General features: G+C 63.5%; 54 protein-coding genes and 4 pseudogenes (1 of these 58 running past the window's edge). 27 read left to right on the top strand and 31 right to left on the bottom strand.

The window, feature by feature from the left end:
* Positions 1-116, bottom strand: partial view of a THUMP domain-containing class I SAM-dependent RNA methyltransferase gene (locus F3H26_RS14110; RefSeq protein WP_149776659.1) — the 5' end (the start) only. It extends 997 nt beyond the left edge of the window; only the first 116 of its 1,113 coding nucleotides appear in the window; the start codon lies at positions 114-116; the stop codon falls past the left edge of the window.
* 298 nt (positions 117-414) lie between these two features.
* Here F3H26_RS14110 and F3H26_RS14105 point away from each other — a divergent pair, with 298 nt between their 5' ends.
* From F3H26_RS14105 to nqrF, 6 genes are read left to right on the top strand one after another with little or no spacing between them, the layout of a single operon-like run.
* On the top strand, positions 415-1,758 hold the full coding sequence (locus F3H26_RS14105; protein WP_149776658.1) for a Na(+)-translocating NADH-quinone reductase subunit A: 1,344 nt from the start codon (positions 415-417) through the stop codon (positions 1,756-1,758).
* A gap of 5 nt (positions 1,759-1,763) precedes the next feature.
* On the top strand, positions 1,764-2,972 hold the full coding sequence (locus tag F3H26_RS14100; protein WP_149776657.1) for an NADH:ubiquinone reductase (Na(+)-transporting) subunit B: 1,209 nt from the start codon (positions 1,764-1,766) through the stop codon (positions 2,970-2,972).
* Entirely contained in the window at positions 2,965-3,780 is an 816-nt protein-coding gene (locus tag F3H26_RS14095; protein WP_149776656.1) for a Na(+)-translocating NADH-quinone reductase subunit C, read from the top strand. Before F3H26_RS14100 ends, F3H26_RS14095 begins: the two co-directional genes overlap by 8 nt.
* On the top strand, positions 3,780-4,433 hold the full coding sequence (locus F3H26_RS14090; protein ID WP_149776655.1) for an NADH:ubiquinone reductase (Na(+)-transporting) subunit D: 654 nt from the start codon (positions 3,780-3,782) through the stop codon (positions 4,431-4,433). Before F3H26_RS14095 ends, F3H26_RS14090 begins: the two co-directional genes overlap by 1 nt.
* On the top strand, positions 4,433-5,041 hold the full coding sequence (gene nqrE, locus F3H26_RS14085) for an NADH:ubiquinone reductase (Na(+)-transporting) subunit E (RefSeq protein ID WP_149776654.1): 609 nt from the start codon (positions 4,433-4,435) through the stop codon (positions 5,039-5,041). Before F3H26_RS14090 ends, nqrE begins: the two co-directional genes overlap by 1 nt.
* Positions 5,042-5,053: 12 nt before the next feature.
* Entirely contained in the window at positions 5,054-6,274 is a 1,221-nt protein-coding gene (nqrF, locus tag F3H26_RS14080) for an NADH:ubiquinone reductase (Na(+)-transporting) subunit F (protein ID WP_149776653.1), read from the top strand.
* 36 nt (positions 6,275-6,310) lie between these two features.
* On the opposite strand, the gene F3H26_RS14075 is transcribed toward nqrF, so the two are convergent.
* Positions 6,311-7,330 (bottom strand): NAD-dependent epimerase/dehydratase family protein, encoded by a 1,020-nt coding sequence (locus F3H26_RS14075; RefSeq protein WP_149776652.1) that lies wholly within the window; start codon positions 7,328-7,330, stop codon positions 6,311-6,313.
* 138 nt (positions 7,331-7,468) lie between these two features.
* Here F3H26_RS14075 and F3H26_RS14070 point away from each other — a divergent pair, with 138 nt between their 5' ends.
* Complete coding sequence (locus tag F3H26_RS14070) at positions 7,469-8,233, top strand: metallophosphoesterase family protein (RefSeq protein WP_149776651.1); 765 nt, start codon at positions 7,469-7,471, stop codon at positions 8,231-8,233.
* 7 nt (positions 8,234-8,240) lie between these two features.
* Here the strand turns inward: F3H26_RS14070 and F3H26_RS14065 are convergent, their stop codons facing one another.
* Positions 8,241-8,765: a CBS domain-containing protein gene (locus F3H26_RS14065; protein WP_149776650.1), complete on the bottom strand. Its 525-nt coding sequence runs from the start codon at positions 8,763-8,765 to the stop codon at positions 8,241-8,243.
* Positions 8,766-8,885: 120 nt separating this feature from the next.
* On the opposite strand from F3H26_RS14065, the gene F3H26_RS14060 reads away from it, so the two are divergent.
* The 7 genes and pseudogenes from F3H26_RS14060 (at position 8,886) to F3H26_RS14030 (ending at position 16,185) form a co-directional block, all read left to right on the top strand.
* A complete protein-coding gene (locus F3H26_RS14060) occupies positions 8,886-9,071 on the top strand; it encodes a hypothetical protein (RefSeq protein WP_149776649.1) in 186 nt (61 codons plus the stop codon).
* A gap of 66 nt (positions 9,072-9,137) precedes the next feature.
* Positions 9,138-10,163 carry an FAD:protein FMN transferase gene (locus tag F3H26_RS14055; protein WP_149776648.1) on the top strand — a complete coding sequence of 342 codons (1,026 nt, stop codon included), beginning with the start codon at positions 9,138-9,140 and terminating at the stop codon, positions 10,161-10,163.
* 15 nt (positions 10,164-10,178) lie between these two features.
* Positions 10,179-10,424, top strand: coding sequence for a (Na+)-NQR maturation NqrM (nqrM, locus tag F3H26_RS14050; RefSeq protein WP_093963352.1), 246 nt, complete (start codon positions 10,179-10,181; stop codon positions 10,422-10,424).
* Positions 10,425-12,092, top strand: a pseudogene (locus F3H26_RS14045) (sulfatase-like hydrolase/transferase).
* 92 nt (positions 12,093-12,184) lie between these two features.
* Entirely contained in the window at positions 12,185-13,702 is a 1,518-nt protein-coding gene (gene gpmI, locus F3H26_RS14040; protein WP_149776647.1) for a 2,3-bisphosphoglycerate-independent phosphoglycerate mutase, read from the top strand.
* Complete coding sequence (locus tag F3H26_RS14035; protein WP_149776646.1) at positions 13,699-14,832, top strand: murein hydrolase activator EnvC family protein; 1,134 nt, start codon at positions 13,699-13,701, stop codon at positions 14,830-14,832. The genes gpmI and F3H26_RS14035 overlap by 4 nt, the downstream gene beginning before the upstream one ends.
* Before the next feature lie 6 nt (positions 14,833-14,838).
* A complete protein-coding gene (locus tag F3H26_RS14030; protein WP_149776645.1) occupies positions 14,839-16,185 on the top strand; it encodes a S41 family peptidase in 1,347 nt (448 codons plus the stop codon).
* Positions 16,186-16,498: 313 nt separating this feature from the next.
* Here the strand turns inward: F3H26_RS14030 and uxuA are convergent, their stop codons facing one another.
* From uxuA to F3H26_RS19895, 7 genes and pseudogenes are all read right to left on the bottom strand, one after another.
* Entirely contained in the window at positions 16,499-17,548 is a 1,050-nt protein-coding gene (gene uxuA / locus F3H26_RS14025; protein WP_316635681.1) for a mannonate dehydratase, read from the bottom strand.
* Between the two features lie 37 nt (positions 17,549-17,585).
* Positions 17,586-17,654 (bottom strand): annotated as a pseudogene (locus tag F3H26_RS19905) (hypothetical protein); the annotation flags it as partial.
* A 40-nt stretch (positions 17,655-17,694) separates the two neighbouring features.
* Entirely contained in the window at positions 17,695-18,603 is a 909-nt protein-coding gene (locus F3H26_RS14020; protein ID WP_149776644.1) for a sugar kinase, read from the bottom strand.
* An 81-nt stretch (positions 18,604-18,684) separates the two neighbouring features.
* Positions 18,685-19,428 carry an SDR family NAD(P)-dependent oxidoreductase gene (locus tag F3H26_RS14015; RefSeq protein ID WP_149776643.1) on the bottom strand — a complete coding sequence of 248 codons (744 nt, stop codon included), beginning with the start codon at positions 19,426-19,428 and terminating at the stop codon, positions 18,685-18,687.
* Between the two features lie 41 nt (positions 19,429-19,469).
* Positions 19,470-20,339: an NAD(P)-dependent oxidoreductase gene (locus tag F3H26_RS14010; protein WP_149776642.1), complete on the bottom strand. Its 870-nt coding sequence runs from the start codon at positions 20,337-20,339 to the stop codon at positions 19,470-19,472.
* 31 nt (positions 20,340-20,370) lie between these two features.
* On the bottom strand, positions 20,371-20,532 hold the full coding sequence (locus tag F3H26_RS19900; protein WP_316635680.1) for a cupin domain-containing protein: 162 nt from the start codon (positions 20,530-20,532) through the stop codon (positions 20,371-20,373).
* Positions 20,533-20,703 (bottom strand): cupin domain-containing protein, encoded by a 171-nt coding sequence (locus tag F3H26_RS19895; protein WP_316635679.1) that lies wholly within the window; start codon positions 20,701-20,703, stop codon positions 20,533-20,535. It lies immediately after the preceding gene.
* Positions 20,704-21,095: 392 nt separating this feature from the next.
* On the opposite strand from F3H26_RS19895, the gene F3H26_RS14000 reads away from it, so the two are divergent.
* The gene (locus F3H26_RS14000; RefSeq protein WP_149776641.1) at positions 21,096-21,788 is read left to right on the top strand and encodes a GntR family transcriptional regulator; all 693 of its coding nucleotides are present in this window, start codon (positions 21,096-21,098) and stop codon (positions 21,786-21,788) included.
* 81 nt (positions 21,789-21,869) lie between these two features.
* Here the strand turns inward: F3H26_RS14000 and F3H26_RS13995 are convergent.
* The 6 genes and pseudogenes from F3H26_RS13995 to F3H26_RS13970 all read right to left on the bottom strand — a co-directional run bounded on the left by F3H26_RS13995 (position 21,870) and on the right by F3H26_RS13970 (position 27,772).
* A pseudogene (locus F3H26_RS13995) lies at positions 21,870-23,177 on the bottom strand (TRAP transporter large permease).
* Positions 23,174-23,713, bottom strand: a complete 540-nt coding sequence (locus tag F3H26_RS13990) for a TRAP transporter small permease (RefSeq protein WP_223162514.1) — start codon at positions 23,711-23,713, stop codon at positions 23,174-23,176. The pseudogene F3H26_RS13995 and the gene F3H26_RS13990 overlap by 4 nt, the downstream one beginning before the upstream one ends.
* Positions 23,714-23,785: 72 nt before the next feature.
* Positions 23,786-24,787, bottom strand: a complete 1,002-nt coding sequence (locus F3H26_RS13985) for a TRAP transporter substrate-binding protein (RefSeq protein WP_149776640.1) — start codon at positions 24,785-24,787, stop codon at positions 23,786-23,788.
* A gap of 230 nt (positions 24,788-25,017) precedes the next feature.
* Positions 25,018-26,541 (bottom strand): MFS transporter, encoded by a 1,524-nt coding sequence (locus F3H26_RS13980; protein ID WP_149776639.1) that lies wholly within the window; start codon positions 26,539-26,541, stop codon positions 25,018-25,020.
* Between the two features lie 104 nt (positions 26,542-26,645).
* Positions 26,646-26,999, bottom strand: a complete 354-nt coding sequence (locus F3H26_RS13975; protein WP_149776638.1) for a hypothetical protein — start codon at positions 26,997-26,999, stop codon at positions 26,646-26,648.
* Positions 27,000-27,010: 11 nt separating this feature from the next.
* A complete protein-coding gene (locus F3H26_RS13970; RefSeq protein ID WP_149776637.1) occupies positions 27,011-27,772 on the bottom strand; it encodes a DUF6478 family protein in 762 nt (253 codons plus the stop codon).
* 222 nt (positions 27,773-27,994) lie between these two features.
* On the opposite strand from F3H26_RS13970, the gene F3H26_RS13965 reads away from it, so the two are divergent.
* Genes F3H26_RS13965 through F3H26_RS13950 form a run of 4 tightly spaced genes read left to right on the top strand, consistent with a single transcriptional unit; the run spans position 27,995 to position 34,248 of the window.
* Entirely contained in the window at positions 27,995-31,075 is a 3,081-nt protein-coding gene (locus F3H26_RS13965) for an ABC transporter transmembrane domain-containing protein (RefSeq protein ID WP_149776636.1), read from the top strand.
* Positions 31,072-31,974 carry a CPBP family intramembrane glutamic endopeptidase gene (locus tag F3H26_RS13960; protein ID WP_149776635.1) on the top strand — a complete coding sequence of 301 codons (903 nt, stop codon included), beginning with the start codon at positions 31,072-31,074 and terminating at the stop codon, positions 31,972-31,974. Before F3H26_RS13965 ends, F3H26_RS13960 begins: the two co-directional genes overlap by 4 nt.
* Before the next feature lie 58 nt (positions 31,975-32,032).
* Complete coding sequence (gene accD / locus F3H26_RS13955; RefSeq protein ID WP_149776634.1) at positions 32,033-32,977, top strand: acetyl-CoA carboxylase, carboxyltransferase subunit beta; 945 nt, start codon at positions 32,033-32,035, stop codon at positions 32,975-32,977.
* Entirely contained in the window at positions 32,974-34,248 is a 1,275-nt protein-coding gene (locus F3H26_RS13950) for a bifunctional folylpolyglutamate synthase/dihydrofolate synthase (RefSeq protein WP_149776633.1), read from the top strand. Before accD ends, F3H26_RS13950 begins: the two co-directional genes overlap by 4 nt.
* 62 nt (positions 34,249-34,310) lie before the next feature.
* On the opposite strand, the gene zapE is transcribed toward F3H26_RS13950, so the two are convergent.
* The gene (gene zapE, locus F3H26_RS13945; RefSeq protein ID WP_149776632.1) at positions 34,311-35,369 is read right to left on the bottom strand and encodes a cell division protein ZapE; all 1,059 of its coding nucleotides are present in this window, start codon (positions 35,367-35,369) and stop codon (positions 34,311-34,313) included.
* 145 nt (positions 35,370-35,514) lie between these two features.
* Here zapE and F3H26_RS13940 point away from each other — a divergent pair, with 145 nt between their 5' ends.
* Complete coding sequence (locus tag F3H26_RS13940) at positions 35,515-36,756, top strand: MFS transporter (protein WP_149776631.1); 1,242 nt, start codon at positions 35,515-35,517, stop codon at positions 36,754-36,756.
* Between the two features lie 2 nt (positions 36,757-36,758).
* Here F3H26_RS13940 and F3H26_RS13935 read toward each other — a convergent pair whose 3' ends face one another.
* From F3H26_RS13935 to mbfA, 6 genes are all read right to left on the bottom strand, one after another.
* On the bottom strand, positions 36,759-37,379 hold the full coding sequence (locus F3H26_RS13935) for an HAD family hydrolase (RefSeq protein ID WP_149776630.1): 621 nt from the start codon (positions 37,377-37,379) through the stop codon (positions 36,759-36,761).
* A gap of 73 nt (positions 37,380-37,452) precedes the next feature.
* The gene (locus F3H26_RS13930) at positions 37,453-37,908 is read right to left on the bottom strand and encodes a YaiI/YqxD family protein (RefSeq protein ID WP_149776629.1); all 456 of its coding nucleotides are present in this window, start codon (positions 37,906-37,908) and stop codon (positions 37,453-37,455) included.
* On the bottom strand, positions 37,905-39,374 hold the full coding sequence (gene sthA, locus F3H26_RS13925) for a Si-specific NAD(P)(+) transhydrogenase (RefSeq protein WP_149776628.1): 1,470 nt from the start codon (positions 39,372-39,374) through the stop codon (positions 37,905-37,907). Before sthA ends, F3H26_RS13930 begins: the two co-directional genes overlap by 4 nt.
* Positions 39,375-39,377: 3 nt before the next feature.
* Positions 39,378-40,211, bottom strand: coding sequence for an S-formylglutathione hydrolase (gene fghA, locus F3H26_RS13920; RefSeq protein WP_149776627.1), 834 nt, complete (start codon positions 40,209-40,211; stop codon positions 39,378-39,380).
* Between the two features lie 97 nt (positions 40,212-40,308).
* On the bottom strand, positions 40,309-41,238 hold the full coding sequence (locus F3H26_RS13915; RefSeq protein WP_149776626.1) for an AEC family transporter: 930 nt from the start codon (positions 41,236-41,238) through the stop codon (positions 40,309-40,311).
* A 43-nt stretch (positions 41,239-41,281) separates the two neighbouring features.
* Positions 41,282-42,256, bottom strand: coding sequence for an iron exporter MbfA (gene mbfA / locus F3H26_RS13910; protein WP_149776625.1), 975 nt, complete (start codon positions 42,254-42,256; stop codon positions 41,282-41,284).
* A gap of 127 nt (positions 42,257-42,383) precedes the next feature.
* On the opposite strand from mbfA, the gene F3H26_RS13905 reads away from it, so the two are divergent.
* Positions 42,384-43,001: a TetR/AcrR family transcriptional regulator gene (locus F3H26_RS13905; RefSeq protein WP_149776624.1), complete on the top strand. Its 618-nt coding sequence runs from the start codon at positions 42,384-42,386 to the stop codon at positions 42,999-43,001.
* Between the two features lie 9 nt (positions 43,002-43,010).
* On the opposite strand, the gene F3H26_RS13900 is transcribed toward F3H26_RS13905, so the two are convergent.
* From F3H26_RS13900 to F3H26_RS13885, 4 genes are all read right to left on the bottom strand, one after another.
* Positions 43,011-43,850, bottom strand: a complete 840-nt coding sequence (locus tag F3H26_RS13900) for a DMT family transporter (RefSeq protein WP_149776623.1) — start codon at positions 43,848-43,850, stop codon at positions 43,011-43,013.
* Between the two features lie 304 nt (positions 43,851-44,154).
* Entirely contained in the window at positions 44,155-46,134 is a 1,980-nt protein-coding gene (locus tag F3H26_RS13895; RefSeq protein WP_394349776.1) for a bifunctional 2',3'-cyclic-nucleotide 2'-phosphodiesterase/3'-nucleotidase, read from the bottom strand.
* A 222-nt stretch (positions 46,135-46,356) separates the two neighbouring features.
* Positions 46,357-47,076, bottom strand: coding sequence for a glutathione S-transferase family protein (locus F3H26_RS13890; RefSeq protein ID WP_149776622.1), 720 nt, complete (start codon positions 47,074-47,076; stop codon positions 46,357-46,359).
* Positions 47,063-47,671: an NAD(P)H-dependent oxidoreductase gene (locus tag F3H26_RS13885; protein ID WP_149776621.1), complete on the bottom strand. Its 609-nt coding sequence runs from the start codon at positions 47,669-47,671 to the stop codon at positions 47,063-47,065. The genes F3H26_RS13890 and F3H26_RS13885 overlap by 14 nt, the downstream gene beginning before the upstream one ends.
* 128 nt (positions 47,672-47,799) lie before the next feature.
* Here F3H26_RS13885 and F3H26_RS13880 point away from each other — a divergent pair, with 128 nt between their 5' ends.
* Complete coding sequence (locus F3H26_RS13880; protein ID WP_223162513.1) at positions 47,800-48,165, top strand: winged helix-turn-helix transcriptional regulator; 366 nt, start codon at positions 47,800-47,802, stop codon at positions 48,163-48,165.
* A 17-nt stretch (positions 48,166-48,182) separates the two neighbouring features.
* Here the strand turns inward: F3H26_RS13880 and F3H26_RS13875 are convergent, their stop codons facing one another.
* Positions 48,183-49,193, bottom strand: coding sequence for a LacI family DNA-binding transcriptional regulator (locus F3H26_RS13875; RefSeq protein ID WP_149776620.1), 1,011 nt, complete (start codon positions 49,191-49,193; stop codon positions 48,183-48,185).
* A gap of 245 nt (positions 49,194-49,438) precedes the next feature.
* Between F3H26_RS13875 and F3H26_RS13870 the strand changes: the two genes are divergently transcribed.
* From F3H26_RS13870 to F3H26_RS13850, 5 genes are all read left to right on the top strand, one after another.
* Positions 49,439-50,707, top strand: coding sequence for an ABC transporter substrate-binding protein (locus tag F3H26_RS13870; protein ID WP_149776619.1), 1,269 nt, complete (start codon positions 49,439-49,441; stop codon positions 50,705-50,707).
* A gap of 100 nt (positions 50,708-50,807) precedes the next feature.
* Positions 50,808-51,653 carry a carbohydrate ABC transporter permease gene (locus F3H26_RS13865; protein ID WP_005976918.1) on the top strand — a complete coding sequence of 282 codons (846 nt, stop codon included), beginning with the start codon at positions 50,808-50,810 and terminating at the stop codon, positions 51,651-51,653.
* Entirely contained in the window at positions 51,650-52,489 is an 840-nt protein-coding gene (locus F3H26_RS13860) for a carbohydrate ABC transporter permease (protein WP_149776618.1), read from the top strand. Before F3H26_RS13865 ends, F3H26_RS13860 begins: the two co-directional genes overlap by 4 nt.
* 21 nt (positions 52,490-52,510) lie before the next feature.
* Positions 52,511-53,551 (top strand): ABC transporter ATP-binding protein, encoded by a 1,041-nt coding sequence (locus F3H26_RS13855; protein ID WP_149776617.1) that lies wholly within the window; start codon positions 52,511-52,513, stop codon positions 53,549-53,551.
* Between the two features lie 10 nt (positions 53,552-53,561).
* Entirely contained in the window at positions 53,562-54,839 is a 1,278-nt protein-coding gene (locus tag F3H26_RS13850) for an amylo-alpha-1,6-glucosidase (protein ID WP_149776616.1), read from the top strand.
* Between the two features lie 13 nt (positions 54,840-54,852).
* Here F3H26_RS13850 and phoB read toward each other — a convergent pair whose 3' ends face one another.
* The 3 genes and pseudogenes from phoB to F3H26_RS13835 all read right to left on the bottom strand — a co-directional run.
* A complete protein-coding gene (gene phoB, locus F3H26_RS13845) occupies positions 54,853-55,536 on the bottom strand; it encodes a phosphate regulon transcriptional regulator PhoB (RefSeq protein ID WP_149776615.1) in 684 nt (227 codons plus the stop codon).
* Complete coding sequence (phoU, locus tag F3H26_RS13840; protein WP_149776614.1) at positions 55,536-56,264, bottom strand: phosphate signaling complex protein PhoU; 729 nt, start codon at positions 56,262-56,264, stop codon at positions 55,536-55,538. Before phoU ends, phoB begins: the two co-directional genes overlap by 1 nt.
* A pseudogene (locus F3H26_RS13835) lies at positions 56,261-56,432 on the bottom strand (phosphate ABC transporter ATP-binding protein); the annotation flags it as partial. The gene phoU and the pseudogene F3H26_RS13835, both read right to left, overlap by 4 nt.

The following is a 56,432-nucleotide window of genomic DNA, read 5'->3' as shown; positions in this document are numbered from 1 at the left end:
ACGCCGCCGGGCACTTGCTTCGCACCGGCGAATCCGTTGCGGATGGTCTCGGCCAGAAGGGGCTGTTCCAGCCCGGGCGTGGCCACCAGAAAGATTTCAAGTTCGGCTGTGTCCATCCCGGGTGCTTACACCAGCGCCCGTGGGCGTGCGACAGGAATTTGCGCCTACCGGGTTTTGGGTATTTGGGTGCAGAGTTTGCCTGTTTTTTGCAATTCACGACCGATTTGGGCGGTAACAGGTTTGCGTTTGGGCGCGGTGCCGCGTAAAGGGGCCGTAATCGGAAAGACGCCTGCGGATTTCGACCGGTCTGCGTCGCTTTTGCGACGGGGCGGGCCGAACTCCGCGCTATTCAGTGCCCGGATCATCGGGCCTGCATGGCGGGCGCAGGAAAAAGGCTTGGAAGAACGTAGCGACATGCAAACTTTCAAACTGAAAAAAGGGCTGGATCTGCCGATTCTGGGCGCGCCCGAGCAAAGCATCCAGCCGGGTCCGGACTATTCGACCGTGGGCGTTCTGGGTGCCGATTACATCGGTCTGAAACCCCGCATGCTGGTGCAGGAAGGGGACACGGTCCAGCGCGGCACGCCGCTGTTCTGCCACAAGGACGCGCCCGAGGCGATGATGGTGGCGCCGCTGACCGGCAAGGTCGTGGCCATCAACCGCGGCGCGCGGCGCGTGCTGCAGAGCGTCGTCATCGAAGTGTCGGACCCCAACGACCCCGGCATCGATTTCTCGGGTGTGGGCGATGCCGAGACCGCACAGGGCCTCACCGCCAAGCTGTGCGCCGCCGGCCTGTGGACCGCGTTCCGCACGCGGCCCTATTCCAAGATGCCGCAGCCGGGCACCACGCCCGCCGCGATTTTCGTCACCGCCATGGACAGCGAGCCGCTGGCTGCCGATGCCGCGCTGATCATCAATGACGCGGCCGAGGCCTTTGCCGCCGGTCTGGCCGCCGTGGCCAAGCTGACCGAAGGCAAGACCTATCTGTGCCAGAAGGATGGCGACACGATCCCCGGCGCCGACCTGCCGGGCGTCGAGGCCGCGGCCTTCAGCGGCCCCCATCCGGCGGGCCTGGCCGGGACGCATATCCATTTCCTCGAACCCGTGACCGCCGAGAAAACGGTATGGACCATCGGCTATCAGGATGTGATCGCCATCGGGCGGCTGCTGCAAACGGGCCATCTGGACCCGAACGTGGTGGTGGCCCTGACCGGCCCCGGCGCGCGTCAACCGCGTCTGATCCGCACGGTCATGGGCGCCTCGACCGAGGATCTGACCCGCGACGAGATCGCCATCGACGGCGAATCCCGCGTCATTTCCGGCTCGGTCCTGTCGGGGCGTCACGCCACCGGGCCGTTCGCCTATCTGGGACGCTTCGCGCGCCAGGTCTGCATCATCCGCGAGGATCACGACCAGATCCCGATGGGCTGGATCCGTCCGATGCCGTCGAAATACGCGGTGCAGCCGGTTCTGGGCTCGGCGTTTGCCAAAAAGCTGTTCGAGTTCACCAGCAATCTGAACGGCGGTCGCCGCGCCATGGTGCCCACCGGCACCTTCGAAGAGCTGATGCCGCAGGATTACCTGCCGACGCAACTGCTGCGGGCGCTTTTGGTGATGGACACCGACACGGCGCAGGCCCTGGGCGCGCTGGAACTGGACGAAGAGGACATGGGCCTTGTGGGCTTTGCCTGTCCGGCCAAGTATGAATACGGGCTGGCGCTGCGCGACTGCCTGACCAAGATTGAAAAGGAGGGCTGATCCACATGGGTTTGCGCAGCTTCTTTGACCGGATCGAGCCGCATTTCACCAAGGGCGGCAAGTACGAGAAGTTCTTCCCCATCTACGAGATGGTGGAAAGCTTCATCTACACTCCGAAAACCGTGACCACCGTGGCGCCGCACGCGCGCTCCTACGTGGATATGAAGCGGATCATGACCTATGTCGTGATCGCCACCATCCCCTGCATCCTGTGGGGCATGTACAACACCGGGTTCCAGGCCAACTCGGCCATCGCGACGCTGGGCCCTGAGTCGGCGACCGGTTGGCGCATCGCCATCCTGCAGGCCCTGGGCATTTCGCTGGACCCGTCCAGCATCTTTGCCAACGTGATGCACGGGCTGATGTATTTCCTGCCGATCTACATCGTCACGCTGGTCGCGGGGGGCATTTTCGAGGTGATCTTTGCCACCGTGCGCGGGCATGAGGTGAACGAGGGCTTTCTTGTCACCTCGATGCTGTACACGCTGATCATGCCGGCCACCGCGCCGTTGTGGCAGGTGGCGCTGGGGATCATCTTCGGCGTCGTCATCGGCAAGGAAGTGTTCGGTGGCACCGGCAAGAACTTTCTCAACCCCGCGCTGGTGGGCCGGGCCTTTCTGTATTTCGCCTATCCCGCATCCATGTCGGGTGACGCGGTCTGGACCCCGGTCGATGGCTTTTCCGGCGCGACGGCGCTGGCGGTGTCGGCGGCTGACGGATATCAGGCGCTGGCCGCTCAGGGCATCACCTGGTGGGATGCCTTCTATGGCACCATTCAGGGCAGCTTTGGCGAGACCTCGACCTTGGCCTGCATGATCGGTCTGGCCTTCCTGCTGATGACCAAGATCGCCAACTACCGCCTGATCCTGGGATGTCTGGCCGGCACCATCGGCTTTACCCTGTTGCTGAACCTGATCGGATCGGACACCAACCCGATGTTCGCGATGCCGTGGTACTGGCACGTCGTGCTGGGCGGTTATGCGTTCGGCCTGGCCTTCATGGTGACCGAGCCGGTTTCGGCCAGCCACACCAACATGGGCCGCTACATCTATGGCGCGCTGATCGGTGTCATGGTCGCGCTGATCCGTGTGGTGAACCCGGCCTTCCCCGAAGGCATGATGCTGGCCATCCTGTTCGGCAACGTCTTTGCGCCGCTGATCGACTATTTCGTAGTGCAGGCAAACATCAAACGGAGGGCGCGTCGCCATGTCTGATACGCAATCCCCTGAACCCAAGGGCGTCATCGCCCGGTTCCTGGCGGCCTCGCCGGATTCGGTGGGCAAGACGATCTTCATCGCCGTCGCCGTGTGCCTGGTCGCTTCGATGATCGTGTCGGCCGCGGCGGTCAGTCTGCGCCCGGTGCAAGAGGCCAACAAGCTCAAGGACAAGCAGATCAACGTTCTGCAGGTCGCGGGCGTCTATGAACCAGGCATCGACGTGGCTCAGGCGTTTGCCGCGTTTGAACCGCACGTTCTGGAGCTTGCGACGGGTGAATTCGTCGATGACCGGTTCGACCCGGCCACCTTCGACGACATCGCCGCCGCCAGCGACCCCGAACTGAGCGAGCCTCTGGAAAACGACCCCGCCGGAATCGGCCGCAAGGCGAAATATCGCGTGATCTATCTGCTGCGCGACGAAAACGGCGCGCTGGACAAGGTGATCCTGCCGATCCACGGCTATGGGTTGTGGTCCACGCTGTACGGCTTCATCGCGCTCGAGGAAAACGGCAACGACATCTACGGGCTGCAATTCTATCAGCACGGTGAAACGCCGGGCCTGGGTGCCGAGGTGGACAATCCGCGCTGGAAAGCCCTGTGGAACGGCAAGAAGCTGCGGGATGAGTCCGGCAATCTGCAGATCACCGTCGCCAAATCCATGCCCGCTGCCGGGCCGGACTTCTACATCGACGCGCTGGCCGGCGCGACCCTGACCACGGTCGGCGTGGACAACCTGGTGAAATTCTGGATGGGGGACGCGGGCTATGCTCCGTTCCTGGCCAAGCTGCAAGCAGGAGAGATCTGATGTCACAGACCAAGAAAGATCTGCTGGTCGACCCGCTTGTCGACAACAACCCGATCACGCTGCAGGTGCTGGGCATCTGCTCGGCGCTGGCGGTGACCTCGTCGCTGCAGGTGGCCTTCGTGATGGCGCTGGCGGTGATGTTCGTGACGGCGTTTTCGTCCTTCTTCATCTCGTGCCTGCGCAACCAGATCCCCAGCTCGATCCGCATCATCGTGCAGATGGTCATCATCGCGTCGCTGGTGATCCTGGTCGATCAGATCCTCAAGGCCTACGCCTTCGAGATCTCGAAAACGCTGTCGGTCTTCGTGGGCCTGATCATCACCAACTGCATCGTGATGGGCCGGGCCGAGGCCTTTGCCATGAAGAACCCGCCGGTGGCGTCCTTCATCGACGGTCTGGGCAACGGCATGGGCTATGGCCTGATCCTGATGCTGGTCAGCATCATCCGCGAGCTGTTCGGCTCGGGTTCTCTGTTCGGGGTGACCATCCTGGAAACCGTGAACAACGGTGGCTGGTACGTCCCCAACGGCCTGCTGCTGCTGCCGCCGTCGGCCTTCTTCATCATCGGCCTGATCATCTGGGCCTTCCGCACGTGGAAGCCGAACCAGGTCGAGGAACGTGAATACAAGATCCAGCAGGTAGAGGCGCACTGATGGAAGGGCTCATCTCACTGGCCGTGAAGGCCATCTTCGTCGAAAACCTCGCGCTCAGCTTCTTTCTGGGCATGTGTACCTTCATCGCCGTGTCGAAAAAGATCTCGACGGCGCTGGGTCTGGGGATCTCGGTGATGCTGGTGCAGGCGATCACCGTGCCGGCCAACAACCTGCTGCTGAACTATCTGCTGAAACCGGGCGCTTTGGCCTGGGCCGGGTTCCCGGATGTGGACCTGACCTTCCTGGGCCTGATCTCGTATATCGGCGTGATCGCGGCGATGGTGCAGATCCTCGAGATGATCTTGGACAAGTATTTTCCGCCGCTCTACAACGCGCTGGGGATTTTCCTGCCGCTGATCACGGTGAACTGCGCCATCCTGGGCGGATCGCTGTTCATGGTCGAACGCGACTACAACTTCGCCGAGGCGGCGACCTATGGCCTGTCCTCGGGCTTTGGCTGGGCGCTGGCGATCACCGCCATGGCGGGCGTGCGCGAAAAACTCAAATATTCCGACATTCCCGACGGGCTGCAGGGCCTTGGCATCACCTTCATCGCCGCAGGTCTGATGGCGATGGCCTTCATGTCCTTCTCGGGCGTCAAACTGTAAAGGGGCAGGGGCATGGAAACTTTCTCGCTCGGCGTTGTCCTTTTCACCCTGATCGTGCTGGCGCTGGTGGCCATCATCATGGTGGCCCGGTCGCGGCTGGTCTCGACAGGCAACGTCAACATCACCATCAACGGTGAGAAAACCATCTCGGTGCCCGCGGGCGGCAAGCTGCTGCAGACGCTGGCGGCCGAGAAACTGTTCGTCCCGTCCGCCTGCGGCGGCGGCGGCACCTGCGCGCAGTGTCGCGTGCGGGTTCTAGAAGGCGGCGGGTCGATCCTGCCGACCGAAGAAAGCCACATCACCAAGCGCGAGGCCGCCCATGGTGACCGTCTGTCGTGCCAGGTGGCGGTCAAGCAGGACATGAAGATCGAGGTTCCCGAAGAGGTCTTCGGCGTCAAGAAATGGGAATGCACCGTCCGGTCGAACGACAACGTGGCGACCTTCATCAAGGAACTGGTGCTGGAACTGCCCGAAGGCGAGGACGTGAATTTCCGCGCCGGCGGCTACATCCAGATCGCCGCCCCTCCGCACGAGGTCGACTACAAGGATTTCGACGTCGCCGAGGAGTACCGAGAGGATTGGGACAAGTTCAATCTGTGGCAGTACAAGTCCAAGGTGACCGAGCCGATCGAGCGCGCCTATTCGATGGCCAACTACCCCGAGGAAAAGGGCATCATCATGCTGAACGTGCGGATCGCCTCGCCCCCACCGGGGTCCGAGGGCATCCCGCCAGGTCAGATGTCGTCCTACATCTTCAACCTCAAGCCGGGTGACAAGGTCACGATCTCGGGTCCGTTCGGCGAGTTCTTCGCGCGCGACACCGACAAGGAGATGGTCTTCATCGGCGGCGGCGCGGGCATGGCCCCGATGCGGAGCCACATCTTCGACCAGCTCAAGCGGCTGAAGACCAAGCGCAAGATCACCTTCTGGTACGGCGCCCGGTCGCGGCGCGAGATGTTCTATGTGGACGATTTCGATCAGCTGGCCGCCGAGAACGAGAATTTCGAATGGCACGTGGCCCTGTCCGACCCGCAGCCGGGCGACAACTGGGAGGGCTTCACCGGCTTCATCCACAACGTGCTGTACGAGCAGTACCTCAAGGATCACCCGGCGCCCGAGGATTGCGAATTCTACATGTGTGGCCCGCCGATCATGAACCAGTCGGTCATCAACATGCTGCTGGAACTGGGCGTGGACCGCGAAGACATCATGCTGGACGATTTCGGCGGATGAACAACCTTGAAACCGGCGCCCTGGGCGCCGGTTTTTTCATGCGTCGATGCCGTAATAGTCGCGGTACCACGCCACGAAGGATTTCATCCCGTCCCGGATGTCGGTCTGCGGCCTGAACCCGGTCAGGCGCTGCAGAAGCGCGGTGTCGGCCCAGGTCGCAGGCACGTCCCCCATCTGCATCGGCATGTAGTTGCGAATGGCTTTCTTGCCGACCGCTTCCTCGATCGCCTCGATGAAATCCATCAGCCGGACCTTGTCGGAATTGCCGATATTGACCACCCGGAAGGGCGCGACGGGCGACAGGCTGTCGCCCTCGGCGATATCCGCCTTTGACGCAGGCCGTTCGGGCACCGCGTCGATCAGCAGGCGGATGCCGCGCACCAGGTCATCGACATGGGTGAAGTCGCGGTACATCTCGCCGTTGTTGTAGATGTCGATGGGCCGGTCGTGCAGGATGGCGTCGGTGAACTTGAAATAGGCCAGGTCGGGCCGGCCCCAGTTGCCGTAGACGGTAAAGAAGCGGAACATCGTGGTCGGCAGGTCCCACAGATGGGCATAGGAATGGCCCATCGCTTCGTTTGCCTTCTTGGTGGCGGCATAGATGGTCAGCTGGTGGTCGGCCTTGTCCAGCTCGGAAAACGGCATGTCCTCGTTCGCGCCATAGACCGACGAGGTGGAGGCCATCAGCAGATGCTCGACCTTGTGCGTGCGGGCCACCTCCATCACGTTGAACGTGCCCAGCACGTTGGACTCCACGTAGCTGCGCGGATGGTCCAGGCTGTAACGCACGCCCGCCTGCGCGGCGAGATGCACGACGATGTCGGGCCGGAAGTCCTCGGCGACCTGCATCAGGCGGTCTTGGTTTTCCAGCAGGTCCTCGGTTGCGGAAAAGCCAGGCGTCTGCAGCAGCATCTGATGCCGGCGCTGCTTGAGCGTGACGTCGTAGTAGTCGGTCATCCCGTCATAGCCGTGCACCTGGAACCCTTCGGACAGCAGCAATCGTGCCAAATGAAACCCGATGAATCCCGCCGTACCCGTCACCAAAACCCGTTTCATGCCTTCTCCCGACCTCTGGTCCATCAACCAGACCATCAGGGACGCTTTCGCCCCGACAAGGTCAAGCGAAATTTCCCCGTTCGCCCCGCAAGGTTGATCGTTGCTGTCCTGGGGTCTTCGGGATACTGACAGGACCAGATGTTGAGATCATGGATCAAGAAACTTGTCGGAGCATCCCCGACCGGCAACACGGCCACGCTGGCGCCAGAACATCGCTTCTATGTCGTGGGCGACATCCATGGGCGACTGGATCTGCTGCAGCAGATCCTGACGCAACTGGACCCGGATGTCCCGGTCGTTTTCACGGGTGATTACATCGACCGTGGTGATCACAGCGCCCAAGTCCTGCGCCACCTTCGCCATCTCAGTGGCGGCGCGACCCGCCTGGTCGTCTGTCTCTTGGGAAATCACGAAGAAATGCTGCTTCGATTCTTGCATGATCCCGAACGGACACACAGGCTTTGGATGCGCAACGGCGGCTACCAGACATTGCTGTCATTCGGGCTCGGTGGACTGACGCCGGACATGACGACAGACCAGGCCGTCGGTGCAGCCGATCAGTTGCGGCGCGCGATGGGCGCGCCCTTGCTTGACTGGCTTGAGGGGCTTCCCTTGTCTTGGTCGAACGGGAACGTTGCCATCGTTCATGCTGCTCTTGATCCGCGGAAAGACTGCGACAGGCAATCTCGGGACGTGTGCCTGTGGGGTCATCCGGAATTCCTGACACGTCCCAGGTCCGATGGGATGTGGGTCGTTCATGGCCACACGATCGTACCCCAGCCCCGGATTCGGAACCGGGTTGTTTCGATCGATACCGGCGCCTTTGCCACGGGCCGGCTGACGGCGGCCGAGATCGGGCCCGGCAAGGTCCGGTTTCTGAATACCGGCCCGGTGCAGGCCTGATTACCGGTCAGCCGACGATCATCTGTTTCATGCGCAGGGCTTCGTATTCCAGCTCCTTGAGGCGGAATTGCACCACGTCGCCGATGGTGATGACGCCGCACAGATGCCCGTCGCGCAGCACCGGCATGTGGCGGAATCGACCTTCGGTCATGGTTTTCACCACCTCGATCAGCAGGTCGTCGGGCGTGCAGGTCCGTACCTCGCGCGTCATCAGATCCTGAACCGACTGGGGCAGGGTCTGTCCCGGCGTGTCGGCCATGCGGCGCACGATGTCACGTTCCGACAGGATCCCCTGCAGCGCGCCGTTCTGATCGGTGACCACGACCGCGCCGATGCGCTTGTCCTTCAGGATCTGTACGACCGTGTGGATCGTGTCATTGGGCCGGACCGCGATCACGTCTTCGCCCTTGCCTTCCAGCAGCTTCGCCACGGTCGATTGGGTCTGCGACAGATTCGACTCGACCGACTGGCTGTAGGTGCTGCTCTCGGGCTTGTCGCCGCGTGTCGGGGGCTGGTAAGAGCTTGGGGCCATGGGCGGTCTCCTCCTTCACTGGTGCCGTCCTTTCACCTTACCGCAGGATGCGCACCTGTATAGGGTGCAATTTCCGAAAGCCCGCGCAACCGCGCCAGACCAAAAGGAAACCCGGGCCGCGTGTCGAACCTGCATCTGACCCCTGCCGTTGCCGCGCTGATCTTTTTCGGGGTGGTGGTCTGTGGCCACAACTTCCGCAAACTGTGGAAGGAACAGCCCCCGGGCTGGCAGAAACGCGCGTGGCTGTTCGGTCTGCCGGCGGCCATCGGGCTGCTGGCGCTTGGCTTTCTGCCGCTGAAGGTCTGAGGCCGGTTTGACTCTGACCGGGGGCGCTGGCATACGCGCCACGATACATTACCCGGAGATCACGCGATGCGCCGACTGCTTGCCCTGGCCCTGACCCTGTTCGTCGCTGGCTGCCTGTTCGACAAGGACCCCGAGGTGGTTCGCCTGTCGGGCGAAACCATGGGCACCACCTATCACGTCACCGCGATCGGCGAAGATCTGGATGAGGATGCCCTGTCCGCCGCCGTCGAGGAAACTCTGGCGCAGGTGAACGCCAAGATGTCCAACTGGGACCCGAATTCCGAGGTCTCGGTCTTTTCCGCCTCGGCCAGCACCGACCCGATGCCGGTGTCGAAAGAGTTCGCCTATGTGATCGCGGCGGCCAACCAGGTGCACGACCAAAGCGGCGGCGTGTTCGACGTGACGCTTGGCCCGTTGATCGAGCTGTGGGGCTTCGGCCCGCGCAAGCCCGAAGACCCGGTGCCGTCGGATGCCGAGATCGCGGCGGCGCTGGAACAGGTGGGGCAGGCGCGCCTGCTGACGCTGGATGCGCAGGCCGGGACGCTGGCCAAGGCGCAGCCGGGCGTGGGGATCAACCTGTCGGCCATCGCCAAGGGATACGGGATCGATGCCGTGGCCGAGACGCTGCGAGAGGCCGGCATCGAGAACTACATGGTCGAGATCGGCGGCGATCTGGTGGCCCGCGGTCAGAACGACAAGGGCGAGGCTTGGCGCATCGGCATCGAAAAGCCCGAAACCGGGTCGCAGACCATCCAGTTCATCGTGCCGTTGGACAACCGCGGCATGGCGACCTCGGGCGACTACAAGAACTTCTTCGAGCAGGATGGCATACGCTATTCGCACATCATCGACCCGACCACCGGGCGCCCGATCACGCACCGGACGACCTCGGTCACGGTTCTGGCCGAAAATGCGATGCTGGCCGATGCCTGGGCCACTGCGATGCTGGCGCTGGGGCAGGAACGGGGGCTGAAACTGGCCGATCAGCTGGGTCTGGCGGTGTTTTTCATCTCGCGGGATGTGACAGGCGGCGAAGATGCCTATATCACTGTACAAAGCAGCGCGTTCAAGGATGCGCTGGGATCGAACTGAAGGGCGGGCCGGCCGATGAGCACCTTTATCCTCGCGTTTGTTCTGCTGCTGATCATCATGGTCGGCATGTCGCTGGGCGTGATGCTGATGGGCAAGACCATCAAGGGCAGTTGCGGCGGGTTGAACGCGATCTCGGGCGCCGACAAATGCGTGGTGTGCCAAAAGGACGTGGACCCCAACAGCCCCCTGCGTGACAAGCTGCAATGCAAGCGCGCCCGCCGGATGGTGGAGCAGATGGAAAGCCAGGGCGCGCAGCACTGAATGGCCAAGGCCCGCAACATCCTGTTCATCATGTTCGACCAGCTGCGCTGGGATTACCTGAGCTGTTACGGCCATCCACATCTGCACACGCCCAATATCGACCGGCTGGCAGCGCGCGGCGTGCGGTTCACGCGGGCCTATATCCAGTCGCCGATCTGCGGCAGCTCGCGCATGTCCACTTATACCGGGCGGTATGTTCAGTCGCATGGCGCCTCGTGGAACGGCATCCCGCTGAAGGTGGGTGAGCTGACCATGGGCGACCATCTGCGCAAGGCGGGGATGGACTGCTGGCTGGTCGGCAAGACCCATATGCGCGCCGACGCCGAGGGCATGGCACGGCTGGGCCTGGAGCCCGACAGCCTGATCGGCGCGCGCGTGGCCGAATGCGGTTTTGACGTGTTCGAGCGCGACGACGGGATGCGCCCCGAAGGCCCCGACGGGTTCTAAGACCCCGACGGGGCCAAGACCTACAACGCTTGGCTGGCCGACAAGGGGTATGACAGCGACAACCCCTGGCACGACTTTGCCAATTCCGGTCTGGACGAGGACGGCAACGTGCTGTCCGGCTGGTTCCTGAAAAACGCGCCGCAGGCCGCGAACATCGCCGAAGAGGACGGCGAGACCCCCTATCTGACCACGCGCGGCATGGAATTCATGGAAACCCATGACGGCCCGTGGTGCTGCCACCTGAGCTACATAAAGCCCCACTGGCCCTATATCGTCCCCGAGCCCTTTGCCTCGATGTACGGGCCAGAGCATGTTCTGCCCCCCAATCGCTCCGAGGACGAACGGGCCGAGGCGCACCCGGTGCTGAGCGCCTTCATGCACAACAAGATCGGCCAGACCTTCTGGCGGCAGGATGTGCGCGAGGCGGTGATCCCCGCCTATATGGGCCTGATCAAGCAGGCCGACGACCAGATCGGGCGGCTGCTGGACTGGATGGAGCAGACCGGCCGCATGGACGACACGATGATCGTGTTGACCTCGGACCATGGCGATTTCTTGGGCGATCACTGGATGGGCGAAAAGACGTTTTTCCACGACGCTTCGACCAAAGTGCCGCTGATCATCTATGACCCGTCCGAGCAGGCCGATGCCACGCGCGGCACCACCTGCGACGCGCTGGTCGAGTCGATCGACCTGGCCCCCACTTTCGTCGAGGTCGCGGGCGGCGCGGTGCCCGACCATATCCTGGAAGGCCACTCGCTGCTGCCCATCCTGCACGGGCAGGCGGCCGAGACCCCGCGCAAATCTGTAATTTGCGAATACGACTATTCGGCCTCGCCCATCGCGGAAACGCTGGGCGTGTCGGTGCGTGATTCGGCGATGTTCATGGTGGCCACGAAAAAGTGGAAGCTGATCCATTGCGAAGGCGGGTTCCGCCCGATCCTGTTCGATCTGGAAAACGACCCCGACGAGCTGACCGATTTGGGCGACAGCGCGGCCCATGCGGATGTGATCGAGCAAATGTATGATCACCTGTTTGCCTGGGCCCGGCGCCCGTCGCAGCGCACCACGCGCTCGACGGCCGAGCTGGTCGAGATGCGCACCAAAAGTTGCGGCAAGGGCGTGATCCTGGGCGCCCATGACGAAAGCGACGCCCCGCCCGAGCTGACGGTCAAGTATCGCGGCCGCAAGGCGCGGCCCTGGCAGCAGATCAGGAAATAACCCGGCGCGGGGCGCATCGCCGCAAAAGGCGGTTCACGATGCGGCAGGCAGGGGATAGAAGAACGGACAAGAGCAGTTACCGGAGACCCGACATGAGCGCACCCAAACCCGTCGTCCTGTGTATCCTCGATGGCTGGGGCCTGTCCGACGACACGCAGGCCAACGCGCCCTATCTGGCCCACACGCCCACCTTCGACGCGATCATGTCCAAGGGTCCGCACGCGCGGTTGATCACCCATGGCCCTGATGTGGGCCTGCCCAGCGGCCAGATGGGGAATTCCGAGGTCGGCCATACCAATATCGGGGCCGGGCGGGTCGTGGCGATGGATCTGGGCCAGATCGATCTTGCGATCGACGACGGCTCGTTCTTCGAAAATGCCGCGCTGCGGGACTTCATCGCCAAGGTGAAGGCGGCGGGTGGGACCGCGCATCTGAAGGGGCTGGTCTCGGATGGCGGGGTGCATGGGCACCTGAACCACATCATCGCCGCCGCAACGGCGATCACCGAGGCGGGCGTGCCGGTGGCCCTGCACGCCATTACCGACGGGCGCGACGTGGCCCCGAAATCGGCTCTGGACTTCCTGGCCGAGCTGGAACGCCGCCTGCCTGCGAACGCGCGTGTCGTCACCGTGTCGGGGCGGTATTATGCCATGGACCGCGACAACCGGTGGGAACGGGTCGGCCGCGCCTATGACGCGATCATCAAGGGGCAGGGCGGGCAGGCCGATACCGCAAGCGCTGCGATTCAGGCCGCCTACGACCGGGGCGAAACGGACGAGTTCATCGCGCCCACGGTTCTGCCCGGCTATGACGGCGTCCGCGACGGTGACGGGGTCTTCTGCCTCAATTTCCGCGCCGACCGCGCACGCGAGATCCTGCGCGCCATCGGCGAACCCGGATTTGCCGAATTCGACACCGGTCCGCGCCCGCAGTTGTCGGCGCTGCTGGGCATGGTCGAATATTCCGACGGCCACAACGCCTATATGACGACCGTTTTCCCCAAGCGCGAGATCGTCAACACGCTGGGCGAATGGGTCGCAAAGCAGGGCCTGCGCCAGTTCCGTCTGGCCGAAACCGAGAAATACCCCCATGTCACGTTCTTCCTGAACGGCGGCAAGGAAACGCCCGAGCCCGGCGAGGATCGCTATATGGCCCCGTCGCCCAAGGTGGCGACCTATGATCTGCAGCCCGAGATGTCAGCCGCCGAGGTGACGGACAAGTTCGTCGAGGCGATCGAGGCCGGCTATGACCTGATCGTCACCAATTACGCCAACCCCGACATGGTGGGCCATACCGGTGACCTGCAGGCCGCGATCAAGGCCTGCGAGGCCGTGGATCAGGGCCTGTCCCGCGTGGTCACCGCGCTTGAAAAGGCTGGCGGAGCCATGATCGTGACCGCAGATCACGGCAACTGCGAAACCATGATCGACCCCGAAACCGGCGGCCCGCATACCGCCCACACGCTGAACCCGGTGCCCGTGGCGCTGGTTGGCGGACCTGAGGGCGCAGCCCTGCGCGAAGGTCGCCTGTCCGATCTGGCGCCCACGGTGCTGGACCTGATGGGCTTGCCCAAGCCGCCGGAAATGACGGGTCAGAGCCTGCTGTCATGAAGCTGCGCGCGCTTCTTCTGGCGGTCCTGATGGCGGGGCAGGCGGCCCGGGCCGCGCCGGATCCCGCGCAGGCGGCGCTGGAGGCGGCGCAGATGCTGGAACAGGCCTCGATCGCGCTGACCGAGGCCGAAACCGCCCGTGACCGCGTGCGCGCCCTGACCGAGACGATCCAGGCCTACGAGGCCGGGCTGGCCGCCATGCGCGACGGGCTGCGCCGGGCGGCTTTGCGCGAAAGCCAGCTGACCGCCGAGCTGAACGCACGGGAACGCGAAATCCGCCAGTTGCTGGGTGTGCTGCAAACCATCGAAACCACGGCGCCACCGGTTCTGATGCTGCACCCGGCCGGGCCGCTGGGGGCGGCGCGCACGGGCATGATGCTGTCCGAGGTCACCCCCGGCCTGAACGCCAGGGCCCGGGCGCTGGCCCGCGATCTGGACGAGGTGCAGACCCTGCGCCGGCTGCAGCAGAGCGCGGCGCAAACCCTGACCGAAGGATTGGAGCAGGTGCAGGACGCCCGCACCCGGTTGAGCGAGGCCATCGCCGACCGTACCGACCTGCCGCGCCGTTTCGTCGAAGATCCGGTGCGCACGGCGATCCTGATCTCGTCCACCGAAACGCTGGACGGGTTCGCCAGCGGCCTGGCCGAGATCTCGGCCGGTGAAATTGCCGAGACCGATGCCGACATTTCCGATCGCAAGGGCCGGATCCCGCTGCCGACGCAGGGCGTTGTCGTGCACCGGTCGGGGGAAACCGATGCGGCCGGCGTCACCCGGCCCGGCCTTGTTCTGGCCACCCGGCCGCGTGCGCTGGTGGTGTCGCCCACGGCCGCCACGATTCGCTATCGCGGGCCGCTGCTGGATCTTGGCAACCTGATCATCCTGGAACCGCAGCCGGGGCTCCTGTTCGTGTTCTCGGGCCTGCAGGAGGTTTACGGCGAACCCGGACAGGTGATCCCCGAGGGCTCTCCGGTGGGATTGATGCCCGGCGATCTGCCGGAAATCGGCGCGATTTTGTCAACAAGCGGTGATGGCACTGGAACTGATCGGTCAGAAACGCTCTATATAGAGGTAAGAGAGAACAACAGGCCCGTTGATCCGGAAACATGGTTCCGGACGCACAAGGATGGATAGACGCGCATGAAACGATTCGTGATGGCCGGTCTGGCCGGAACCCTGGCAGGGATCATCGCCACAACCCAGATCGCCGGACCGCTGCTGGCGCAGGAGGCCGCAAACAAGGCCAGCGTGTACGAGCAGCTGGATTTGTTCGGTGACATTTTCGAGCGCATCCGCGCCCAATATGTCGAAGAAGTCGCGCCCGAAGACCTGATCGAGGCGGCGATTGACGGGATGCTGACCTCGCTTGATCCGCATTCCAGCTATCTGTCGCCCGACGACGCCGAACAGATGCGCGTGCAGACCCGTGGCGAGTTCGGCGGGCTGGGCATCGAGGTCACGCAGGAGGACGGGTTCGTCAAGGTCGTCTCGCCCATCGACGGCACGCCCGCGGACGAAGCGGGCATCGAGGCCGGCGATTTCATCACCCATGTCGATGGCGAAAGCATCCTGGGCCTGACGCTGGACAAGGCGGTCGATCTGATGCGCGGCCCGGTGGGGTCGGAAATCGTGATCACCGTGGTGCGCGAAGGCGAGCCCGATCCGTTCGATGTGACCATCATCCGCGATACGATCAAGCTGACCGCCGTCCGCGCGCGTACCGAGGGGCAAAGTGTGGTTCTGCGCGTGACCACCTTCAACGACCAGACATATCCGAACCTGAAGGAGGGTCTTGAGAAGCAGATCGCCGAGGCCGGCGGCATCGACAAGATCAACGGCGTCGTGCTGGACCTGCGCAACAATCCGGGCGGCCTGCTGACCCAGGCGATCAAGGTCTCGGACGCGTTCCTGAACGAAGGTGAGATCGTCTCGACCCGTGGCCGCAACCCCGAGGATGGGGAGCGGTTCAACGCCACGCCCGGCGACCTGGCCGAGGGCAAGCCGATCGTCGTGCTGATCAATGGCGGTTCGGCCTCGGCGTCGGAAATCGTCGCGGGCGCCCTGCAGGATCATCGCCGGGCCATCGTCGTCGGCACCAAGAGCTTCGGCAAGGGCTCGGTCCAGACGGTGATGCCGCTGCGGGGGGATGGCGCAATGCGCCTGACCACGTCGCGCTACTACACGCCGTCGGGCCGCTCGATCCAGGCGCTGGGTGTCAGCCCGGACATCATCGTGGAACAGCCGCGCAACCGACCCGAAGAGGACGAGGACGAAGAGGCGGCCGCCCGCACCCGGTCCGAGGCCGATCTGCGCGGCAGCCTGAACAATGACAGCCTGACCGAGGACGAGATCCGCCAGATCGAGGAAGACCGCGCCAAGGCCGAGGCCACCGCGGAATTGCGCAAGCAGGATTATCAGCTGGCCTATGCCATCGACATCCTGAAAGGCCTGTCCGCGTTCAACCCGACCGCCCGTGCCTCGCAGTAACGCGCGCATCGCACCACAGGGGCCGCGCGTGACGCGGCCCTTTTTCTTTACGGTCAACCTTTTTCCTGCTTGGTGCGGTTGCTGCGGTTCAGGCAAAGGGTGCGGTCGCGCTCCAACGTGCCGCGCGAGGCCGTCCACGGTCACGGCCGGAAACAGCGTTTCCGCAACGGATTGCAGATATCTCTCTGCGTGGGCGCACAAAACGATCTTCTGGCCGCTTCACGCTTGATGGTGAAAGCGCGGATCAGCCAGATTTCAGAACGGTCGGATCGGGACCCGGCTTGCGCTTCACGTCCGGGCACGGCAGACGGTTTCAACCAGATGACAGCGCGGCCACGATGCCGCGCAGCTCGGCCAAGCCGCGCACGCGCCCGAACAGCGAATAACCGGGCTGGTAGGATTTGCCGACATCCGAGAACAATGCGTGACCGTGATCGGCGCGGAACGGAATGTCGGTTCCGGTGCGGCGCTCGGCCCGCAACAATTCGGCGATCACCGCCACAAGATCCACGTCGCCGTCCAGATGGGCGCTTTCATCAAAAGAGCCGTCGGCGCTTTTGGCAACATTGCGCAGATGCACGAAATGGATCCGGTCGGCAAAGGCGGCCGTGATGGCGACAAGATCGTTGTCAGGATGTGCACCCAGCGACCCGGTACACAGGGTCAGCCCATTGGCGGGTGCGTCGACGGTTTTCAGGATCCACTCCAGATCGGACCTGGTGGAGACAATGCGCGGCAGGCCAAGAATGTCGCGTGGTGGATCGTCGGGGTGCACGCACAGCTTCAGGCTCAGGTCGGTGGCGGTGGGCACGACCTCGGCCAGGAACCGCGCGTAATTGGCGCGCAGGTCGTCGTGGCCCAGGCCGTCATAGGATGCGATCACCCCGTGCAGGCCTTCGAGGTCGTATCTCGAAACCGCCCCGGGCAAACCCGACATGATCGCGTAGAGCAGGGCCGCGCGGTCCTCATCGCTGGCGCGTGCGAACCATCGCTTTCCCGCGTCGATCGCCTCGGGCGGATAGGTGTCCTCGGCTTCGGGCCGGTCCAGCATGCAGATTTCGAATGCCGCCATCCGGGCCGCGGAAAACCTCAGACGGGTGCCGCCGCCGCGCCCGGGGACATTCAGATCGGTGCGCGTCCAGTCAAGAACGGGCATGAAATTGTAGCAGACCGTGATTATACCCTCGGCGACCAGATTGGCCAACGATTGACGATAGGCAGCGAAAAGAGGTGCCAGATCCCCCGATCCGCGCTTGATGTCTTCGTGGACGGGCAGGCTTTCGACCACGTCCCAGGTCAGTCCGGCGGCCTGGATCTCGACCTTTCGCGCGGCGATCAGGTCTTGCCCCCCAGGTCGTGCCATAGGGGACAGCATGCAGGGCCGAAACCACGCCCGCCGCGCCGGTCTGCACGACATCGGACAGCGCGATGCTGTCGAATTCTCCGAACCATCTCCAAGTCTCGCGCATTGTGCGGCCCTTTTCGTGTATCCCTGTCGGGGGTGTTGAGTCAGCGTTTCCGGGTCGGATCGACCGGAACCAGGGCGCCGGGCTCTTGAACGACCCGGGCCGCCAGATCGCAGGCGCGTTTGATGCGCGTGGCGATCGGCGCGCCTTCGATCAGACCGGCCAGGATTTCGGCGTTGAAACTGTCTCCGGCGGCCGTGGTGTCCACGACCTTTCCAAGCGGTTCTACCGGAACGTCGCCCGACAGCCCGGCGTGGGCATAGTGAACCGGGTCGGCGCCATTCTTGACGATCACCGTTGTCGCTCCGGCATCGACATAGCGTGACACTGTGGCCTGGGGGCTGTCATCCGCAAACCATCGGGCTTCGTCCTCGTAGGACGGCAACACGATGTCGGATACGGCTCCGCCCTGCATGACGGTCTTCGGCATCTCATCCACTTGCGCCCATAGCTGTGGCCTGAGGTTGGGATCGAAGACGATGGTTTTGCCCGACGCCCGTGCGACCTTCAGGGCGCTCAGCAAGACGGCCCGTTGGGCCGGGTCCAGAATCGCAAGCGTGATGCCCGAGAAACAGATCACGTTCGACGCCGCGCATGCGGTCTCCAGCCGCGACGGATGTTCGAGCATCCGACGCGCCGCGGATTGGCCGCGCCAATAGGAAAAACTGCGCTCACCGTGGTTCAGCGAAATGAGGTACAGCCCCACGGTTCCGCCCTGGATGACCTGGACAAGGGAGTCGTCCATTCCGCCGGAGGTCGTTGCCGACCGCATTTGCGCCGACAACGCATCGTCGCCGACGGCGGTGAAATAGGCGACATCGGCCTGCGGACAGACCCGTGCCAGATACCAGGCAGTGTTGAAGGTATCGCCCGCAAATCCAAGTCGGAACTGGCCGGTTTCGCCCACCGGCGACAGTTCGGCCATGCATTCACCAATTGCCAGAACGCGCATCTTTCCCATCCGATCCAGAGTTGATCCGCCATTCAAGCATCCCGGACACCCGGTCGAAAGGCCGGGATGCCATGGGCCGGATCACGAAAACAGAACACCCCCGTTGATGTCGACATTGGCGCCGGCAATGAACGACGAATCATCGCAAGCCAGGAACAGGACCAGGTTCGCGGCATCTTCCGGCACACCCTGACGTTTCACCGGTGCCGCCGCCTCGAACGCCCGCCGGGCCGGGTCGGGCGTGTGAACGTTGTGAAAGTCGGTGTCGATCATCCCCGGGCACAGCGCGTTGACACGGATCCTGGGGCCCAGTTCCTTGGCAAGCCCGCGCGTCATCGTCATGATCGCGCCCTTCGACGTGGCATAGGCAACTGCGCCGGCCCCGCCGCCGTCATGCCCGGCCTGGCTGGCCAGGTTGACGATCGTTCCCGTGTCCATGTGGGGCAGGCAGGCTTTGATCATCAAAAAGATGCTGGTCAGGTTCAGGTCGATTACCGACTGCCAGTGCTCCAGCGACATGTCCGCGATGGTCTTGCGGGCGACCAGGCCGCCGGCGTTGTTCACGAGAATGTCGATGGCGCCGAAGGCCTCGACCGTTTTCGCCACCAGGTTTTCCGCGTCATCGGCCTTGGACAGATCCCCTTGAACGGCAATGGCTTTGCGACCCATCGCCGCGATTTGGGTGACGGTTTCGTCAGCGCCGGCCCGGCTTGAAAAATAGCTGATCGCGACATTTGCCCCTTCCGAGGCCAGTTTGACGGCACAGGCCCGCCCGATGTCGCGGCCGCCGCCGGTGACGATTGCAGTTTTTCCTTGCAGTTTCATCTCTGTGCCTTTCGAAATTGGTCGCACTGTGGGTCTTGGAGTCAGGTCGAGAGCGTCCTGAAATAGTCAAAGATTTCCGGGACGTTACCTGCCCCGAGCCCAGCATCCACCGCCGCCTGAAGATTGTTCGAAGTGCCTTCGGCGATCTCTACACGCGTGCCGAGGTCTTCGACCATCCTCAGGAAATATCCCAGATCCTTGTTGGCGTTGTTGATCGAGAACCCAAGATCGCTCTGGCCGTCGACCGCGTAGTTCTTGCAGAACGCCATGAACGGCGAGTTGGAGGGGCCGGCCGACATGATGTCATAGAGCTGCCGCGTGTCGACCCCGGCCCGTTCGGCCACGGCGAATGCCTGGCTCATTGCGCAGACCGTGGTCATGCCCATGAAATTGTTGATCAGCTTGGTCACATGTCCGGTCCCGAGCGGGCCGAGGTAGAAAACATTCTCGCCCTGCTGGTCCAGAGCCGGCTTGACCCGGTCGAATACGCCCCTGTCACCGGCCGCCATGATATTGAGATGACCGTCCCTGGCATGGGCAGGCGTGCGGCCCAACGGTGCGTCGATCATGCCCGCGCCCTTTTGCGCCAGGGCCGCGCCGATCTTGCGGGTCGATGCGGGGATCGAGGTGCCATAGTCGATCACCACGGCGCCGGGCCGGATTCCCGCCAGAATTCCATCCTCTCCGAAGACGAGCCCTTCGACAACTTCGGAGGTCGTCAGGCACAGCATCACGATGTCGCTGGCCTGAGCCAGTTCGCGGGCCGAAACCGCCGCGCGGGCCAGCACTCGGTCGACGGCATCCCGGTCGAGATCCATGACGACCAGGTCGAACCCTCTGTTCTGAAGGTTTTCGACCATGTTGCCTCCCATCAGGCCAAGGCCGACAAATCCGATCACTGGTTTGGTCATGGGTGCTCCTTTCGGTTCCGGAAGCTGTTTTTCAAAGAAAATCCCGGCGGCACGGCGTGAACATGTCGATCAGTGTTCCCGATTCCAGGCAGGCGGCCCCGTGCACGATGTTCGGTTGTTTGTAGAGCGAGTCTCCGGCCGCGACCGTGTAGGTTTCGTCGCCCACCGTGAACTCGAACTTCCCCGAGACCACTTAGGTGACCTGTTCATGTGGGTGGCTGTGCAGGGGGGCCACGGCGCCTTTTTCGAACTGGACTTCGACACACATCAGGTTGTCGTTGTTTGCGCCAACCTTCCGTGTCAGCCCATCACCGGCGCTGACGGTCTTGCCATCGGCGGCTGGGAAATAGTTCTGGACCGTCATGTCTTCCTCCGGACGTCGTCGTCGAAAATCTGTCAGTCTCGAGGTGCGCTTGCGTAAGCAGGCCAAGCCCCAAAGCGGCGCGGACCTTGCCCGGGCGCCGGGCATGTCCTTTCGGGCCGGCGCCCGCCCCGGCTCTCTCAGGAACCGGCGGGTCAAATCCGCATCACACGATTCGATGAATGTCTCATCTAGTATACTAGTTAGCTAACTGGGATACTAGTAGAGATTTTGTGGCTGACAGGGCGAAACCGTATAGACTGATGCCGAAACGGAACGACGGCCAACGGTTCATGGTTGGTGGTATTGGCAGCGAATGAGGGCTAATATCCGCCGACGCAATGATCATTGACGGGCAACACGCAGAAGGTCGCCTGCGGCATTGGAGACTGATGATGGCACATGCAACCCGGATTGGAGAACGAAGAACCAGCGTCGATGCCATCTTCGACTATCTTCACGAGCAGATTCTGACATTGAACCTGCGTCCGGGCGACAAGATTTCCGAAGCCGATATCGCGGCCAAATTCGGTGTTTCGCGGCAACCGGTTCGGGATGCATTCAGCCGGTTGGCCAATCTTGACCTTCTTCTGATCCGACCCCAGCGGGCGACCGAGGTGAAACGTTTCTCGAGGCGCGAGATCGCCAAGTCGCGTTTTGTCCGGGCCGCGATCGAAAAAGAGGTGCTGGGCCGTGCCGCAACATATTGCGATGCGGACTGCGGCGCCTTGCTGGATGCGCAGTTGGACAACCAGAAGCAGGCCGTCGACGGTGGGGATGTCGAAAGATTCGGCGAGCTCGACTATGCGTTTCACAAGACGTTGTGCGCCATTGCCAAGGCCGAATTCGCATTTGACGTCATCAAGAGTGAAAAGTCGAAGGTGGACCGGCTGTGCATGCTGGGACTTTCAAAGGAACACCGCATGCCGGAACTGTTCGAGGATCATCGCGCGATAGCGCGGGCCGTGAAGGCCAACGATGCGGATACGGCCATCCAAGTCGGCATGCTTCACCTGTCCCGGCTGGACGAAACGATCGAGCGGATTTCGGCGTCGAATTCCAGCTATTTCGAACCCGACGACGCGTAGGCACCTGTTTGTGACTGATGGTCCCGGAGCCGGGCCGCCGCGTGTCTGCACCCGGCGACCCGTTGGGCATCGGGCTGTGTCTCAGATCGCGGCTGGCATGATCTGGCGCGGCAGCCACAGTGCGATTTCGGGAAACAGCATCACCAGAAGCAGGATCACCAGCATCGGCAGCAGGATGATGGCCACGTCCCGCAAGACGCGTATGACGTTGATTTCCCCGATTGCAGCCGCGATCAAAAGGCACAAGCCGTAGGGCGGCGTCACCAGTCCAAAGGCCAGCGAGATGATTCCGATGACCGCGAAAACGACCGGATGAATCTCGGCCGCCGCTGCCACGGGCATCAACACCGTGCCAAGAATGATGATCGTGGGAATGGCGTCGATGAACAGGCCGAACAGCAGAAACAGCGCGGCAATGACCAGGGACGTTCCGACGGGGCCGAAATGATAGCTGGTCAGCAGGGCCACGATCAAAGCCGGCACCTTGAAGAACGCCAGCAATCAGCCAAAGGCCGATGCCGTTCCGATGGCGAACAGCGAGATCGACGCAAAGCGGCCGGTGTCGTAGAAGATGTGCCACAGATCCTTGGGGTGCACGGTCTTGTAGACGAACAGGCCCAGGATCAATGCATAGGCCGCTGCGATGATCGCGCTTTCGGTGGGTGTGACGATACCGCCGACGATGCCCCCGACGACAAAGGCCGGCGTCAGCAACGCGAGAAACGATCCGCGGAAGGCCTCCCAGAAATCGCGCAGTGTGGGGCGTAGTGCGACCGGATAGTCGCGTGACTTGGCATAGCCATAGACCGTCATCAGCATGGTCAGTCCGATCAGGAGGCCCGGTATCGCGCCGGCAAGAAACAAGGCGCCGACCGAAACCTGCATCACGCCGCCCCAGACGACCATCAGGATGCTTGGGGGAATGATCACGCCCATCACCGAGGAGCAGGCTGTGATCGCAACGGAAAACCGCGTGTCGAACCCCGATTTGACCATGGCCGGAATCAGGATCTTGCCGATCCCCGCCGCATCGGCGGTGGACGACCCTGAAATTCCGGCAAACAGCATCGATACGGCCACGTTCACATGCCCCAGCCCGCCCGGTAGCCAGCCGGTCAGTACCCGGGCAAAATTGATCAGCCGGTCGGTGATCTGCCCGGAATTCATCAGGTTGGCCGCCAAGAGAAAGAAGGGCACCGCCAGCAGGATGAAGGAATTGTAGGATTGGAACATCCGGTCCAGAACGATGAACGGTGTCAGGCGCAGATCCAGAACCACAAGCGGTACGGTCGATATCCCCAGGGCGAAGGCCACCGGCACGCGCAGCAGAACGAGAATGAGGATGCCTCCGACCAGGATCGAGCAGGCCAGTCCGGTAGATACGATCATGACGACATCTCTCTGTCTTCGGCGTCACCGGACAGTTCTCCGGCCCGGTAGGCCACGATCATCAGCCACAGCTTGGCGCCCGCGAACAGCGCCCAGAAAGCGCCGGCGACTGGGACCGAAATGAAGGTCCACAGCTTGTTGGCCCCCATCATGACCGTGTGCTGAAGCGCCCCGAATTTCGCGTATTCGATCCCGTAGACGGCGAACATCAGGCCGAAACCGAAAATCATCAACTGAACGAACCCCAACTGCACCAGCCGAAGGGTCGGGCGCCGGGCGGTGGGGATGACTTCGACATCGAAATGGGTTCCGTCCCAGACCGCCAGCATCGAGCCGATCATGACCACCCACACGAACAGAAAGGTCGCAAGTTCTTCGGTCCACAGATAGACCGGCAGCAGGCCGGTATAGCGGGCGATCACCTGCTGCGCGACCGGAATGGCCAGCAGGATCATCAGCCCGCCGACCAGAAAGCGCAGACCCCGGCACAGCAGGTCGATCGCGCGCACCAGGCTGGATTGCGTCGCTGTATTCAAGCCCGTACCCCCCCTTTGTTCTTTCCTTGCGTGCCGCGCCTCTGATACGTGAACAGGGGCGCGGCTTTGGCCTTATTTGGCGCGAATGGCGGCCAGCAATTCGGTTGCGCCGATCTCGGCCGCATAGGCATCCTGCACCGGCTTCACCAGTTCCAGCAATTTGTCGCGGTCTTCGAAGGCGTTGACATGGATCAGCCCGGCGCCTTCCATTTCTTTCAGCTTGATCCCGTCTTCACGCGATTCCAGTGCACGGCCGAAGGCGCCTGCCTCTTTGCCGGCTTGCAGAATCACCGCCTGCAGATCTTCGGGCAGTTGGCGGAACGTCTTGCCGGACATGACGATCGGACGCACGGTGATCGTGTGCTGCGTCAGCGCGACATAGGGCGTCACCTCGTAAAATTTCAGGTCCTGCACGCTGGCGGCTTCGTTTTCAAAGCTGTTGATCACGCCGGTCTGGATGGCGTTGTAGACTTCGTTGTAGGCAATGGCCGAAGGATTGGCCGACAATGCCGAAAAGGTGCGGGCCTGGATCGGCGCACCCATCACACGCATCTTGAAACCGGCCAGTTCCTCGAGATTGTGAGTCGGGTGATCCGACAGCAGGTTGCGGACTCCGCCGCCGGTATAGCCGATGATCTTGATGTCGGCTTTCTCCAGCAATTCGTCCTCCAGCGGCTTGAGCACATCGCTGGACAGCACCGCGTTCCAGTGATCGAGATCGCGGAACAGGAACGGCATGTCCATCAGCGGAATCGACGGAGCGAAAACGGCCATGTTCGACGGTGCCATGATCGTATAGTCGACCGCCACGTCCTGCTGAAGGAAGGTGACATAGTCGGACTCGACCCCAAGTTCGCCGTTCAGGCGCAGGTCGAACTGGACGTCTCCGTCATAGTTTTCCTTCACCAGGCGTTCGAATTCGCGCAGGGTTTTCGTGAATGCGTGGCTTTCATCGAACATGCTGGCGCCGCGCAGGGTGACGGTATCGGCCTGGGCAACCATCGGTGCTGCCGCGACGGACAAGGCCAACGTGGCGCCGCGCATGATCCTGGCGGCAAAATTTGCGATCTTCATGTAGTCCTCCCGAATTTTCCGTTTGCCCCCAAACCTTTGCAGACCCAGGCGCCGAGTCGTGAACCGCGGATTTTGGTCCTTGGCGCCGGCATGCCAGCATTAGGTCGTCCAGAACACTAGTATATTGATTGATGGATTTTCTCGTCCCGACCGGCGTCCCGCGACAAAACCCCATGGGAACGACCGCGCCGGCGAAATCGACAATGTCCGCGCAACGTCGAACGTGCGTTTTACGCAACTTTGTGGAGTTTTCTCTCGTCCAGCAGCAAGGCGAGGATGAGGCCCATCGAAACCGAAATGGTGGCAAACACGAAGGCCATGTTCATGCCTGCATCGAATGCCGTGGCAATGGCGGATTTGACCGTCTCGGCCTGGTGCGCATCCAGCTTGCCCATGATGGCCTGTGCTGTCCGGGTCGTCAGGGTGCCGCTATTGATCGCCTTCTGGTCGGCGGCCGGCATGTCGATGCCCGCCTTGGCGAGCTGAGTACCGAGACTGGACAGGCTGGCCGTGTACATGATCGCGGTGGCCACCGCGACCGACACCGCGCCATAGACCAGATGTACCATGAAGCTGAGACCCCCCACCAGCCCGGCGCGCTCGGGCCGGACGGCACACACGGCGGCCGTACCCGAAGGCCCGACCGTCAGCGTGGCCCCCAGCCCGATCAGCGCCATTCCCGGCAGGATCTGCAGGTATCCCAGGCTCATCGGAAGGATGACGATGCTGGCGGCGCCGGCCGTGGCCGACAGGTACCCCCAGAACATGAGCCGTTTGGGGCCAAAGTCGTTGTACAGCGTGCCCGACACGATCGAACCGACGGCCAGCAGAACCGTCAGAGGCGCCAGTCCCAAGGCGGATTCGAAAGCCGACCAGCCCAGGACCTTTTGCATGTATTGCGGAAAATACAGCAGCCCGACGAAGGCGGCCGAGACATTGAACATGTTCAGCCCCAGCGTGATCCGGAATTGCCGGTTCTGCATCATCTGCGGCAGCAGCAGCGGTTGGCGTACACGTTTTTCGACCCGCGAAAACAGGCCCAACAGCACCGCGCTGAGGAAAAACACTGCCAGCAGCGGAGCCGAGAGCCACCCCCAGTCGGCCCCGACATCCAACCCGTAGAGCAACAGCAGAACCGCCATCGACAAAATGCCCATTCCGGCAAAATCGATGTGTTCGCCGGTCTTGTGATCGGTCTCGCGCGGGATCAGGGCCAGCGTGGTGCCCGTCGATACGGTTGAAAACACCACATTGGCCAGGAAGAACAGGCGCCAGTCCCCCAGATTGACGACGAACCCGCTGATAATCGGGCCAAAGACATTGCCGCTGGTGACGCCGGCCAGGATCAGGCCCATCACCAGCGCGCGGTGTTCGTCCCGCGCGACCTTGGTGGCGCCCAGGGCCAGGGTGCATGGCCAGATGCACCCGGCGCCCACCCCCTGCAACGCCCGGGCGCCGATCAGGAAATCCAGGTTCGGTGCGATGAGGCGCAGAACCGACGAAAACAGAAACACCGACAGGCCGATCAGCATGACCTTGCGGTGACCGTACAGGTCTCCCAGCCGCCCGCCCGCAACCATGGTCATGGCAAAGAACAGGGCATAGATGTTCAGAACCCATTGGGTGCTGGTGATGTCGGCGTCGAAGGAATTCTCGATCGCGGGCACCAGCATCAGGGCACCGGTAAAGTCGATCCCGATGCCGAAGGCGGTCACCATCAACGCGATGACCTTGATGATGCTGTCGCGTTCCATGACGCATCCGAGCCGTTTCGAATGCCTCATCAAGCCATACATCGCGTCAAATTGACAGGTCGCAGTTCGGGTCGCCCCGTGCGGCCGGGCGGATCGGGGCGGGATTACCCGTGGTTCATTCTGCGCACGACGCGTTTCAGCATGTCCAGTTCGGCCCGCAGCAGTTCAAGCTCGGTCCGGATGTCGCCCGAGGCCGGCTCCCCCGAAATCACCGAAAAATCGCCCAGTTTCGACTGGCGCTCGCAATCCCAGATGGTGACGCAATGCACCCCGTCCGACAGCAGGGCCGGCGGTACCGGAACCCGCAGCATCCAGCCCGCGTCGTTCGGAGTGATCTCGACGCCCGGCAGCGCCTCGCCCAGATACCGGGCCTCGACCCGGGGCTCCGATGTGGCGGTCAGCTGTCCCTCCCAGACGGCGTTTTCGAACCGGATCGGTACAAGCTCAGCTTGGGTCATGTCGGTGTCCTTCACAGATCGGCACGATGATAGCGGCACAGGGTCAGGTCGCGAATGACCAACCGGTTCATGGCCGGCTGATCCAGGATCAGATCCAACCAGATCTTCTGGACCCGCCGTTCGTTCAGTTCCAGGTGGGCCAGGTCGAAATCCACCGTTGAAACCTCGGATCCGGGCGGCAGTTCCCGAAGGACCTGTTCGGTGTTCGGGCCGTGTTGGATATTCAGACGCGCAAATATCCGCGCCGGACGTTCCTGTTCCGACTGGACGCTGGCGCGGAACATGTGCTGGCGGCTGAGGGCGGTCCGGGCCTCGGACGGCAGTTCGACAGACACCGACAGGAACGAACCCCGGAAATCGAACACATCCAGCGCCAGACCGAACGGGGCCAGATCGCGATCATCGCTGTTGCGCAGCTGCCGCATGCCGATCTCGGCCCGCGGGCAGTCGTGAAAGATGGTCGTCTGTCCATCCAGCCGGTCCTGCCGCGCGACCGGACAGACGCCCCGCCCGGGCATCGGCCCGCGCCACACGTCGGGGCGCCACGACCAGTCCGTGCCCAGCGGTTTGGGGAATTGTCTTGACCCGATCCGGGGCCGCATCAGGCGGCTGTCAGCCTCATGAATCAGTCGATCGAGCTGGAACCGCAGCAGGCGCGCCTGATCGCGCTGCAGGCGCAGTTGCGGCAGGCTGGCGGTGCCCGCGGCCGCGGCCGCCCGGCGCCATCGGTCCAGCACCTTTCGGTTGAAGTAACGTGTCAGAAGCTTGCGCATGAGCCCGTGCATCGAGAAACGCCACCTCTTTAGTCGATTTGCCGGGGCGGGATAAACCCGCCTTCGTGCGGGGTGCTGCAAAATTCGCGGCGACGCGGTGCGGGCGGAACAATTTTCCCGGTGTTCTTGAAATGGCCCCGGTCAAAGCTTACCGTCAGGCACCCGGCCGCAGTGGAACCTTTGCAACGGGCCGCAATCCAAAACGTCAAGACAAGGCCGGGCATGGAACCCACCCTCTTTGCATTCATCTGGAAGCATTCGAAGAAACAGCAGTTCATCCTTCTGTTTCTGACCGTGATTTCCTTCCCATTCCTTTACGCCTCGCTCGAGCTGCCCAAGCGGATTATCAACGACGCGATCGGTGCCACGGGCAACACGGTGACGTTTTTCGGCGTGACGGTGACGCAGGTTCAGTACCTGATGATCCTGTGCCTTGCGTTTCTGGGGACGGTGATCGCAGGCGGCATCATGAAAATGCGGATCAACACGATGAAGGGCATCGTGGCCGAACGCATGTTGCGCCGCCTCAGGTTCACCCTGATCCGGCGGATGCTGCGATTTCCGAAACCGTATTTCTCGTCGACCAGCCAGGGCGAACTGGTGTCGATGATCACTTCCGAGGCCGAGCCGCTGGGCGGGCTGATGGGCGATGCCATCGCCCAGCCGGTCTTCCAGTTCGGCCAGATGATGACCATCGTGACCTTCCTGTTCATGCAGAGCGTGTGGTTCGGGCTGGCCGCGATCGCGCTGATCCCGTTGCAGGCCTGGCTGATCCCGCGCCTGCAGCGCCAGATCAACCTGTTGAACAAGGAGCGCATCCAGGAAATCCGGCACCTGAGCACCGAGATCGGCGAGACCGCGGCCGGTATCAGCGATCTGCGGGTGAATGGCGGTTGGCGGTACCGGCTGGCCCAGTTCAGCCATCGGCTGGGAACCCTGTTCGAGATTCGCGTGAAGATCTACAACAAGAAGTTCTTCATGAAGTTCCTCAACAACCTGATCACCCAGTTGACGCCTTTTCTGTTCTATTCGATCGGCGGGTATCTGGCGATCTCCGGCAAGGTCACGGTGGGGGCTCTGGTTGCGGCACTGGGCGCCTACAAGGACCTCAGCGGACCCTGGCGCGACCTGCTGACCTATTACAACCAGGTGCAGGACATGTCGCTGCGCTGGCAGGTCGTGACCGAACGCTTCAACCCCGACAACATGATCCCCGAGGAGCTGTTCGAAGGTGAACCCGACACCATCCCGCATCTGCATGGCGACATCGAACTGAAGAACGTCACCGTCCGGGACGAGGACGGCAAGATCGTTCTGGAAGATATCGACCTGACCATTCCCAGCAAGGCGCGGGTGGCGATCAAGGCCTCGCACGAATCCGAGCGGCGCGCCCTGGCCGAACTGCTCACGCGTGAGGTCTTGCCCGCCCAGGGCGAGGTCATTCTGTCGGGCCACAAGCTGGACGAGCTGCACCAGGCCGTGATCGCCGCCCGCATCGGTTATGCGCATTCGCGGCCCTACCTGTTCAGCGGGACCTTGGGCGACAACCTGCTGATGCCCCTGCGCAACCATCCGCAGCACGAAGCGGAGGATGGCAAAGCGCCATCGCGCTACGCGATCGAAGCGATCCGGTCGGGCAATCTGCCCGATTCGCTGGCCGACGACTGGGTTGACCCCAGTCTGGCGGGGCTGGACAGCGTAGAGGACATCCGGGACTGGTGGTTCAAACTGGTCGAGGCGATGGGTCTTGACGAATTCATGCTGCGCCGAACGCTGCGGTCGCAGTTCGACCCCCGACAACATCCCGATCTGGCCGAAGACATCGTCCGGCTGAGGCCGAAGGTCGCCGAACGGCTCAGGGAAAAGGGGCTGGACAAATACGTCTTTCGGTTCGACCCGGACCAGTTCAACCCGGCTGTCCCGCTGGGGGGAAACCTGTTGTTTGCCTCGCCTCTGGATGACATTTCCGCCGACCTTCTGGCCGGGGATGCCCGGTTTCTGGAAATGCTTCGGGCGCATGATCTGGATCGCGACGCACTGAGCATCGCCAGCGCGGTGCTGGACACGCTGAACCAGACCTTCGGCCGCGAAGGCGCCGATCACCCTCTGTTCCTGCGGCTGGGGCTGTCGAAGGACCTGTATCACCGGCTGCTCGACATCGAGGAGCGCCGCCGCAGCCAGGGCGAGGACAGCCTGTCGGAGCGCGAGAAGGCCTTGCTGTTGACGGTTCCGTTCATGCTGACGGCCGAACAGATCGGGCCGAGCTTTCCCGAGGAATACAAGGACAAGATCCTGAAGATCCGCAAGACCCATGCCGACAGCCTGCACCGGTCGTTCGACGGGTTGTTCGTCAAGGTCGGGCCGGATGTGTACGTCCCGCGCCTGACGGTGATGGAAAATGCCATCTACGGCCGCGTATCGCTGACTGCGGGCAGTCACGACCGCGAGATCGAGGACGTGGTCGCCGAGGTGTTGAACGAGGCCGGGCTGCGCCGGCGGCTGGCGGCCATCATCTATGATCTGCCCACCGGTCTGGGCGGGGCCAACCTGCCGACGGTGTTTCAGGAAAGGGCGGCCTTTTCCCGCGCCGCGATCAAGCGGCCGGACATTCTGATCCTGGACAAGGCGCTGGCCAGTCACGATTCCGAAAGCCGGCATCAGACCCGCATGAAGCTGCGGCAGCTGTTGCCCGATTCGATCATGATTTTCATGGAGGATCATTTTTCCCACCCCGAGGCCTATGACCTGTATCTCGAGATCAAGGACGGGCGCATCGACGGGGTTTCGCGGGCGGACCTGCCGGTCGAAGATGGCGCTTCGGACGACTTCACCCGCAAGCTGAAGGTGATTGCCGCCACCGAACTGTTCTCACGGCTGGATGGCCGCAACCAGCGGCTCTTGGCCTTTTCGGCAAAATGGTACGACGCGGCGGCCGGGCAGGTCATCTTTGCGCGCGGGCAGACGCCGGATGCGGCCTATCTGTGCGTATCCGGCCAGGCCAGCCTGGAATGGACCAAGCCCGACGGCGAAAAGCGGCGCATCTCGACCGTCGAGCCCGGACGCCTGATCGGAGATCTGTCGATCATTACCGGCGTGCCCCGGCAAATGGATCTTGTCGCCCTGACCGATTGTTCGTTCCTGCGCATCGGCGCCGAGGAACTGAGAGCCGTCATCGAAAGCGATCCCACGGTGGCCGTCAGCCTGCTGGAAACGGTTGCGGGCTATCTGACCTCGGTATCCGAACGGTTCCTTGCAGCAGATATCGAGCTTCCCCCAGAGGTCGAAACCGGGGCTGGCGGATGACCGAGCCCGGCAAAGCGAAACGCGCCTATGCGGCGCATGAGGCGCTGGTCGCCCCGGTGCGCGCCTGCGCGGCCTTGTGGCGGTTGTTCGGCGGGGTGGCCCTGGTGGTCGCGACCGTCATCGCGTTGAACCTGGTTCTGTTCGCCGCCGTGGTCGGCCTGGCCCCGCCGGACCAGGTGGCCGGGTTCCAAAGCGGCGCGTCGCCGATGGCGGTGTTGATCCTGCTGTTCAGTTTCGGCTTCGTCACGCTGGCGGTGGCGCTTGCCGTCCGCCAGTTCCAGAATCGCAGCCTGTGGTCCGTCATCGGGCCCCGGCGCGTGGCGGTGGCCCAGTTCTGGCGCGTTCTGCGCGCGCTGCTGGTCCTCGGCGTCGTGCTGTTCCTGCTGCCGCCCTATGACATGGGCGCCCCGTTCGAACCCAATTTGCCGATCGGGCTGTGGCTGGGTCTGCTGCCGCTGTCTCTGGCCGCGGTCCTGATTCAGACCAGCGCCGAGGAGATTCTGTTCCGCGGCTACCTGCAACAGTCGCTGGCGGCACGGTTTCGTTCACCCGTGATCTGGATCGGCGTTCCCGCGGTTCTGTTCGCGGTCGGCCACTATGCGCCCAATGCCGCCGGCGAAAACGCGGCGCTGGTTGCGGTCTGGGCCTGCGTGTTCGGTGTGCTCAGCGCCGATCTGACCGCTCGCGCCGGGACTTTGGGGCCCGCCATCGCCCTGCATTTCGCCAACAATGTCACGGCATTGCTGATCGTGTCTCTGCCCGACAGCCTTGGCGGGCTGGCGTTGTTTCACCTGCCGTTCGACATGTCCGATACCGGGCTCCTCCGGCAATGGCTGTTTGCCGACTTCGGCGTGATGATCGTCGGGTGGCTGACGGCCCGACTTGCGCTCAGGCGCTGATTGCATTTCCTTCCGTAGCGTCTTATTTGACTGCAACCCGCATCAGCAAGGTTCCGACATGAACTGGATCACGAATTACGTCCGCCCCCGGATCAACTCGATCTTTTCCCGCCGTGAGGTGCCCGAGAATCTCTGGCACAAATGCGACGAGTGCGGAACGATGCTGTTCCACCGCGAGCTGGCGGACAACCAGAATGTCTGCACCCAGTGCGGACACCACATGCTGATCACCCCGCGCGAACGGTTCAAGCATTTGTTCGACGGCGGCATCTTCACCGAGGTTTCCGTCCCCACCCCCACGGCAGACCCGCTGCAGTTCCGCGATCAGAAGAAATACCCCGACCGCATGAAGGCGGCCCAGAAAAAGACTGGCGAGAAAGAGGCGATGCTGGTCGCCACCGGCGAAATCGGCCGCACGCCGATCGTGGCCGCGGCGCAGGACTTCTCTTTCATGGGCGGGTCGATGGGCATGTATGTGGGCAACGCCATCATCGCCGCCGCACAAGAGGCGGTAAAGCTCAAGCGCCCGCTGATCCTGTTCTCCGCCGCCGGCGGCGCCCGGATGCAGGAAGGCATCCTCAGCCTCATGCAGATGCCGCGCACCACCGTCGCGGTGCAGATGCTGAAAGAGGCCGGCCTGCCCTATATCGTCGTCCTGACCCATCCCACCACCGGCGGGGTGACGGCGTCCTACGCGATGCTGGGCGATGTTCACATCGCCGAGCCGAACGCCCTGATCTGTTTCGCGGGCCCGCGGGTGATCGAACAGACGATCCGCGAGAAACTGCCCGAGGGCTTCCAGCGCGCCGAATATCTGCTGGATCATGGCATGCTGGACCGTGTCACCAAACGGACCGAGCTGCGGGACGAGCTGATCACGATCACCCGGATGCTGATGGGCCTGCCCCCGGCGGTCAAAGGAGATCTGCCTGCCCCGAAGGCGGGCGTGGCCGAACAGCCTGACGCGCAGGCCAAGCCTGCCGAAGACCAGCCCAAGAAATGACCGCGCCCACATCCGACGTCATCCTCGACCGGATGATGGCGCTGCACCCCAAGATCATCGATCTGACCCTGGACCGTGTCTGGCGTCTGCTCAAGGCCCTGGGCAACCCGCAGGACAAGCTGCCCCCGGTGATCCATATCGCCGGCACCAACGGCAAGGGCTCGACCCAGGCGATGATCCGCGCCGGGCTGGAAGGGGCCGGACTGACGGCCCATGCCTATACCTCGCCGCATCTGGCACGCTTTCACGAGCGCATCCGCCTGGCGGGCAAGCTGATCTCGGAACCCGACCTGACCGCCGTTTTGGATGAGTGCTACACCGCCAATGGCGGCGAGAACATCACCTATTTCGAAATCACCACCTGCGCGGCGCTGCTGGCTTTCTCCCGCGTATCTGCCGACTACACGCTACTCGAAGTCGGGCTTGGCGGACGACTCGACGCCACCAACGTAGTCGCGAACCCCGCAGTTACCGTCATAACCCCCATCTCGATCGACCACGAACAGTTCCTGGGCAACACGCTGGCCAAGATCGCCGCCGAAAAGGCCGGCATCATCAAACGCGGCGTGCCCTGCATCGTCGGCCCGCAGCCGGACGAAGCGATGGAGGTCATCGAGGCCACTGCCGCCCGCCTCGGCGCTCCGCTGCTGGCTTACGGACAGCACTGGCACATCTACGAGGAACATGGCCGCCTGATCTACCAGGACGAAAACGGCCTGCGCGACCTGCCGCTGCCGAACCTGCTGGGCGCGCACCAAGTCCAGAACGCCGGCGCCGCGCTGGCGGTCCTGCGCCACCTCGGCCTGGGCGACGAGGCTTACGAGGCAGCGGTCACCCGCGCCGAATGGCCGGCCCGGATGCAGCGCCTGAAGACCGGCCCGCTGGTCGACCAAGCGCCCCAGGCGGAACTCTGGCTCGACGGCGGCCACAACGCCGCCGCCGGACAGGCGCTGGCGGATGTCCTGGCCAAGCTGCCGCCGCGCCCGACGCACCTGATCTGCGGCATGCTCAACACCAAGGACGTGACCGGCTACCTCGCGCCACTGGCCGAAAAGGCCGGTTCGCTTACGGCCGTTTCCATCCCCGGCGAGGCCAACACGCTCCCTGCCGAAGAAACCGCCGCCGCTGCCAAATCGGTGAACCTGCCCGCCACCACCGCCGACAGCGTGGCCGAAGCGCTGGCCGCGATCACCGCCCGCGACCCACAGGCCCGGGTCCTGATCTGCGGCTCGCTCTATCTCGCGGGGAACATCCTGCGCGAAAACGGCTGAGGCTTCATCTGGCTGGAAATATCCCGGGGGAGCCGCGCACAGCGCGGCGGGGGCAGCGCCCCCTATTGCCCCCAGTCCTGCGCCTGCATTTCCCGCAGACGTGATGCCGTGCGCTCGAACTCGAACGTTCCCTCGCCCTCGACATACAGCATCTCGGGCTCCGCCGCCGCCGAACAGATCAGCCGCACCTTCGCCTCGTACAGCGCGTCGATCAGCGTCACGAACCGCTTGGCCTCGTTGAAATTGTTGCGCGACAGGCGCGGGATGTCCTCAAGCACCAGCACCTTGACCGCCTCGGCAACGGCCAGGTAATCCCCCGGCCCCAACATCCGGCCGCACAGATCGTAGAACGAGGCCCGTGCCACACCATTGCGAAACGCAGGCAAAACCACTTCGCGCCCCTTGACGTGCAGGGTCAGGGGTTCGGCCGGCCCACCTGACAGGTCGGCCCACACAGCCCGGATCTTCTCCCGCGCTTCGGGTCCGATGGGCGTGAAATAGACCGGCGAGCCCTCGAGCCGGTTTTGCCGGTAATCCGTGGGCGAGGTCAGTTCCCGCACATCGAGTTGTTGCTTGATGTGGTGGATGAAGGGCAGGAACAGCTGCCGGTTCAGGCCATCCTTGTACAGATCGTCGGGATGACGGTTGGAGGTCGTCACAACGACGACGCCACCCGCATGCAGCAGGTCGAACAGCCGCCCGACGATCATCGCGTCGGTGATGTCGGTGATCTGCATCTCGTCAAAGGCCAGCAGGCGCACGGATTTCACGACCGAGGCCGCCACCGGCGCCAGTGCATCCTGCACGCCGGTTTCGCGCGCCTCATGCATGCCAGCGTGGATTTCCTGCATGAAGGCATGGAAATGGACGCGCCGGGCCGGAACTTCGCCCAGCGTTTCGACGAACATGTCCATCAACATGGACTTGCCGCGCCCCACGCCGCCCCACAGGTACAAACCCTTGGGCGGCGGCGGTGCCTTGCGGAACAGCCCGCGTTTCACCGGCGCGGCCAGTGCCGCCCGGATACGCTCGAACTGGGGCAGAACGGCCTCTTGCGCGTCGTCGCGGTTCAGGGTGCCATCGGCAACGCGGGCCTCGTACAACGAGATCATGTCGGTCATGGCCCGAGCCATAGCGCCCGCCCGCGCCGTTGAAAAGAAGGCATCCTCCGGCACGCATTAATTTTGGTTAATCGTGACCGCAAAACTCCTGAATTGACGAGCGGGCCCAAGCGGATACTGTCGGCGGGCTGAAACCGGAGGCCCCATGACCCCAACCGCCCGTCTGCTCAACCCGGTGCTGATCGTCGGATGCGTGATCATCACGGTCAGCTTCGCCGTGCGCGCCTCGTTCGGCGTGTTCCAGATTCCGATCGCCGAGGAGTTCGGCTGGCTTCGCACCGATTTCTCGCTGGCTATCGCGATCCAGAACCTGGCCTGGGGCATCGGCCAGCCGATCTTTGCCGCCATCGCCGAAAAGATGGGCGACCGGCGGGCGATCATTCTTGGTGCGCTGACCTATGCGGCGGGGATGGTTCTGTCGGCCTGGTCCGTTACGCCCTTCGGGCATCAACTTTATGCCTGGCTGGTGGGCTTCGGTATCGCGGGCACGGGCTTTGGCGTCGTGCTGGCGGTGGTCGGGCGGGCCTCGACGGATCAGAACCGCTCGATGTCACTGGCGATCGTGACGGCGGCGGGCAGCTTCGGGCAGGTGATCGGCGCGCCCACGGCCGAATGGATGCTGACTTTCCTGCCCTGGCAGCAGGTGTTCATCATCTTCGCCATTGCCATTCTGGCCCTTGTGCTGACGCTGCCTTTCATGCGCGCGCCCGCGCAGATCAGCAAGGCCGAGTTGGAGGAAAGCATGGGCCAGATCCTGGGGCGTGCCTTCCGCGACCCGTCCTATGCGCTGATATTCTTGGGTTTTTTCAGCTGCGGCTATCAGTTGGCCTTCATCACCGCGCATTTCCCGGCCTTCGTGACCGAGATGTGCGGCCCGATCCAGCCCGGTGGCGTGCTGCATTCGATGGGCATCACCACCACCTCGGCGTTGGGGGCGGTGGCGATCTCGCTGGTCGGGTTGGCCAATATCGGCGGCACCCTGTTGGCCGGCTGGGCAGGCAACCACTTCCCCAAGAAATACCTGCTGGCCGCGATCTATGCGGCGCGTACCGCCGCGGCCGCGGCTTTCATCCTGCTGCCGATCACGCCCATGTCGGTGATCGTGTTCTCGATCGTGATGGGCTCTTTGTGGCTGGCGACGGTGCCGCTGACATCGGGGCTGGTGGCGCATCTTTACGGCCTGCGCTACATGGGCACGCTTTACGGCGTGGTGTTCCTCAGCCATCAGATCGGCGGCTTTCTGGGCGTGTGGCTGGGCGGCCGGATGTATGACATCTACGGCGATTACACCGTCGTCTGGTGGATCGGCGTGGCCGTCGGCGCCTTCAGCGCGATCGTGCACCTGCCGATCCGAGAGAACCGCCCCGCGCAGCCCGTTGCCGCCTAGGATCAGGCGGCCTCGTCCGGGGTCAGCAGGCCTTCGGCCACCAAGCGGTCGGCCCAGCCTTGCGGGCCGTCGAAATGGTGGGTCTGCCATCCACGGCCACGGGCGGTTTCTATGTTGTCGATCCGGTCGTCGGTGAACAGCAGCGTCTCGGGCGGTAGGCCGCAATCCTGTTCGACCATCTGGTAGATCGGCGCATGCGGTTTGACCATCTTCATGCGCCCCGAGACATAGTGCCGGTCGAACTCGTTCAGGAACGGATAGACGGTTGTGGCATAGTCGAAATTCTGCACCCCGAAATTGGTCAGGGTAAAGACCGGCACGCCCTTGGCCCGCAGCGCGCGCTGCAGCCGGACCGAATGCGGGATCTCGGGCGCGGCCAGTTCGATCCAGTTGTCGTGCCACATGCGGATCTCATTGCGCCATTCGGGGTATTTCTCGGCCCAGGCATAGATCGTGTCGGTGAAGTGATGCCCCTGATCGACCAGGTCGTTCATGCCGTGCAGGTCGATGGCCGAGAACATTTCACGCCGCCGGTCCTCGCCGATCACGCGGTCATAATACCGCTCGGGCTGCCATTCGATCAGAACATTTCCGATGTCAAAAACGACCGCTTCTACGGGCATGGGGGTTCCTGTTCGCTTGTGTTGCGTTCGGGGCCGACTGAACCAACCCGCCGGGCGGGATGCAAGGCCAAACTCAGGCCCGCAGGGCGGCGCGCATCTCGCGCTCGAGCGCGTCCAGAAACCGCGATCGGTCGGCTTTGGAAAACGGTTTGCCACCGCCCCCGGCACCCAGCGGGTTGGCGGCGCGCAGATCCGCCATAAGATCGCGCATCGCCAGTTGCTGGCCGATATTGGCGGCGGTGAAGGCCTCGCCATTGGGGCGCAGCACGCGCGCGCCGGCCTCGACGCATTTGGCGGCCAACGGGATGTCCGAGGTGATGACGATGTCGCCCGCGCCGCACCGCTCGGCAATCCACTTGTCGGCCTCGTCCGCGCCCTGCGCCACGGTCACGATCTGAACCAGCGGGTTGGCCGAGGGGCGCAGCCCGCCATTCGCGACCATCACCATCGGCACCCTGTGCCGCGTGGCGACGCGCTCGGCCTCGGCCTTCACCGGGCAGGCGTCGCCATCGACATACAGGGTCGTCACGCCTGTTTGGCCTTCTTGGGCGCCAACTTTGCTGGCTCGGGCGTGTCCGATTTGCGCACCTTGAACTCGTCCGGGATCGGCATCCGGTTGAAGGCGTCAAGCCCGGCGATCTTGTAGGCCTCGGCCAGGGTCGGATAGTTGAAGGTGTTCTGCACGAAATAGTCCACCGTACCCTTCAGGTTCAGTACCGCCTGGGCGATGTGGATCAGCTCGGTCGCGCCTTCGCCGACGATCTGCACGCCAAGAACCCGGCGGGTTTTCAGCGAGAACAGCATCTTCAGCATCCCGTGCTCGAGCCCCATGATATGCCCGCGCGACGTCTCGCGGAACCGGGCCACGCCCACTTCGTAGGGAATGCCGCGTTCCTGCAGCTCTTCCTCGGACATGCCGCAGGTCGAGATCTCGGGCACCGAGTAGATGCCATAGGGGAACCACGGGCTTTCGGGCAAGGTGGGTGTCTCGAGCGCGTGGCAGGCCGCGACCCGGCCCTGCTGCATCGAGGTCGAGGCCAGCGAGGGATGCCCGATCACGTCCCCGGTGGCATAGATATGCGGCACCGAGGTCTGATAGGTCTTGCGATCGACCGAAATGCGGTTGCGGTGGTCGGTCTCGATCCCGACCGCTTCGAGGTTCAACGACGAGGTGTTGCCCATGCGGCCCGCCGCGAACAGCAGCATCTCGGCCCGGACATGGCGGCCATTGGCCATGGTGATCTCGACATGTTTGCCGGCGTCCTCGATCTTTTCCACGGCCGAGCCCAGGCGCAGGTCCACCCCGTTTTCGCGGATCTGGTGGGTAAATTCCTGGATCAGGGTCTTGTCGATGAAATCCAGGAAGGTCTCGCGCGGTTCGATCAGCGTCACCCGCACGTCCAACGCTGAGAACATCGTGGCGTATTCCACCCCGATCACGCCCGCGCCGATCACACAGAGCGAGCGCGGGATCTCGGCCATTTCCAGGAACTCGTCCCCGTCGACGATGGTCTTGCCGTTGAAGGGCACGTAATCGGGACGATAGGTCTTGGTCCCGGTGGCGATCAGGAACTTCGCAGCCGTCAGGCGGGTGGTGTCGCCCGCATCGGCGGTGACCTCGATCTCGTGCGGGCCGACGAAACGGGCCACGCCGTCCATGGTTTCAACGTGGTTGCGGTTGAACTGGTGTTCCAACACGTCAACCTCATAATCCAGCGTCATGTGCAGCCGGGCCTTGAGGTCCTCGGCGCGGATCTGATCCTTGACCCGGTACGAGCGGCCGTAAAAGCTGCGCTCGCGCCAGCCAGACAGGTTCAGCACCGTTTCGCGCAGGGTCTTCGACGGGATCGTACCCGTGTGCACCGACACGCCGCCCAAACGGTCACGGCGGTCAACAACCAGAACCTTGCGCTTCAGCTTGCCCGCCTGAATGGCGGCCGCGCGGCCCGATGGACCCGAGCCGATGATGATCAGGTCATAGTCGTATTTGCTCATCCCTCAGTCCCCATACAGCGCTTCGGCGTGGAAGGTGACGTGGTCCTCCATGAAGGTGGACACGAAAAAGTAGGAGTGGTCATAACCAGGCTGCAACCGGGTCGTAGCCTGTTGACGGCGCTCGGCGATGGCCTGTGCCAAGGCCTCGGGGCGCAGCAGGTCGATGAACTGGTCGTTGGTGCCGGTGTCGATCAGGATCGGGCCGTCAAAGCCCTTTTCCTTCATCATCAGCGTCGCGTCATGTTTGGCCCAGTCGGCCGGGTCGTCGCCCAGATAGGCGCTCAGCTGCTTGCGGCCCCAGTCGCTGGCCGTGGGGTTCGAGATCGGCGCAAAGGCCGAGACCGAACGGAAACGGCCCGGCAGGTTCATCGCCAGCGTCAGCGCGCCGTGGCCGCCCATGGAATGGCCGGTGATGGCCTGCCGGTCGCCGTCGATGGCGAAGTGTTCGACCAGCAGCGCGGGCAGTTCCTCGGCCACGTAGTCCCACATGTTGAAGTGCGGCGCCCAGGGTGCCTGCGTGGCGTTGACGTAGAACCCGGCGCCCTGGCCCAGATCGTAATCCTCATGATCGGCGACCCCCTCGCCACGCGGCGAGGTGTCTGGGAAGACCAGCGCGATGCCTTGTTCGGCGGCCCAGCCCTGCGCGCCGGCCTTGACCATCGCGTTTTCATGGGTGCAGGTCAGGCCCGACAGATACCACAGGACCGGAACCGGGCCGTCCTTGGCCTCGGCCGGAAGGAACAGGCCAAAGGTCATGTCGCACTGGCACGCCGCCGAGGCGTGGCGGTACACGCCCTGCACGCCACCGAAACAGGCGTTTTCGGAAAGGGTTTCCATCTGGCATCATCCTTATGTTGGCTTTGCGCCATGGCTAACGGGCAAGGGACGCCGCGTAAAGTGCGGCGGGCCGGGAACACGGTTTTTTTGTCCTGCTTCAGGGGGTCCCGACCCAGGCGATCACCAGGGGAATGGTCAAAATGCTGACCAGGGTCGACAGGAAGATGGCCGCCGAGGCCCGGTGCGGCGCCACCCCGTAATGCGCTGCCAGCATGTAGACGTTCCCGGCCACTGGCAGGGCGGCGGCGGAAATGGCGACGGCGGCGGCAAAAGGATCGGTCGGCAGCAGCCACAGCAGCACCACGGCCACACAGGCCGGATGCACGGCCAGTTTGCAAAAGCTGAGCCACAGCGCGATCTGAACCCGCTCGGCTGATTTGCTGGCCAGCGAGGCGCCGATGGCAAACAATGCGCCGGGCGTGGCGGCGCCGCCCAGAATGGTCAGAAAATCGTTCAGCGGGGCCGGCACCGGCATCTGCAGGGCCGACCAGATCAATCCGGCCGAGATCGAGACGATCATGGGGTTTTTCAGCAGTCCGACTCCGATGAGCCGCAGCGTGCCAACCGTCAGCTTTCCATCCCGCCCGCCATTGATCAGGATCACGATCAGAGAGGAAAACACCACCAGATCGACCGTCAGAACCAGCATGACCGGTCCGATGGCGGCTTCGGAAAACAGCAGGGCCAACATCGGCAGACCCAGAAAGCCCACATTGCCGATGGCCGCGCATTGCGCCTCGACCGCCGCGGTGGGGATGTCGAGCCCGCGCAGCCAGGCGACCAACGTGGCCAGCGCGTAAACGCCCGTCGTGCCGATCAGATAGCCCAGCATCAGCCGCGCATTGAAAATCTCGGCAAAGGGCAGCGTGGCGGCAAAGCGGAACAGCATCGCCGACAGCGCGAAATAGAACACGAACTTGGTCAGATAGGCCGTGGCGTCTTCGGTGAAGAACCGGCTGCGCCCGGCCCAGTATCCCAGGCCGATGATCGCAAAGAAGGGCAGGGTGCGCAGAAAGATATCGACCATGGGCGAAGTGGTAACATGATTTGACCGCTTCGCAAGCCGCGTGTCACCCGCTGCCGATCAATATCCCCGCCGCCAGCACCATCGCCCCGCCCAGAACCACCTGGAAGGCCGCGCGGAAGAACGGGGTTTCCATGTACCGGTTCTGAATCCACGCGATGGCCCACAGTTCGACGAACACGATGAAGAAGGCGATGATCGTCGCGGTCCAGAATTCGGGGATCAGATAGGGCAACGCATGCCCCAGCCCGCCCACGGTGGTCATCACCCCCGAAGCCAGCCCGCGTTTGACCGGCGATCCGCGGCCCGACAGTTCGCCATCGTCCGAGGCGGCCTCGGTGAAGCCCATCGAGATGCCCGCCCCGACCGAGGCGGCAAGACCCACCAGAAAGGTTGTCCACGGATCATGGGTGGCAAAGGCGGTGGCAAAGATCGGCGCCAGGGTCGACACCGACCCGTCCATCAGCCCCGCCAGCCCCGGCTGCACCCAGGTCAGAACGAATTGGCGGTGTGCGATGGCCTTCTCGGCCTCTTTCTCGTCCTGGCCCAGATGGGCCTGTTCCAATTCGTTTGCCGTGGCCTGATGCCCGGCCTCGGCCGCCGCCAGATCGCCCAGCAACTGGCGGGTTGCGGCGTCGGTCGTGCGCGCGGCGGCGGCCAGATAGAACCGTTCGGCATCGCGCTCCATCATCTCGGCCTCTTCGCGAATGCGCTCGATGCCCAGGTTCTCGACCAGCCAGATGGGGCGGCGGGCGTAGAACCCGGCGACGTGTTCGCGGCGGATCAGGGGAATGACCGGGCCGAATCGCTTTTCATGCAACGCGATCAGGCGACGGCGGTGCTCATCCTCTTCGGCGGCCATGCCATCGAAGATCTTCGCCGTGGCCGGATAGTCGGGCCGCAGCATTTCGGCGTATGACCGATAGATCCGCGCGTCGTCCTCCTCGGAGGAAATCGCAAGCGCTAGGATTTCCTGCTCGGTCAGGTCCTTGAAGTGTTTGCGTTGGGTGAAAAACCGCATCTTTGCCCCATCTTTAGAATGGTTCTAACATATCCGCCGCGGCAGGGCTTTCAACCCTTGCCGAAATGCGTTGAAACTGAACTGTCCGGTTTATAGATTTGCAGCACCACCCAACCAAGGAGACACCATGACTCAAGCCGCCACCATCGTGCGTACCGGACGAAAATTCGACCAGGTTCTGAAAGGCGCCCGAGAGGTTTTCATGGCGGATGGGTTCGAAGGCGCCAGCGTCGATGAAATCGCGCGTGCGGCGGGTGTGTCAAAGGCGACGCTCTACAGCTATTTCCCAGACAAACGACTTCTGTTTTCCGAGGTGGCGCAGACCGAGTGCTGCCGCATGGCCGAAAACGTGTTGGCCATGATCGACGAGACCAAGCCGGTGCGCGAGGCGTTGATGATCACGGCAACCCATCTGACCCGGTTTCTGGTATCGGATTTCGCGCAGCAGGTGTTCCGCATCTGCGTGGCCGAGCGCGACCGATTCCCCGAACTGGGCAAGGCGTTCTACGAGGCCGGCCCCGCCAACGGCCAACGCCAGATGGCCGAATACCTAGAGAAGGCGGTGGCCAAGGGCGAGCTGGCGATTGATGATGTGCATTTTGCCGCCGAGCAGTTCTCGGAATTGTGCAAGGTGCGCCTGTGGACGCTGGCGGCTTTGGGGATCCAGACCCGGTTCTCGGACGAGGAAATCGACGAAGTGGCCAGGAACGCGGTCGAGATGTTCATGGCGCGTTACGGCACCTGACGGACCGGCTCAGCCCGACAGCCCAACCAGCGCCACGCCCCCTGCCATCAGGACGGCGGCCCCCAGCCTGCGCACCCAATAGCCTTCGTGCAGAAAGACGAACCCGATCAGGGCCGCAAAAATCACCGAGGTTTCCCGCAACGCCGAGACCGCCCCCAGCGGTGCGAAATTCTTGGCATAGAGCACCAGCCCATAGGCCAGCATCGACACGAAGCCGCCCAGGATGCCGATCACCCAGGTGCGCGCCGGCAGATGTGCCAGAACCCGCCGCCGTCGCAGGCCCACGAATCCGGCAATGAACAGGTGCAGAAACGCCCCCCAGGCCCAGTAGCTGAGCGTGTTTCCAGACAGCCGCACCCCGATGCCGTCCACAACCGAATAGACCGAGATGCAAAGTCCGGTACCCACCGCAAACCCCAGCGCCGCGCCGCCGACACCCTGCCTGAGCGAGCTCCAACTGCTGAGCTGGATGCCGACCGCGATCAGGCCGATGCCGATCCAGGCTTGCAGGGGCAGAACTTCGTCGACCAGAAGAAAGGCCCACAGCGCCACCAGCGCCGGAACGATGCCCCTGGCAATCGGGTAGACGACGCTGAGGTCTCCATGCTGATAGGCTTTGCCCAGCATGAAGTAATAACCGAAATGCACGACGGTTGACAAAAGGATGTAGACAAAGCTCTCGCCGCCCGGAAAAGGCAGGACCAGGACCATGACGCTGGCCGGGATGACATGCCCGAAAGCCACAAGGCCCAGAGTCGTCGTTCGGTCGCCCGCGGTTTTGACAATGGCGTTCCAGACGGCGTGCAGGATGGCAGCCGACAGAATGATTGCGACGACGAATGGGCTCACCGGCGGTCCTCATGTGATGGGGCGCGCCCAAGCAGGATCGGCCCGACTGCAACTTTCTTGCACCGAGGTGCCGGCGGGGCCGTACCGGTGGTCGATTCCGGTTACATCGGATCGACCTGCTCGCGCAAGGTTTCAGAATGCGAAACCGAAAATGTCCCAAGGCGCGCCGCGCTGCCGATCCGCGGGTTTGAGAAATCAAAGGCCCGGTCGCCTTGCATCGCGGAGCGTGGTGCTGTCGGGAGATCGTGCCCAGGCAAAAAAACGGGCGGCCAGCTCGGCCGCCCGATGCGGTGTCCGCCGCCGGTCAGAGCGTGATGCGGAAGGCCGCGAAACCGTCGGCCCCGTCGCCTGCATCTTCCAGCGCCAACCCTTTGACGTCGCTGATGTAATCACGCGCCTTGGGGCCGGTTTCGAACAGAACCGTGGTGTCGCCCAGCGGTGCGAAGGACCAGTTGCCGTCGGCCTTGGGGTCGATCGTGCCTTGCTCCACGATATAGCGCACGATCACGTCGCGATTGGTGTCGGGGGCCTCGAACACGATGGTGTCGCCCATCGCGCCCGGGAACGATCCGCTGCCCGAAGCGCGGTAGTTGTTGGTGGCGATGATGAATTCCATGTCGTCGGTCACCGGGGCACCGTCGAACTGCAGGTTCACGATGCGCGCCGCGTCGGGGTTGATCTCTTCGCCTTTCGGCCCAAAACGCGAGGGCTGTGACAGGTCGATCTGGTAGGTCACGCCGTCGATCACGTCGAAATTGTAGGACGGGAATTCGGGGTTCAGCAGCAGCGCATCCTTGGCGCCCGGCTTGATCTGGTTGAACATCCCGGCCGAACGCTCCAGCCAGCCGCGCAATTGCGCGCCGTTCACGCGAACCGCGCGTACGGTGTTGGGATAGAGATACAGATCGGCCACGTTCTTGATCGCCACATCGCCCACCGGCACGTCGGTATAGTATTCGGGGCCACCCCGGCCACCGGCCTTGAACGGTGCCGCCGCCGACAAGATCGGCAGGCCCTCGTGTTCGGTGCCTTTCAGCATCTCCTCGACATACCATTTCTGCGCGATCGACACGATCTGGACCGACGGGTCATCGGCGACCAGCGCGAAATAGCTGTGCAGCGGGGCCGAGGTCTTGCCCACCGCGCGGCGCACATAGGCCAGCGTTTCCTCGTGGTCCTGCGCGACCGAGGCCAGCACCTTGGGGTCGTCCTCGACCAGCGCGGTGATCGAGCGGTCTTCGTTGCGCTTCGAGATCGGCCGCGCCTCGGAGGTGGTGGTGACCACGCGCCATTCGTTGCCGTCGCGTTCCAGCAGCAGGTCGAGCACGCCCAGATGCGACCCCCAGAACCCGCCCATGACGGCCGGCTTGCCCATCAGCGTGCCCTTGTCCACGTCAACGCCCGCACGGTCGGCGAAGGTGGGCGAGGGGAAGACCAGGTGGTTGTGCCCGGTCACCAGCGCGTCGATGCCATCGACCCGGGCCAGCGGGACCGAGGCGTTCTCCATCCCGTCCGCGTGATCGGCCGCGCCGATGCCCGAATGCGACAGGGCCAGGATCAGATCGCAGCCTTGCTCTTTCATCTCGGGCACATAGGCCTTGGCGGTCTCGACGATGTCGCGGGCCTGCACGTTGCCTTCCAGGTGGCGGCGGTCCCAGTTCATGATCTGTGGCGGGGTGAAGCCGATGACGCCGATGCGGATCGGCTGCTTGCTGCCGTCGCCCAGTTCGATCTCGCGGTCGAGGATGACATAGGGCTGCACCAGCGTCTTGTCCGCGCGCGGGTTGGCGCCCTGTTCCTTGGCGATATTGGCCAGCACGATCGGGAACTGCGCCCCGGCCAGCGATTTTTCCAGAAAGCTCAGGCCATAGTTGAACTCGTGGTTGCCCAGCGTCGCGGCATCATAACCCAACGTGTTGAATGCGTTGATGATCGGGTGGGTGTCGCCATCGTTCATGCCACGCTCGTAGGCGATGTAGTCGCCCATCGGGTTGCCCTGAAGAAAGTCGCCATTGTCCACCAGCATCGAGTTGGTAGCCTCGGCCCGGATCTGGTTGATGATCGCGGCCGCGCGCGACAGGCCCACCGTATCGCGCGGCTTGTCGGCATAGTAGTCATAGGGAAAGACGTGAACGTGAATGTCGGTCGTTTCCATGATCCGCAGATGCGCCTGGTTGCTTGCGGCGGCGGCGGAGAACGGGTGCAGGGAAACCATGGCGACGCCGGCCGTGGTGGAGGCCAGGAATTGACGCCGCGACATCGCGAATTTGCTGGATAGGGTCATGAGGCACCTCTCTAATGAATTGGTCGACGCATCATCTGAACGTTTATGACGACAATGATGTGACAGCGCGGCCCGAGGGGATCACCCGGCGCGCCGATGGTTCAGACTGACCCCTTTTGACACCCGAGTAAAGCACCCACCCGGCCATCGACTTGCGCGCGGGCGGTGCGACGCCCAGGGCGCTGTTGTGCGCGGCCGGGCTGGGGAGCCCGGGCCGCGGCCTCAGTCCTTTTTCACGTCGCCGGCAAACCGTGCGGCGTTTTCCCGCGCAAAGGTGCTGGCATCAGCCGAGGCATCCCAGAACTGCGGATTGGCCTTGGGAATGGTCAGCGCCTTCTGCACTGCGGGGCGGGCGTCGATGCGGTCGAACCATGCGTTCAGATGCGGAAGGTCATCGACCTGAACCCGCGCCCAGACATAGGCCCGCGCCCAAGGGTACAGCATCATGTCCGCGATCGTGTATTGCCCTGCCGCAATCCAGTCACGCCCATTCAGGTGATCATTCATCACCTCCATAAGGCGGCGGCTTTCGTCCACGTATCGGCGGATCGAGAACGGTTCGGTATGGCCATTGGGGGCGGCAATGTGCTGGAAATACATGGCCTGGCCCATCATCGGACCCACATGCCCGACCTGGAACAGCATCCACTGCATCACCTCGGACTGCTGCATCGGATCTGAGGGCAGGAACTGACCGTATTTCTGCGCGAGGTGCCACAGGATCGCGCCGCTTTCGAAAATCGCGCGACCTTCGGCCCGGTCTTCGATCACCGGGATCTTGCCGTTGGGGTTCAGCGACAAGAACGCCGGCGTCTTTTGTTCCTGCTTTGAAAAGTCGATGGGGGTCAGGTCGTAGGGCACGCCTGCCTCTTCCAGGAAGATCACCGGTTTGTAGCCATTCATCGTGGCCGCGGTATAGAGGTGAATGTCAGGCCGCGACATGCGCGATCTCCTCGAAATGCTTTTTCAGATGTGCGTCGAACCGCTGGAAATCCTGCTCGATCCGGGGGTTCTTCATCACGTCGAAAGCCGCGAAGGTGGGCAAAGGCTGCATCGCCAGAAACTTGGCGTTCAGGTGCATGGGCCACAGCAGGTCATCGACGCTGGCCCCGGCAAAGAACGGCTCGGCGGGGTTGTCGAACGCCTCGCGCGGAGCGTTGAAGGTGACCGACAGCATGTATTTCGTTCCGTGCAGCAGGCCACCGGTGCCGTAATTGGCCTTGGGCGCCTCGGCGGTCCGACCGTCGCCGGCCAGCAACCGGCCGTCCATGCCCGCGGTGTAAACCTCGTCGAGGTATTTCTTGAGCACCCAAGGTACACCCATCCAGTTCACCGGAAACTGCATGATGACCACATCCGCCCAGACATGGGCGTCGATCTCGGCATTGATGTCGTACCCTTCGGCAACCGTGGTCACGCGCACCTCGTGGCCCATGCCGGTCAGCGCGTCCTGCGCCCGTTGCACCAGCGACGCGTTCAGGCGGCCAGGTGCGAATTCATACGGCTGCGTACCGTTCACGATCAGGATCTTGCTCATGTCCATATCCTTGGTTTTGAAACTGCTTGCCCCTTGACTTCGGGCGGGGTGAAACCGAACTTGAGAACGGTAGTGAGGAATTGCAACCAGTTTACTTTTGGTAACCTGATAACAGATCGGAGAATACCTTGCGCGCACGCATGGAGCAGGAGGATCAAGGCAAGCGGCAGGCGGTATCCCCATGCCTCGAACCATGCCCCATCGAACGCGGCATGCGGATCATCGGTGGCAAGTGGACCGGTTCGATCCTTTGGCATCTCAAGGATGGGCCGGTGCGCTTCAATGACCTGTCGCGGATGATCGGCGGCGCCAGCAAAAAGATGATTGCCGAACGCCTGCGCCAACTCGAGGCGTGGGGGTTGGTTCGTCGCCAAGTGATGCAGACGGCTCCTGTATCGGTTCACTATTCGATCACCGAACAGGGCGCCAACGCGCTGGGGTTTCTCGACGAGCTGCGGAAATGGAGCGCGCAGCTGCCAGACCCCGACCTGTGATCCGCCGTCCGCGTCGCTCAACCAGTCGGGGCCGGCCCGGTGGTCTCCCGGGCGACGAAGCGGGCCGAGACCTCGGAAACGGTGGCGGGCATGTCCGGGTCATTGATCCGGTCCAGCAAGGTCCGCGCCAGTCTGCGGCCCAGCCTTTTGGGCGAAACCGCCATTGTGCTGAGGGCCGGGATGGCAACCGAGGCGTCCTCGGTATCATCAAAGCCGATGATCGACACATCGCGCCCGGGCTCCAGACCGGCGCGCATCAGCCCGTAACAGGCACCCAGGGCGACCATGTCGCCGTTGCAGACGATGGCGGTCACCTCGGGATGGGCCGCGCGCAGCTTCAGCATCTGCTCCATCCCCGCGCGCTTGGTGTCGGGTGAGGGCCAGATGATTGGCGCGGCCAGCGATCTGGCCTGAACCGCGCGCTGATACCCGGCAATCCGGTCCTTGCGGACCGGGTTCAAGCCGGTGCCGCCGAAAAACGCGATGTGCCTGTGGCCCAGATCGGCCAGATGATGCGTGGCCGTTTCGGTGGCCTCGGCATTGCGGATGCCGACATGGTCGAAATCGGGGCTGATGTGGCGCAGGAACGTCACCGTGGGCACCCGGTGAGTGCGCAGCAGGTCCAGCGTCTGCGCGCTGGTCTCCAGCGCAGGCACCCACAGCAGGCCGCCGCGCCCGTTGCGGATGAAATCGCGCAATTGCCTGCCCTGCCGTTCCGCGTCGTCGCGCGTATCAAGAATCGAGACCAGATACCCCTCGGCCTCCAGCAGCTCGACCGCACCGCTGACGACTTCGGCGTTGAACGGGTTTGCGAACTGGTTCAGAACGAACCCGATTTCCCGGTTCTCGCCCGACCGCATCGACGCTGCGCGCGAGTCGGTGACATAGTGCAAGGCCTCGGCCGCCTGCAGAACCTTTTTTCGGGTCTGATCGGAAATCCGCCCGGTGCCGCGCATCACCTGGCTGACCGTCGGAATCGAAACTCCGGCGGCTTTGGCGACACTGGCGAGGGTGGGTTTGGCGGGCATTTCTCGGACTTCGGATATATCGTTGCATCACCAAAATGCCCAACCCTCTAGGGTATTGCAACGTGCAAATCTGCGAACTTGGAAACTTCGGGCCATGCGCTCGGAAAAAATTCGTTGACGAAAGATATATCGTTATACCATGCTGACCGCATCGCCTGGGGTGAGTCGGTGCACGACACGCACAGCAAACCGACCCCGCCGGGCAGAACGGGCAAAAGGCCCAATCGAAACTCTGGGAGGAGTCCATGTCAATTCAATCCAAGCTGGTCGGTGCCGCATCCGGCCTTGTTCTGGCCCTGGCTACAAATGTGGCGCAGGCCGAGGTTCTGTTCTGGTCGACGCAGGCCAAGCCGGTCGAAGAGGCGCAGGCCATGCGCGAACAGGTCCTTTCGGGCTTCGAGGGTGGCGTGGACTACCAGCCCAACGACGGCGGCCCCTGGCTGACGCGTCTGCAGGCCGAATTGCAGGCCGGCTCTGGCACGATCGGCGTGCTGGGCGCGCTGCATGGCGATTTCTCGGCCATGAACCCCGATGATCTGGTCGACCTGGATGACCTGGGCATCGCTTCGGCCTCGGACACGTTCAATGAACTGGCCAAGCTGGGCACCGACAGCCTGCAGTATATCCCCTGGATGCAGGCCAGCTATATCATGGCGGCCAACAAAGAGGCGCTGCAGTACCTGCCCGAGGGCGCCGACATCAATGCGCTGACCTATGACCAGTTGATCGCTTGGGCGGCCAATGTGCACGAGGCGACGGGCGAACCGAAATTCGGCTTTCCGGCCGGGCCCAAGGGGCTGAAGCACCGCTTCTTCCAGGGCTATCTGTACCCGTCCTATACGAACGGCGTGGTGCGGACCTTTGCCAGCGACGATGCCGTGACCGCGTGGGAAAAATTCCGCGAGCTGTGGACGCATACCAACCCGGCCTCGACCAATTTCTCGTTCATGCAGGAACAGCTGTTGTCGGGCGACGCCTGGATCGTGTTCGACCACACCTCGCGTTTGGCGCAGGCCTTCAACGAGCGGCCTGATGACTTTGTGGCCTTCCCGGCCCCGGCGGGCCCGACCGGGCGCGGCTTCATGCCGGTTCTGGCCGGGGTCGCCATCCCCCGGACGGCCCCCGACATGGCAGCATCGAAGGCGCTGGTCGCCTACATGATGAAGCCGGAGACCCAGATCGCTACGCTGCGCGCGACGAACTTCTTCCCGGTCGTCGCGGTTGATCTGCCCGATGACCTGCCGCCGGCCGTCAAGGCCGCGGGCGACGCGGTCGCCAAGATGAGTGGCTCGGCCGACGCCAACCCCGGGCTGCTGCCCGCGGGACTGGGCGACAAGGGCGGTGACTTCAACCGTGTCTATACCGACGCGTTCGAGCGGATCGTGCTGGCCGGTCAGGATATCCGCACCGTGCTGGACGATCAGAAAGGCGCGTTGGAGGCGATCATGCAGGAAACCGGCGCGCCCTGCTGGGCCCCGGATGCACCTTCGGACGGCCCGTGCCCCGTCGAATAAGGGTCTGACCTGATCCCGACACCGGGCTTGACGCGGGCCCGGTGTCCCCGAACTCTCTGCCCGAAACCACCGGAACTTCCGCAAGGAAAGGAGCGATCTGATGAACGCTCGTGTGTTGCCCTATGTGCTGATCCTGCCCGTGACGGCGTTTCTGTGCCTGTTCTTTCTGTATCCTTTCGTCCTGGTCGCCAAACAGGCCTTCAGCACCGGCGACGGATTTACGCTGGACAATTTCCGGCAGGTGGTCGGGTACTGGAAATTCCCGATCTCGCTGCAGAACACGCTGCTGCTGGCGGCGGCGGTGGTTCCGGTGCAACTGGCGCTGGCGCTGCTGATGGCCACGATGGTCAACAAGATGCAGCGCGGGCGCGACCTGGTGCTGTATGTCTGGACCATCCCGCTGGGTATCTCGGATCTGGCCGCAGGCATCATCTGGCTGGCGATCTTCGAACAGTCGGGCTTCCTGAACTCCATGCTTTCTGGGCTGGGCGTGGTGGACCGGCCGGTGAATTTCCTCAGCTATCAGCACCCCGGCGTGGTGTTCCTGGCCATCGCCTTGGCCGAGATCTGGCGCGCCACGGCGATCATGCTGGTAATCCTGGTGGCCGGGATCGGCCTGATCCCCAAGGAATATTATGAGGCGGCCGAGGTCTTCGGCGCCTCGCCCTGGAAACGCTTCACCCGCATCACGCTGCCGCTGCTGCGCCCGTCGCTGCAGACGGCACTGGTGCTGCGCGTGATCCTGGCCTTCGAGGTCTTCGCCGTGGTGCTGGCCCTGGGCGGCACCCTGTTCCCCGTCCTCATGAGCGAAACATACGCCTATCAATTCGACCTGCTTGACAGCGGCGCGGCGGCGGCGATGGCGCTGATCATCCTTGCCATCTCGATCGGGTTCACCCTGATCATATTGCGCGCCCTGCGTGTCCCGAAAGGAGCCACGATATGACACCCGTCACGACCGATGTCGCCGCGCCCGATACGCGCCGGGCCGGACGATATGTCTACATCGCCGCGGTGGTGCTGCTGTGCGCCTGGGTGCTTGTGCCGCTGTATTTCCTGCTGATCAACACGCTGTCCTCGCCGGAAACGGTGAACAGTTTTCCCAAGCCGTTCCTCCCCGAATTCGACCTGGGCAGCCTGGGGTTCTTTGCAGGATTCGCGGGCATCCTGACCGCGCTCAAGAACTCGATCCTGGTGGCGGGGCTGACGATGATCATGTCGATCCTGATCGGTGCGCCGGCGGGCTATGCCCTGTCCCGGTTCGACTTTCGCGGGAAAGAGGCGTTCCGCCTGCTGATCCTGCTGACCCGCGCCTTTCCGCTGCCGCTGCTGGCGCTGCCCCTGGCGGTGATGTTCATCCAGACCGGGCTGGATGACACGGTATTCGGCCTGTCGCTGGTGCACACCACGCTGGCCATCCCGTTCGCGGTGCTGATCACGTTCTCGCTGTTTTCCGGCATCCCGCTGGAACTGGAAGAGGCCGCCTGGACGCTGGGCTGCACCCGGCTGACCGCCTTCACCAAGGTGGTGCTGCCGCTGATCCTTCCGGGGATTACGGCCTCGGCCATCTTCGCCTTCGTGATCTCGTGGAACGAGGTGTTCGCCGCCGCCGTTCTGACGATCGAGAACCGGACCCTGACGGCCTTTTTGCTGCAGAACCTCGACACCTCGCCGCTGCATCTGAAATTCGCGGGCGGTTTCATCCTGGTCGTGCCGGCGCTGATTTTCATCTTCGCCGTGCGCAAATACCTGTTCGCCATGTGGGGCATCGCCAACCGCTGACAGCCCCAAGGAGTTGGAATAATGGCAGAAATTCAAATCAAGAATGTCGCGAAACGCTTTGGCAGCTATCAGGCGCTGCACGACATCAACCTGACCATCCAGGACCAAGAATTCATGGTTCTGCTGGGGGCCTCGGGCTGCGGCAAGACCACGCTGCTGCGGATCATCGCCGGGCTGGAAACCGCGACCGAGGGCGAGGTCTGGATCGGCGGGCGCCGGGTGGATCACCTGCCGCCCAAGGATCGGGGCATCGCCATGGTGTTCCAGAACTATGCCGTGTTCCCGCATCTGACCGTGTTCGAAAACATCGGGTTCGGCCTGCGGATGCAGAAACTGCCCAATGACGAGGTCAAGCGCCGGGTCGAGCGCACGGCGGGCCTGATGCATATCGACCAGCTGCTGGGGCGCTATTCCGGCGAGTTGTCGGGGGGTCAGCGCCAGCGCGTCGCCGTGGCCCGCGCCCTGGCGATGGAGCCCGACGTGATCCTGATGGACGAGCCGCTGTCGAACCTGGACGCGCTGCTGCGGATGGAGATGCGGGCCGAGCTCAAAGGCGTTCTGGCCGAAAGCAACACCACCGCCATCTACGTCACCCACGACCAGGTCGAAGCCATGAGCATGGCCGACCGGATCAGCGTGATGCATCAGGGCAAGATCGTTCAGGCGGCCTCGCCGATCGAGGTCTACCGCAACCCGGCGGCCGAGTTCGTGGCCGGGTTCATCGGCAATCCGCCGATGAACTTCCTGCCCGCCACCCCGGCCGGAGACGGCAAATGGACCGTCGCGGGCCAGATCCTCGACGGGCCGTCGCGGACCACGCCGCTGCATTTCGCGATCCGCCCCGAGGATCTGCGCCCGGCCGATACGGGCCTGGCCGCCACGGTCAAAGTGGTCGAGCCCCTGGGCGCGCACCTTCTGGTCACCTGCAGCGTGGATGGCGCCTTGTTCCGCGCGGTTCTGGACAGCGATCTGACCGTCCGCCGCGGCGACACCCTGACCCTGGCCCCGCAGCCCGACCGGGTGCGCTGGTTCGACCCCGAAACAACGCTGGCCGTGGCCTGAGGAGCGCGCAATGAAACAGGATCTGATCGAACAGGCCCGCGCCGTTCTGGCCCGAAACGACCGGGGCGACTACACGGTGCCCACCCACGGCCTCTATCCGTTCCAGTGGAACTGGGACAGCGCGCTCAGCGCCCTTGGGTTCTCGCATTTCGACGAGGCCCGCGCCTGGCGCGAGATCGAGACCTTGTTCCGGCATCAGTGGGATGACGGCATGGTGCCGCATATCATCTTCCACGAGATGAATGACGGCTATTTCCCGGGGCCGGAGGTCTGGGCCACGGGCCGCGCGGTTCCCACCTCGGGCATCACGCAGCCGGCGGTGGCCGGGTTCGCCGTGCGGCGGATCCATGCGCGGGCGAAAAACCGCGCGCTGGCCGATGCGCAGGCCCGCGCCCTGCTGCCCAGGATCCACGCCTGGCATCAATGGTTCTACACGAACCGCGACCCGCAGGGCACCGGTCTGGTCGCCATCATCCACCCGTGGGAATCGGGGCGCGACAACTCGGTCGATTGGGACGCGGCGCTGGCCCGGGTCCCGACCGAAGGCGTGGCCCCGTTCCAGCGTCGCGACGTGGCCCATGCCAACCCGGCGCACAGGCCGACCGATGAAGAATACCGCCGCTATATCTGGCTGGTGCAACATTTCCGCGGCCTTGGCTGGGACAATTCTAGGCTGCATGACGCCTCGCCGTTCCGGGTCGTCGATCCGGGGTTCAACGCGATCCTGATCCGCTCGTGCCTGGACCTTGCCGCACTGGCCGACGACCTGGGCGAGGCCGAGATCGCCAGCGCCTCGCGCGCCTTTGCGCAGGCGGGAATCGCGGCGATGGACGCCCTGTGGAGCGAAACCCACGGGCAATATCTGTGCTTTGACCGGGTCACCGGAGCGCTGATCGACAGCCCGTCGATCGGCGGCTTGCTGGCGGCATTCTGTCCCATCCCCGATCACCGCGCGCAGGCCATCGCCCAGCGGTTGGACGCCATCGGTACCGCAGTCCCGTATCTGGTGCCCAGCCACGATCCGGCGGCCCCCGAATTCGACGGTCTGAGATACTGGCGCGGGCCGGTTTGGCTGATCGTGAATTACATGATCGCCGATGGTCTGAAACGCGCGGGCCAGACCCGGATCGTGCGGCGGATCGTCGACGACAGCCTGCGCCTGATCGAACAAAGCGGCTTTGCCGAGTATTACGACCCGGTCACTGCCGAACCCTGCGGCGGCAGCAGCTTTACCTGGACGGCCGCGATGGTGATCGAGATCCTGAACGCCGAGACCGCCCCGGCCTGACCGCCCGGCGCGGTCAGCCGAGCGCGTAGCCGGCCCCGCGCACGGTGCGGATGGGGTCATCTCCGCCCCGGGCCGTCAGCGCCTTGCGCAGCCGGCCGATATGCACGTCCACCGTGCGCGTGTCCACATAGATGTCCCGGCCCCAGACCCGGTCGAGAAGCTGCTCGCGGTTCCAGACCCGGCCGGGTTTTTCCATGAAGGTCGACAGTAGGCGGAATTCGGTCGGACCCAGCTTGATGTCCTGACCCGCGCGGGTGACACGGTGGGTTTCCGCGTCCAGAACGATATCCTGATATTCCAGCCTCTGGCCCACTGCGGCGGGCCGGGTGCGGCGGAACTGGGACTTCACCCGCGCCATCAGTTCGATCACCGAATAGGGCTTGGTGACATAGTCGTCGGCACCGGTTTCCAGCCCCCGCACCTTGTCGACCTCGTCGGACCGGGCCGACAGCATGATCACGGGGATCGCACGGGTGGCCGCGGTCATCTTGAGCTGCCGGCAGATCTCGATGCCTGACACCCCCGGCAGCATCCAGTCCAGCAGGATCAGGTCGGGCGGGGCCTCCTTGATCTGCAGAAGGGCTTCGTCGCCGTTCTCGGCCTGCATGACCGTGAACCCCTCGGCCTCGAGGTTGTAGCGGATGATCTCGCGCTGGGACGGTTCGTCTTCGACGACAAGGATCGTGGGGGTGGGCATCACCGGGCCTCGGTCGTTTCCTTTGGTGTCTGATCCTGACGTGGACGATCATCATCCGGCAACTCGCCGGTGATCAGGTAGATCGTCTGCTCGGCGATGCCGGTGGCGTGGTCGCCGATCCGCTCAAGGTTTTTTGCGACAAAGTGCAGATGCATGCCGGCGGTGATATTGGCCGGCTTTTCCATCATATGCGTCAGCAGGGTCCGGAACACGTTGTTGTAGACCGCATCCACCTCGGCATCGCGTTTTCGGATGTTTTGCGCCGCGTCCAGATCACGCTGGATAAACGCATCCAATGCGTCGGCCAGCATGGCCTGAACCAATTGAGCCTGGCGGGCGATGGCGGCGGTCACCTCGTCCAGGCTGGACGATTCCGCGATGGTGATGGCGCGCTTGGCGATGTTCTTGGCGTGGTCGCCGCTGCGTTCCAGCTGATTGGCGATGGTGAAGGTGGCCAGAACCACGCGCAGATCGACGGCCGTGGGGGCGCGGCGCGCTATGATGTTGGCGGCCTCGGTCTTCACCAGCTCTTCCAACTCGTCGATGCTGCGGTCGGCCTTGACCGTGCGTCGGGCCAGATCCACATCCCGTTCGCGCAACGCGGTGATCGCATCGGACAGCCCGGTTTCGACCAGCCCGCCCATGCGCATCAGATGTGCCTGGACAGCCTCCAATTCCGTGTCGAAGGACCGGACGATGTGCTTTTCCTTCATGGCTTCGTCGGTCATCCGATCCTCCCGGTGATATAGGATTCGGTGCGGGGATCTTCGGGGTTGGTGAAGATCTGGCCGGTGTCGCCGTATTCGACAAGGCTGCCCAGGTGGAAAAATGCGGTTTTCTGGCTGACGCGGGCGGCCTGCTGCATCGAGTGGGTCACGATCACGACCGAGAACCGC

It is taken from the genome of Ruegeria intermedia (assembly GCF_900129345.1).
GTDB classification, from domain to species: domain Bacteria; phylum Pseudomonadota; class Alphaproteobacteria; order Rhodobacterales; family Rhodobacteraceae; genus Ruegeria; species Ruegeria intermedia.
Note: the sequence above shows the minus strand (reverse complement) of the source record. Positions and strands in the feature narration are given on the sequence as shown.

Bases quoted from the DNA above. Each gene is read 5' to 3' on its own strand.
- F3H26_RS13905 (WP_149776624.1), top strand. From the start codon at position 42,384: ATGACTCAAGCCGCCACCATCGTGCGTACCGGACGAAAATTCGACCAG.
- F3H26_RS13935 (WP_149776630.1), bottom strand. From the start codon at position 37,379: ATGCCCGTAGAAGCGGTCGTTTTTGACATCGGAAATGTTCTGATCGAA.
- F3H26_RS13875 (WP_149776620.1), bottom strand. From the start codon at position 49,193: ATGCCCGCCAAACCCACCCTCGCCAGTGTCGCCAAAGCCGCCGGAGTT.
- F3H26_RS14075 (WP_149776652.1), bottom strand. From the start codon at position 7,330: ATGAAACGGGTTTTGGTGACGGGTACGGCGGGATTCATCGGGTTTCAT.
- F3H26_RS13885 (WP_149776621.1), bottom strand. From the start codon at position 47,671: ATGAGCAAGATCCTGATCGTGAACGGTACGCAGCCGTATGAATTCGCA.
- uxuA (WP_316635681.1), bottom strand. From the start codon at position 17,548: ATGGCACGACCTGGGGGGCAAGACCTGATCGCCGCGCGAAAGGTCGAG.
- F3H26_RS14000 (WP_149776641.1), top strand. From the start codon at position 21,096: ATGGCACATGCAACCCGGATTGGAGAACGAAGAACCAGCGTCGATGCC.
- mbfA (WP_149776625.1), bottom strand. From the start codon at position 42,256: ATGCGGTTTTTCACCCAACGCAAACACTTCAAGGACCTGACCGAGCAG.
- F3H26_RS13985 (WP_149776640.1), bottom strand. From the start codon at position 24,787: ATGAAGATCGCAAATTTTGCCGCCAGGATCATGCGCGGCGCCACGTTG.
- F3H26_RS14035 (WP_149776646.1), top strand. From the start codon at position 13,699: ATGAAGCTGCGCGCGCTTCTTCTGGCGGTCCTGATGGCGGGGCAGGCG.
- phoB (WP_149776615.1), bottom strand. From the start codon at position 55,536: ATGCCCACCCCCACGATCCTTGTCGTCGAAGACGAACCGTCCCAGCGC.
- F3H26_RS13895 (WP_394349776.1), bottom strand. From the start codon at position 46,134: ATGACCCTATCCAGCAAATTCGCGATGTCGCGGCGTCAATTCCTGGCC.
- F3H26_RS14105 (WP_149776658.1), top strand. From the start codon at position 415: ATGCAAACTTTCAAACTGAAAAAAGGGCTGGATCTGCCGATTCTGGGC.
- fghA (WP_149776627.1), bottom strand. From the start codon at position 40,211: ATGGAAACCCTTTCCGAAAACGCCTGTTTCGGTGGCGTGCAGGGCGTG.
- F3H26_RS13970 (WP_149776637.1), bottom strand. From the start codon at position 27,772: ATGCGCAAGCTTCTGACACGTTACTTCAACCGAAAGGTGCTGGACCGA.
- F3H26_RS13890 (WP_149776622.1), bottom strand. From the start codon at position 47,076: ATGTCGCGGCCTGACATTCACCTCTATACCGCGGCCACGATGAATGGC.
- F3H26_RS14100 (WP_149776657.1), top strand. From the start codon at position 1,764: ATGGGTTTGCGCAGCTTCTTTGACCGGATCGAGCCGCATTTCACCAAG.
- F3H26_RS14020 (WP_149776644.1), bottom strand. From the start codon at position 18,603: ATGCGCGTTCTGGCAATTGGTGAATGCATGGCCGAACTGTCGCCGGTG.
- nqrE (WP_149776654.1), top strand. From the start codon at position 4,433: ATGGAAGGGCTCATCTCACTGGCCGTGAAGGCCATCTTCGTCGAAAAC.
- F3H26_RS13960 (WP_149776635.1), top strand. From the start codon at position 31,072: ATGACCGAGCCCGGCAAAGCGAAACGCGCCTATGCGGCGCATGAGGCG.
- nqrM (WP_093963352.1), top strand. From the start codon at position 10,179: ATGAGCACCTTTATCCTCGCGTTTGTTCTGCTGCTGATCATCATGGTC.
- F3H26_RS13855 (WP_149776617.1), top strand. From the start codon at position 52,511: ATGGCAGAAATTCAAATCAAGAATGTCGCGAAACGCTTTGGCAGCTAT.
- gpmI (WP_149776647.1), top strand. From the start codon at position 12,185: ATGAGCGCACCCAAACCCGTCGTCCTGTGTATCCTCGATGGCTGGGGC.
- F3H26_RS13870 (WP_149776619.1), top strand. From the start codon at position 49,439: ATGTCAATTCAATCCAAGCTGGTCGGTGCCGCATCCGGCCTTGTTCTG.
- sthA (WP_149776628.1), bottom strand. From the start codon at position 39,374: ATGAGCAAATACGACTATGACCTGATCATCATCGGCTCGGGTCCATCG.
- F3H26_RS13865 (WP_005976918.1), top strand. From the start codon at position 50,808: ATGAACGCTCGTGTGTTGCCCTATGTGCTGATCCTGCCCGTGACGGCG.
- F3H26_RS13965 (WP_149776636.1), top strand. From the start codon at position 27,995: ATGGAACCCACCCTCTTTGCATTCATCTGGAAGCATTCGAAGAAACAG.
- F3H26_RS13940 (WP_149776631.1), top strand. From the start codon at position 35,515: ATGACCCCAACCGCCCGTCTGCTCAACCCGGTGCTGATCGTCGGATGC.
- F3H26_RS14095 (WP_149776656.1), top strand. From the start codon at position 2,965: ATGTCTGATACGCAATCCCCTGAACCCAAGGGCGTCATCGCCCGGTTC.
- phoU (WP_149776614.1), bottom strand. From the start codon at position 56,264: ATGACCGACGAAGCCATGAAGGAAAAGCACATCGTCCGGTCCTTCGAC.
- F3H26_RS14065 (WP_149776650.1), bottom strand. From the start codon at position 8,765: ATGGCCCCAAGCTCTTACCAGCCCCCGACACGCGGCGACAAGCCCGAG.
- F3H26_RS19895 (WP_316635679.1), bottom strand. From the start codon at position 20,703: ATGACGGTCCAGAACTATTTCCCAGCCGCCGATGGCAAGACCGTCAGC.
- F3H26_RS14055 (WP_149776648.1), top strand. From the start codon at position 9,138: ATGCGCCGACTGCTTGCCCTGGCCCTGACCCTGTTCGTCGCTGGCTGC.
- zapE (WP_149776632.1), bottom strand. From the start codon at position 35,369: ATGACCGACATGATCTCGTTGTACGAGGCCCGCGTTGCCGATGGCACC.
- F3H26_RS13915 (WP_149776626.1), bottom strand. From the start codon at position 41,238: ATGGTCGATATCTTTCTGCGCACCCTGCCCTTCTTTGCGATCATCGGC.
- F3H26_RS14090 (WP_149776655.1), top strand. From the start codon at position 3,780: ATGTCACAGACCAAGAAAGATCTGCTGGTCGACCCGCTTGTCGACAAC.
- F3H26_RS14030 (WP_149776645.1), top strand. From the start codon at position 14,839: ATGAAACGATTCGTGATGGCCGGTCTGGCCGGAACCCTGGCAGGGATC.
- F3H26_RS14010 (WP_149776642.1), bottom strand. From the start codon at position 20,339: ATGACCAAACCAGTGATCGGATTTGTCGGCCTTGGCCTGATGGGAGGC.
- F3H26_RS13980 (WP_149776639.1), bottom strand. From the start codon at position 26,541: ATGGAACGCGACAGCATCATCAAGGTCATCGCGTTGATGGTGACCGCC.
- F3H26_RS14070 (WP_149776651.1), top strand. From the start codon at position 7,469: ATGTTGAGATCATGGATCAAGAAACTTGTCGGAGCATCCCCGACCGGC.
- F3H26_RS13975 (WP_149776638.1), bottom strand. From the start codon at position 26,999: ATGACCCAAGCTGAGCTTGTACCGATCCGGTTCGAAAACGCCGTCTGG.
- F3H26_RS14015 (WP_149776643.1), bottom strand. From the start codon at position 19,428: ATGAAACTGCAAGGAAAAACTGCAATCGTCACCGGCGGCGGCCGCGAC.
- F3H26_RS13950 (WP_149776633.1), top strand. From the start codon at position 32,974: ATGACCGCGCCCACATCCGACGTCATCCTCGACCGGATGATGGCGCTG.
- nqrF (WP_149776653.1), top strand. From the start codon at position 5,054: ATGGAAACTTTCTCGCTCGGCGTTGTCCTTTTCACCCTGATCGTGCTG.
- F3H26_RS13850 (WP_149776616.1), top strand. From the start codon at position 53,562: ATGAAACAGGATCTGATCGAACAGGCCCGCGCCGTTCTGGCCCGAAAC.
- accD (WP_149776634.1), top strand. From the start codon at position 32,033: ATGAACTGGATCACGAATTACGTCCGCCCCCGGATCAACTCGATCTTT.
- F3H26_RS13860 (WP_149776618.1), top strand. From the start codon at position 51,650: ATGACACCCGTCACGACCGATGTCGCCGCGCCCGATACGCGCCGGGCC.